47 protein-coding genes (2 of these 47 cut by a window edge) are annotated in these 57,671 nt (G+C 44.1%); 13 read left to right on the plus strand and 34 right to left on the minus strand.

Going from position 1 to position 57,671, the window contains the following annotated elements; all coding sequences use genetic code 11:
- A protein-coding gene (locus NYE72_RS20165) for a methyl-accepting chemotaxis protein (RefSeq protein WP_052097158.1) crosses the window boundary here: on the minus strand, positions 1 to 655 show its beginning. Its footprint begins 1,454 nt before the window's first position; 655 of the gene's 2,109 nt are visible here — the first part of the coding sequence; it begins with the start codon at positions 653 to 655; its stop codon lies beyond the left edge, outside the window.
- A 176-nt stretch (positions 656 to 831) separates the two neighbouring features.
- Here NYE72_RS20165 and NYE72_RS20170 point away from each other — a divergent pair, with 176 nt between their 5' ends.
- Positions 832 to 1,236, plus strand: a complete 405-nt coding sequence (locus NYE72_RS20170; protein WP_036685788.1) for a CBS domain-containing protein — start codon at positions 832 to 834, stop codon at positions 1,234 to 1,236.
- 54 nt (positions 1,237 to 1,290) lie between these two features.
- Here NYE72_RS20170 and map read toward each other — a convergent pair whose 3' ends face one another.
- Positions 1,291 to 2,037, minus strand: a complete 747-nt coding sequence (gene map, locus NYE72_RS20175; RefSeq protein ID WP_036685786.1) for a type I methionyl aminopeptidase — start codon at positions 2,035 to 2,037, stop codon at positions 1,291 to 1,293.
- 399 nt (positions 2,038 to 2,436) lie between these two features.
- Between map and NYE72_RS20180 the strand changes: the two genes are divergently transcribed.
- The 3 genes from NYE72_RS20180 (at position 2,437) to NYE72_RS20190 (ending at position 6,117) form a co-directional block, all read left to right on the plus strand.
- Positions 2,437 to 4,092 carry a cellulase family glycosylhydrolase gene (locus tag NYE72_RS20180; protein ID WP_339210340.1) on the plus strand — a complete coding sequence of 552 codons (1,656 nt, stop codon included), beginning with the start codon at positions 2,437 to 2,439 and terminating at the stop codon, positions 4,090 to 4,092.
- A gap of 832 nt (positions 4,093 to 4,924) precedes the next feature.
- A complete protein-coding gene (locus NYE72_RS20185) occupies positions 4,925 to 5,242 on the plus strand; it encodes a transposase (RefSeq protein WP_036683594.1) in 318 nt (105 codons plus the stop codon).
- A gap of 11 nt (positions 5,243 to 5,253) precedes the next feature.
- On the plus strand, positions 5,254 to 6,117 hold the full coding sequence (locus NYE72_RS20190) for an IS3 family transposase (protein ID WP_256720322.1): 864 nt from the start codon (positions 5,254 to 5,256) through the stop codon (positions 6,115 to 6,117).
- Between the two features lie 387 nt (positions 6,118 to 6,504).
- Here NYE72_RS20190 and cysI read toward each other — a convergent pair whose 3' ends face one another.
- The 5 genes from cysI to NYE72_RS20215 form a co-directional block, all read right to left on the minus strand.
- The gene (gene cysI / locus NYE72_RS20195; RefSeq protein ID WP_339210342.1) at positions 6,505 to 8,229 is read right to left on the minus strand and encodes an assimilatory sulfite reductase (NADPH) hemoprotein subunit; all 1,725 of its coding nucleotides are present in this window, start codon (positions 8,227 to 8,229) and stop codon (positions 6,505 to 6,507) included.
- 46 nt (positions 8,230 to 8,275) lie between these two features.
- Complete coding sequence (locus NYE72_RS20200; RefSeq protein ID WP_076142313.1) at positions 8,276 to 10,132, minus strand: assimilatory sulfite reductase (NADPH) flavoprotein subunit; 1,857 nt, start codon at positions 10,130 to 10,132, stop codon at positions 8,276 to 8,278.
- Between the two features lie 234 nt (positions 10,133 to 10,366).
- Complete coding sequence (locus NYE72_RS20205; RefSeq protein ID WP_339210345.1) at positions 10,367 to 13,627, minus strand: ATP-binding protein; 3,261 nt, start codon at positions 13,625 to 13,627, stop codon at positions 10,367 to 10,369.
- Positions 13,605 to 13,985 carry a response regulator gene (locus NYE72_RS20210; RefSeq protein ID WP_036685780.1) on the minus strand — a complete coding sequence of 127 codons (381 nt, stop codon included), beginning with the start codon at positions 13,983 to 13,985 and terminating at the stop codon, positions 13,605 to 13,607. Before NYE72_RS20210 ends, NYE72_RS20205 begins: the two co-directional genes overlap by 23 nt.
- A 61-nt stretch (positions 13,986 to 14,046) precedes the next feature.
- On the minus strand, positions 14,047 to 15,678 hold the full coding sequence (locus tag NYE72_RS20215) for a diguanylate cyclase (RefSeq protein ID WP_038572367.1): 1,632 nt from the start codon (positions 15,676 to 15,678) through the stop codon (positions 14,047 to 14,049).
- Positions 15,679 to 15,895: 217 nt separating this feature from the next.
- Here NYE72_RS20215 and NYE72_RS20220 point away from each other — a divergent pair, with 217 nt between their 5' ends.
- Positions 15,896 to 16,165 carry an ACT domain-containing protein gene (locus tag NYE72_RS20220; RefSeq protein WP_036685776.1) on the plus strand — a complete coding sequence of 90 codons (270 nt, stop codon included), beginning with the start codon at positions 15,896 to 15,898 and terminating at the stop codon, positions 16,163 to 16,165.
- A 17-nt stretch (positions 16,166 to 16,182) separates the two neighbouring features.
- Entirely contained in the window at positions 16,183 to 17,538 is a 1,356-nt protein-coding gene (locus NYE72_RS20225) for a PFL family protein (protein ID WP_244886527.1), read from the plus strand.
- Between the two features lie 89 nt (positions 17,539 to 17,627).
- Here NYE72_RS20225 and NYE72_RS20230 read toward each other — a convergent pair whose 3' ends face one another.
- Positions 17,628 to 18,038 carry a hypothetical protein gene (locus NYE72_RS20230; protein ID WP_232061415.1) on the minus strand — a complete coding sequence of 137 codons (411 nt, stop codon included), beginning with the start codon at positions 18,036 to 18,038 and terminating at the stop codon, positions 17,628 to 17,630.
- A 207-nt stretch (positions 18,039 to 18,245) separates the two neighbouring features.
- Here NYE72_RS20230 and NYE72_RS20235 point away from each other — a divergent pair, with 207 nt between their 5' ends.
- Complete coding sequence (locus NYE72_RS20235; protein WP_052097164.1) at positions 18,246 to 19,283, plus strand: glycosyltransferase; 1,038 nt, start codon at positions 18,246 to 18,248, stop codon at positions 19,281 to 19,283.
- Between the two features lie 13 nt (positions 19,284 to 19,296).
- On the plus strand, positions 19,297 to 20,364 hold the full coding sequence (locus NYE72_RS20240; protein ID WP_036685768.1) for a glycoside hydrolase family 99-like domain-containing protein: 1,068 nt from the start codon (positions 19,297 to 19,299) through the stop codon (positions 20,362 to 20,364).
- A 33-nt stretch (positions 20,365 to 20,397) separates the two neighbouring features.
- Here NYE72_RS20240 and NYE72_RS20245 read toward each other — a convergent pair whose 3' ends face one another.
- Positions 20,398 to 21,858 carry an MFS transporter gene (locus tag NYE72_RS20245; RefSeq protein WP_076106486.1) on the minus strand — a complete coding sequence of 487 codons (1,461 nt, stop codon included), beginning with the start codon at positions 21,856 to 21,858 and terminating at the stop codon, positions 20,398 to 20,400.
- Between the two features lie 164 nt (positions 21,859 to 22,022).
- On the opposite strand from NYE72_RS20245, the gene NYE72_RS20250 reads away from it, so the two are divergent.
- A complete protein-coding gene (locus NYE72_RS20250; RefSeq protein WP_036685765.1) occupies positions 22,023 to 22,442 on the plus strand; it encodes a MarR family winged helix-turn-helix transcriptional regulator in 420 nt (139 codons plus the stop codon).
- Positions 22,443 to 22,501: 59 nt separating this feature from the next.
- Here the strand turns inward: NYE72_RS20250 and NYE72_RS20255 are convergent, their stop codons facing one another.
- The 20 genes from NYE72_RS20255 to NYE72_RS20350 form a co-directional block, all read right to left on the minus strand.
- Positions 22,502 to 24,169: an extracellular solute-binding protein gene (locus tag NYE72_RS20255; RefSeq protein WP_339210347.1), complete on the minus strand. Its 1,668-nt coding sequence runs from the start codon at positions 24,167 to 24,169 to the stop codon at positions 22,502 to 22,504.
- The gene (locus NYE72_RS20260; protein WP_076106488.1) at positions 24,166 to 25,572 is read right to left on the minus strand and encodes a response regulator; all 1,407 of its coding nucleotides are present in this window, start codon (positions 25,570 to 25,572) and stop codon (positions 24,166 to 24,168) included. Before NYE72_RS20260 ends, NYE72_RS20255 begins: the two co-directional genes overlap by 4 nt.
- Complete coding sequence (locus tag NYE72_RS20265; RefSeq protein ID WP_036685760.1) at positions 25,565 to 27,310, minus strand: sensor histidine kinase; 1,746 nt, start codon at positions 27,308 to 27,310, stop codon at positions 25,565 to 25,567. Before NYE72_RS20265 ends, NYE72_RS20260 begins: the two co-directional genes overlap by 8 nt.
- Before the next feature lie 134 nt (positions 27,311 to 27,444).
- Positions 27,445 to 29,280, minus strand: coding sequence for an ABC transporter substrate-binding protein (locus NYE72_RS20270; RefSeq protein ID WP_036685758.1), 1,836 nt, complete (start codon positions 29,278 to 29,280; stop codon positions 27,445 to 27,447).
- A 91-nt stretch (positions 29,281 to 29,371) separates the two neighbouring features.
- On the minus strand, positions 29,372 to 30,268 hold the full coding sequence (locus NYE72_RS20275) for a carbohydrate ABC transporter permease (protein ID WP_339210350.1): 897 nt from the start codon (positions 30,266 to 30,268) through the stop codon (positions 29,372 to 29,374).
- A 17-nt stretch (positions 30,269 to 30,285) separates the two neighbouring features.
- On the minus strand, positions 30,286 to 31,245 hold the full coding sequence (locus NYE72_RS20280) for an ABC transporter permease subunit (RefSeq protein ID WP_094903685.1): 960 nt from the start codon (positions 31,243 to 31,245) through the stop codon (positions 30,286 to 30,288).
- Positions 31,246 to 33,596: 2,351 nt separating this feature from the next.
- Positions 33,597 to 35,144, minus strand: a complete 1,548-nt coding sequence (locus NYE72_RS20285; RefSeq protein WP_339210352.1) for an MDR family MFS transporter — start codon at positions 35,142 to 35,144, stop codon at positions 33,597 to 33,599.
- A 40-nt stretch (positions 35,145 to 35,184) separates the two neighbouring features.
- Positions 35,185 to 35,856 carry a hypothetical protein gene (locus tag NYE72_RS20290; protein ID WP_036685751.1) on the minus strand — a complete coding sequence of 224 codons (672 nt, stop codon included), beginning with the start codon at positions 35,854 to 35,856 and terminating at the stop codon, positions 35,185 to 35,187.
- Positions 35,849 to 36,535 (minus strand): hypothetical protein, encoded by a 687-nt coding sequence (locus NYE72_RS20295; protein ID WP_076100121.1) that lies wholly within the window; start codon positions 36,533 to 36,535, stop codon positions 35,849 to 35,851. Before NYE72_RS20295 ends, NYE72_RS20290 begins: the two co-directional genes overlap by 8 nt.
- Positions 36,536 to 36,547: 12 nt before the next feature.
- Positions 36,548 to 37,192, minus strand: a complete 645-nt coding sequence (locus tag NYE72_RS20300) for a YhbD family protein (protein WP_076100120.1) — start codon at positions 37,190 to 37,192, stop codon at positions 36,548 to 36,550.
- A 271-nt stretch (positions 37,193 to 37,463) separates the two neighbouring features.
- Positions 37,464 to 39,311 (minus strand): fibronectin type III domain-containing protein, encoded by a 1,848-nt coding sequence (locus NYE72_RS20305; protein ID WP_339210354.1) that lies wholly within the window; start codon positions 39,309 to 39,311, stop codon positions 37,464 to 37,466.
- Positions 39,312 to 39,635: 324 nt separating this feature from the next.
- Positions 39,636 to 40,244: a 50S ribosomal protein L25 gene (locus NYE72_RS20310; RefSeq protein WP_051491406.1), complete on the minus strand. Its 609-nt coding sequence runs from the start codon at positions 40,242 to 40,244 to the stop codon at positions 39,636 to 39,638.
- 210 nt (positions 40,245 to 40,454) lie between these two features.
- Entirely contained in the window at positions 40,455 to 41,420 is a 966-nt protein-coding gene (locus NYE72_RS20315; protein WP_036685744.1) for an oligopeptide/dipeptide ABC transporter ATP-binding protein, read from the minus strand.
- Positions 41,413 to 42,396, minus strand: a complete 984-nt coding sequence (locus NYE72_RS20320; protein WP_036685742.1) for an ABC transporter ATP-binding protein — start codon at positions 42,394 to 42,396, stop codon at positions 41,413 to 41,415. The genes NYE72_RS20315 and NYE72_RS20320 overlap by 8 nt, the downstream gene beginning before the upstream one ends.
- Positions 42,397 to 42,407: 11 nt before the next feature.
- The gene (opp4C, locus tag NYE72_RS20325; RefSeq protein ID WP_036685740.1) at positions 42,408 to 43,331 is read right to left on the minus strand and encodes an oligopeptide ABC transporter permease; all 924 of its coding nucleotides are present in this window, start codon (positions 43,329 to 43,331) and stop codon (positions 42,408 to 42,410) included.
- Positions 43,332 to 43,347: 16 nt separating this feature from the next.
- Positions 43,348 to 44,301, minus strand: a complete 954-nt coding sequence (locus tag NYE72_RS20330; RefSeq protein ID WP_036685739.1) for an ABC transporter permease — start codon at positions 44,299 to 44,301, stop codon at positions 43,348 to 43,350.
- Positions 44,302 to 44,365: 64 nt separating this feature from the next.
- Entirely contained in the window at positions 44,366 to 46,114 is a 1,749-nt protein-coding gene (locus tag NYE72_RS20335) for an ABC transporter substrate-binding protein (protein ID WP_076148359.1), read from the minus strand.
- A gap of 234 nt (positions 46,115 to 46,348) precedes the next feature.
- Positions 46,349 to 47,251, minus strand: coding sequence for a winged helix-turn-helix domain-containing protein (locus NYE72_RS20340; RefSeq protein ID WP_339210356.1), 903 nt, complete (start codon positions 47,249 to 47,251; stop codon positions 46,349 to 46,351).
- 1,477 nt (positions 47,252 to 48,728) lie between these two features.
- Positions 48,729 to 49,655: an IS3 family transposase gene (locus NYE72_RS20345; protein WP_143766613.1), complete on the minus strand. Its 927-nt coding sequence runs from the start codon at positions 49,653 to 49,655 to the stop codon at positions 48,729 to 48,731.
- The gene (locus NYE72_RS20350) at positions 49,604 to 49,921 is read right to left on the minus strand and encodes a transposase (RefSeq protein WP_036683594.1); all 318 of its coding nucleotides are present in this window, start codon (positions 49,919 to 49,921) and stop codon (positions 49,604 to 49,606) included. The genes NYE72_RS20345 and NYE72_RS20350 overlap by 52 nt, the downstream gene beginning before the upstream one ends.
- 759 nt (positions 49,922 to 50,680) lie before the next feature.
- Between NYE72_RS20350 and NYE72_RS20355 the strand changes: the two genes are divergently transcribed.
- Both NYE72_RS20355 and NYE72_RS20360 read left to right on the plus strand, forming a co-directional pair.
- On the plus strand, positions 50,681 to 50,974 hold the full coding sequence (locus NYE72_RS20355; RefSeq protein ID WP_038572385.1) for a GNAT family N-acetyltransferase: 294 nt from the start codon (positions 50,681 to 50,683) through the stop codon (positions 50,972 to 50,974).
- Positions 50,975 to 51,056: 82 nt separating this feature from the next.
- On the plus strand, positions 51,057 to 51,902 hold the full coding sequence (locus NYE72_RS20360) for a GNAT family N-acetyltransferase (protein ID WP_038572386.1): 846 nt from the start codon (positions 51,057 to 51,059) through the stop codon (positions 51,900 to 51,902).
- 97 nt (positions 51,903 to 51,999) lie between these two features.
- On the opposite strand, the gene NYE72_RS20365 is transcribed toward NYE72_RS20360, so the two are convergent.
- From NYE72_RS20365 to NYE72_RS20380, 4 genes are all read right to left on the minus strand, one after another.
- Positions 52,000 to 52,755, minus strand: coding sequence for a hypothetical protein (locus NYE72_RS20365; protein ID WP_179087737.1), 756 nt, complete (start codon positions 52,753 to 52,755; stop codon positions 52,000 to 52,002).
- 13 nt (positions 52,756 to 52,768) lie between these two features.
- Positions 52,769 to 53,221: a flavodoxin gene (locus NYE72_RS20370; RefSeq protein ID WP_076104467.1), complete on the minus strand. Its 453-nt coding sequence runs from the start codon at positions 53,219 to 53,221 to the stop codon at positions 52,769 to 52,771.
- 171 nt (positions 53,222 to 53,392) lie between these two features.
- The gene (locus tag NYE72_RS20375; RefSeq protein WP_076104466.1) at positions 53,393 to 53,758 is read right to left on the minus strand and encodes a VOC family protein; all 366 of its coding nucleotides are present in this window, start codon (positions 53,756 to 53,758) and stop codon (positions 53,393 to 53,395) included.
- An 85-nt stretch (positions 53,759 to 53,843) separates the two neighbouring features.
- Positions 53,844 to 54,674 (minus strand): helix-turn-helix domain-containing protein, encoded by an 831-nt coding sequence (locus tag NYE72_RS20380; RefSeq protein WP_076223077.1) that lies wholly within the window; start codon positions 54,672 to 54,674, stop codon positions 53,844 to 53,846.
- Between the two features lie 231 nt (positions 54,675 to 54,905).
- On the opposite strand from NYE72_RS20380, the gene NYE72_RS20385 reads away from it, so the two are divergent.
- Entirely contained in the window at positions 54,906 to 55,769 is an 864-nt protein-coding gene (locus NYE72_RS20385; RefSeq protein ID WP_036685718.1) for a class I SAM-dependent methyltransferase, read from the plus strand.
- Positions 55,770 to 55,772: 3 nt separating this feature from the next.
- A complete protein-coding gene (locus tag NYE72_RS20390; protein ID WP_076223075.1) occupies positions 55,773 to 56,519 on the plus strand; it encodes an RluA family pseudouridine synthase in 747 nt (248 codons plus the stop codon).
- A 727-nt stretch (positions 56,520 to 57,246) separates the two neighbouring features.
- On the opposite strand, the gene NYE72_RS20395 is transcribed toward NYE72_RS20390, so the two are convergent.
- Positions 57,247 to 57,671 carry the 3' portion of a MarR family transcriptional regulator gene (locus tag NYE72_RS20395; RefSeq protein ID WP_036685713.1) on the minus strand. The gene runs 7 nt beyond the window's last position, so 425 of the gene's 432 nt are visible here — the last part of the coding sequence; its start codon lies off the right edge, out of view; it ends in the stop codon at positions 57,247 to 57,249.

Genomic DNA, 57,671 nt, shown 5'->3' on the forward strand with positions numbered 1-57,671 from the left:
GCAATTGGGTTAACGAAACATCGAACCCTACAGTCCCAAGAAATGCACCCGTTTTATCCAAAATCGGCAGCATGACCGAAATCATCTCTATTGCTCCACCAGTCGTCTCATAGGAATAGGGTTCAATATAGACCGGTTTTTTCTCTTTTTTAGGTAAAAGGTAATAATCACCCGCACCTTCTACATCGTAATTTTTTAAGGGTTCAACCTTAATTGCACCTTGATTTCTAAAGACATAAGGAATAAAACGCCCCGTACCGTCATCATATGGCATCTTATTTATATTAGCCTGATCGTTCTGATCAAAAGCATTGGGTTCCCATAATATGCTCATCCCAAAAATTTCTGGTCTGTGCTCCAGCATAGTTTTCATTGTAGAAACAACATCTTCACGGTCCAAGGTTTGACGTTCTCTTGATTCAATCAGTACCTCAGCGAGCGCTTCACCCGTCGACTGAATGTCTATCATTCTATTCTGAATGGTCTCCGCATAACTTTTCCCTGCGATCTCTGCCTGAAGTTCACCGTTGGATATGCTCACACTACGCAGATTAGCCAGGTTTGCGACTAAACTAAAGAAAAAGATCACAATAATTACTAAACTTACCACCATAACAAACTTAAACGTTAAAGAAAGCCTTCGATACAATGCCATCTGAACAACTCCACTCTAGGATAATATATCTTTAATCGACAAAATACGACCTCTATTCAATAGGACTTATTACCTATAATTCAAGGGATGAAAATTTAAAATTCTATCCATTCCAAAAGTATGTTTAAATAAAAGTAGCCTAATCAAAAAAACATAATACAAAGGAGTTCATGCCGATGGAAATATCCTCTTTTTTGTTGCCAAAAGATCAAGTTGCCTATATCACTAACTCACTATCCATGCTGGAAGCCTTAGAACAATTAGAACAGCACCATTACACGGCTATCCCTATTATTGATAATGAAGGAAAATATGTAGGAACACTTTCGGAGGGTGATCTATTGTGGAAGCTAAAAAACACAGCAGACTTAACCTTTGACAATATAGGGGAAGTTCAAGTAAGCGACATCCAAAAGCATGTTCATAACGAAAGTGTTCTCATTAATGCAGAAATGGAAGATATGCTGACGCTCGCTGCGGATCAGAATTTCGTTCCTGTGATTGATAATGAGGGTGTATTTGTTGGAATTATTAGGAGAAAAGATATCATTGAATATTACACTCGCAACATTACGGATTAATAAAAAATGACCAATCTCCATTACGGAGACTGGTCATTTTATTTTTCATCAAAATTACAGTTCAGTCAGGATAATCGTTCCTTGTGGGGTAATCGCTAAAGTATGCTCATATTGTGCTGACAATCCGCCGTCAATGGTACGCGCAGTCCAACCATCCGCATCAATTTTTGTTCTGTAACTGCCTGTGTTCAGCATGGGCTCAATGGTAAATACCATCCCCTCTTTAAGACGAGGCCCTCTCCCTGCTGGACCATAGTGAGGCACTTCCGGAGCTTCATGCATTTCTGAACCGATCCCGTGGCCAATAAAATCACGTACTACAGAAAATCCGTTAGACTCTGCATAAACTTGGATGGCATGCGCAACATCCCCGATACGGTTGCCTGCAACCGCCTGCTCGATTCCACGGAATAACGATTCCTTAGTAGTGTCTAGAAGTTTGGTCGCCTGTTCACTAATATTGCCAATGCCGTAAGACCAGGCCGAATCTGCCAACCAGCCGTTTAAGTTAACAACCATGTCAATGGTTACGATATCCCCGTCTTTTAGCGGCTCTTTTTTCGGGAATCCGTGGCATATTACATCATTTACAGATGCACAGGTTGCGTACGGGTACCCATTATATCCTTTTTGCTCAGGAGTAGCTCCTTGAGACAATATAAATTTTTCTGCAAATTCATCAATTTCCCAGGTCGTAATACCAGGCTGCAAAATTTGCGCAATTTGACGATGACATTCAGCGAGAATTTTTCCCGCCGCACGCATTTTTTCGATCTCTTCCATCGTTTTCATGATAATCATAATATCGCCTCTTCTGTACAGAACTCATCGCTCTCGGGCAACGGTTCTTCTTTTGTATTTAGTTTACCCTTTATATTATGAAAGAAAATCGCGAGAAATCCAAATCATTAGTCAAAAAAAATTATATTTTCCTTCCTGAATCTAAAAATAACATCATTTTTTTATGATAATGTTAGATGAAAGACGAGTGCCTGATCAGCACTTCGTCTTATTTTCTAATAAAACATAAAATTATTGTTATCGTTAAATTATTTATTATTCCTAAAAATTCCTTTATATGTTATATTCAAAATAACTGAGGAGGTGATACATGCCTGTAATTGAGTGCATTTACTGCAACCACCTGAAGGATACGCATAATCTAAGAAGCAACCCTATTTGATTAAGGAGGAAATGTTGATGAAATTCAGTAAGCATTTTTCGTTCCGGAAAATCAGTTTGTTAGTATTAATTAGTATCCTTACTCTTTCTATTTCTTTACCTCAACAGCAGGCAGCGGCAGCAAACACTTCTGTTAAGGGCTTTTATGTAAGCGGTACCACTTTGTATGATGCCACCGGCAGTCCTTTTGTAATGCGTGGGGTTAATCATGCACACACTTGGTACAAAAACGATCTGGCTACTGCAATACCGGCCATTGCAGCCACTGGCTCCAATACCGTCAGAATTGTACTTTCTAATGGCAGCAAGTGGTCTCTCGATACCTTGGCGGATGTCCAAAATATTCTTAAGCTTTGTGATCAGTATAAATTGATTGCCATGCTGGAAGTGCATGATGCTACTGGCTCAGACAACACATCTGATCTTAACGCTGCAGTCAACTATTGGATCAGCATCAAGGATGCTTTGATTGGTAAAGAAGATCGTGTCATTGTGAATATTGCTAATGAATGGTACGGTTCTTGGAACACTGCAACATGGGCCAGTGGTTACCAAGCGGCAATTCCTGCGTTAAGAAATGCGGGCATTAAGAACACTTTAGTTGTAGATGCAGCGGGATGGGGTCAATACCCACAATCCATTTTCACTAGTGGTCAGGCTGTATTTAATTCAGATACCTTAAAAAATACTATTTTCTCGATTCATATGTACGAATATGCCGGAGGTAATGCTGCTACCGTTAAGAGCAATATCGATAGTGCCTTGGCCATTGGAGCCCCCGTGATTATCGGCGAATTCGGTGACAAGCACACGGGTGGAGATGTCGATGAAGCCACCATTATGAGCTACACTAAGGAAAAAAAGGTAGGATGGCTCGCCTGGTCCTGGTATGGTAATGGCGGAGGCGTCGAATATCTGGATCTAGCCAGCGGTCCAGCAGGAACACTCAGCAACTGGGGAAATACAGTCGTTAATGGAGCAAACGGAACCTTAGCAACCTCCGTGCTTAATAAAATTTATACAACGCCTGGTTACCAACCTGTGCCGGATGGTGGCACAACTCCTACACCTACACCTACACCTACACCTACACCTACACCTACACCTACGCCAACACCAACGCCAACACCAACGCCAACACCAACGCCAACACCAACACCAACGCCAACACCAACGCCAACAGCAACAGTAACACCTACAGCCACTCCTACCGGCTCGCCATCCAGTAATCTGGCACTTTACTACCGTGCAGCAGATACCAATGCTACAGATAACTCAATCAAACCTTACTTCAACATTTATAACAACGGAACAACGGCAGTCAATCTAAATGGACTGAAAATTCGTTATTACTTTACTAAAGATGGAAGCGCCTCCCTCAATGGTGTGATCGATTGGGCGCAGATCGGTGCTTCTAATATATCGGTTGCCCTTGGGTCCACTAGTGGAACGAACGCCGACTCTTATGTTGAGCTTACTTTCAACGCTAGCGCGGGCTCCATACCTGCCGGTGGACAGTCAGGAGAAATCCAATTACGAGTGCATAAAAGCGACTGGTCTAACTTCAATGAAGCAAATGACTATTCGTTCGACCCAACCAAAGTTTCCTTCAGCACTTGGAACAAAGTAACCTTGTATCAAAACGATGTACTGCTCTCCGGCATCGCTCCTTAAAAACATAAACCAGCGAGCCTCCCAAGATTGGAGACTTGCTGGTTTTTAAAATTAGATCTGTTGTAGCGCAGATGTTAGGATAATGCTTACTTATTGTAGCTCAAAAGATGACTGTTGTTAGATTTGTCAGTCAACAGTGATTTACTGCTGTTAGTCTGCTGCTGGATTAGTCTGCTGCTGGACTGTTACTACTTTGATGTTAGTTTACTATTGCTCGTCTATTGTTCCGCTAGTCGATTGCTGCTCTTTTGCTTGGCTATTCTGCGTACTACTCTACTGTTGCTCCTACTGATCTGATTTCACTCTTTCACACTATCTAATTCGACTCTTTCATTACTCTGACGTTAATCTACTATCGCTCATCTGCCGCTCATCTGCTGCTCATCTGCCGTTCTTTACTTTTTGAACACTCGGTTGTGGTTTTCGGACTCAGATGACGCTATTTGTGCGATTTAAGCCGTTTTGAGCAGTTTTCGGACTGGAGAGACTCTATTCCTCTGAAAAAGGCCTGTTCCTGCCTCTTTTCATCCCCATAACAGCGCTGGTGTCCGAACAGTCGGCAAATTGGCAAGATTTCAGGAAATAAGGGCTCCTGAGTCCGTCACCATGTTAGTCTACTGTCGCTCGTCAGCGCTCATCTACTGCTCTGCTCATCTGCTGCTCATCTGCCGTTCTTTACTTTTTGAACACTCGGTTGTGGTTTTCGGACTCAGATGACGCTATTTGTGCGATTTAAGCCGTTTTGAGCAACTTTCGGACTGGATGAAGCTAGAATAAAAAGTGGACAGTAGTTAACAGACTGGCGATAATGAGTCCACGGAGGTGTGTTCACATGGGAGAACATCGACAACGGTATAACGAAGAATTTAAAAAACAGACAGTGCAGTTCATTCAAGAGCAAACAAAGACAGTGGGCGACTTGGCGGAAGAGCTCAACATCCCAAAAAGTACCCTGCATCAATGGATGAGCCAGTATCGAGAACTAAAGAATGAACCGGCAGCTAGCGTGGATCGAGTACGGGAACTCGAGGCACAGTTGAAAGAAATGAGCCGTCAACTTCAAGAAAAAGATAACAAGATTGCTGATGTGGAAGAGGAATTAGCGATCGTAAAAAAAGCAGTGCACATCTTCAGCAAACCAAGGAACTGAGATTCCAGTTTATTGAAAAACATCGCTCCGAGTTTCTCTTGGAGAAGATGTGCATGACCCTACATGTGTCACGGAGCGGGTACTACAAGTGGCGGACAGAAAAAAACAGTACGCATATGCTTCGTAAGGCTGCGATAATGAAGCGAATTCAGTATCATTTTGCAGACCATCAAAAGCGGTATGGGAGTCCGAAGATCACCCGCCTGTTGCATCAAGAAGGTTATACCGTTACCGAACGCACGGTGAGTGTGTACATGCGACATATGAAGCTTCGCTCCATTGTCTCCAAAACGTATCGCGTACAGACCACCGACTCCAATCATGACCATCCGATTGCCCCAAATACGCTGAACCAGCAATTTAAAATACTCAAACCCAATTCAGTATGGGTTACCGACATTACGTACATTCCTTGCCGGGGAGGGCGCTTGTACCTGGCTAGTGTGATGGACCTTTGCACGCGTGAAATCGTGGGGTGGCGCTTGGAGGACCATATGGAAACTAGCTTAATTTCGGGCGCCTTACAAGATGCTTACGAAGCTAAACAACCGGAAAAGGGTCTATTACATCACTCCGATAGAGGTTCTCAATATACTTCTCATGAATACACGAAGCAGTTGAAAGCGTATGGCATGGAGTCCAGCATGAGCCGCAGAGGTAACTGTTATGATAACGCCTGTATCGAGTCGTGGCACAGCATTTTGAAAAAGGAGCTCATTTATTGTAATCCACGATTCAAAACTAAGGAGCAAGCCTACCAGACACTTTTTCAATATATTGAGTTTTATTATAACCGCAAGCGAATGCATGGCGCGCTGGGGTATCTTTCTCCAGTTCGTTTTGCTGAGCAATTGACTAGAATGTCTGTTGCGTGACTGTCCACTTTCTTGACAGAGGTCCAGGAGAGACGCTATTCTTCTGAAAAAGGCCTGTTCCTGCCTCTTTTCATCCCCATAACGGCGCTGGGGTCCGAATACTCTGCAATTAGGCAAGATTTCAGGAAATAAGGGCTCCTGAGTCCGTCACCTTGTTAGTCTACTGCCGCTCGTCGCGCTCATCTACTGCTCTACTATCGCTCATCTACTACTCATCTTCCGCTCATCTACTACTCGTCTGCGCTCGTCTGCGCTCACCTACCATTCTTTACCTTTGGAGCATTTTGTGTACGACACGACACCCCGCGCATCTAACTACGCCCAAACCACAAAAAATACCCCGGCAGCCATCAACTGGCCCCGGGACATTTTTAAATCTACTTTCATTTAGTCATGGAAATTAAGTCCAGAGGTAACGGCTTTAACATAATCTGCACGGATCACAAAATCTCCAAAATGCTCGCCTTGTTGACGTTCTTTGGCATATCGGTGAAGAATAGGTTCAAGCGTCTCTAGGATCTCCTTCTCATCTATGTTTTCTTTATATATTTTATTCAGGCGATCACCCGTAAAGCCTGCTCCTAAATACATATTATATCTGCCTGGAGCCTTGCCGATAAACGAGATTTCACCCAGCGCCGGTCTAGCACATCCATTAGGGCAGCCGGTCATTCGAATTACAATTTCCTCGTCGCGCAAACCAGCTTTATCTATAACAAGCTCCAGCTTATCTATCAACGAAGGCAGATAACGTTCCGCTTCAGCCATCGCAAGTCCGCAGGTTGGCAGTGCTACACAGGACATGGAGCTGCGCCGCAATGCAGAAAGATGTGCTCCATCTGTAAGTCCATGCTGTTTAGCCAGCTCAGCTACTTTGCGTTTTTTGGCAGTAGTGACGTTGGCAATCGTTAGATTCTGATTCGGCGTTAGCCGGAAATCTCCAGTATGGATTTTAGCAATCTCCCGCAAGCCAGTCATCAAGGTGTATCCTTCTTGGTCATGAATCCGTCCGCTTTGGATATAAAGTGTCAGATTCCATTTTCCATTGGTACCCTTCACCCAGCCGTAACGGTCTCCGTTGTGATCAAAATGATAATCATGTGCCGCTTCAAGCTGCCATCCGAGTCTTTCATGCAGTTCGTCAACGAACCATTCCAGACCGTGGCGGTCAATCGTATATTTGAACCGTGCATTTTTGCGGACAGAGCGATTGCCATAATCCCGCTGGATCGTTACGGTCTTTTCTGCCACATCAATCAACTGTTCGGGACGGCAAAAACCAATAATACGTCCCAACTGAGGATAAGTACTGGTATCGCCATGAGTCATCCCCATACCGCCGCCTACAGAAACGTTAAAGCCGACTAGCTTCTCATTTTCCAGAATAGCGATAAAACCCAGATCTTGCGAGAATACATCCACATCATTAGAAGGTGGCACCGCTAAGCCAATCTTGAATTTACGCGGTAAATATACCGGACCATAGATTGGTTCTACTTCCGCACGTTCGCCTAAGCTATCTACTACCTTTTCACCGTCTAGCCAAATCTCATGGTAGGCGGGAGTACGTGGGGATAAGTGATCACTCACTTTGCGCGCCCATTCATAGACCTCTGCATGCACCTCTGACTGGTAAGGATTCGGATTACTCATTACGTTACGGTTAACATCGCCGCAAGCTGCCAGCGTCGTCATCAGCGTATCATTAATGCTGCGAATGGTTTTCTTAAGATTCCATTTGAGTACCCCATGCATTTGAAACGCCTGTCTGGTAGTCAGACGTAAGGTCCCATTACCGTATTTTTGTGCCAAATCATCCATCACTAGCCACTGCTCTGGTGTCGCTACCCCGCCTGGGGCAACTACACGAAGCATGAACTGAAATGCAGGCTCCAGCTTTTGCCGTTCACGCTCATTGCGTAAATCCCGATCGTCCTGCATATAACTTCCGTGAAATTTCAGCAGCCGATTATCATCTTCCGGCAAACCTCCGGTAATCGGATTGCTTAATGTCTCAACAAGCGCGCCCCGCAGATAGTTACTCTCTTGCTTAATGTGTTCAACATCACTTGGAGGCCCGCCGATCGGCTTAACCTTTTCATTGTTTGCCATTGTTGTTATCTCCCCCCGAAGTCATTCGATAACTTTCCTCTATCCATTAGTAAACATCACGTTGGTAGCGCTGCGCCTGCTGCATATTATCCAAATAAGCTGCTGCTTCTTCAGGACTCAGCCCACCCTCATGCTGGATGACAGTAATCAGAGCAGAATGAACATCATGTGCCATATGCTTCTCGTCACCGCAAATGTAAATATGAGCTCCCGCTTGCAGCCATTCGTAGACCTCGCGGCTCTTTTCCAGAATGCGATGCTGAACATATACTTTCTCTTCGGTATCACGGGAGAAAGCAACATCCAGCTTAGTTAACAAGCCGTCTTTTAGCATTCTCTGCCAGTCCGTCTGATAGAGGAAGTCCGTCACGAAATGCCGATCTCCGTAGAACAGCCATGATTTACCTTCCGCCCCAAGCTCGCCACGTTCCTCCAAGAAAGAGCGGAAGGGTGCAACGCCTGTCCCCGGTCCAATCATAATGATCGGCGCATCAGGATTTGTTGGAAGCTTAAAGTTAGGATTATGTTGAATGTAGATGGGCAACGTATCTCCCGGCTGGACTCTTTCAGCACAATGTACCGAGCAGACCCCATAACGCTCACGGCCATGTGCCTCATAACGTACAGCTCTAACCGTTAAATGAACCTCATCTGGATTAGCTTTATAGCTGCTAGCAATTGAATAGAGTCGTGCTGGAAGCTTGCGCAAAATAGTCACAAAGTTACTGGCTGAACCTTCCCATGGAGAGAAGTCCTGAACCAAATCGAGCAGATCGCGGCCTTGAATATATTCCTTAAGCTGTTGCGCACGTTCTGGCGCCAATAAATCCTTTAGTTTGTTAGAAGAAGATAACTTCGCCGCTTGCTCAAGCAACGGTTTGGTTAATACAGTGATTTCATAGTGGTGAAGAAGTGCCTCACGTAAGGAACCTTCTTCCCCTTTTTTATTAAATGGAACAATATCATTAGGATTCCAGCCCATAGTATGAATAATAGCGTCTACCAATTCAGGATGATTCTCCGGGTAGACACCCAGCGCATCCCCTGGCTCAAATTGTATGTTAGAGCCTTCTAGTGATAGCTCCAAATGGCGGGTCTCCCGGTCGGAACCGCGTCCGTTCAGATTTAGATTTTCTAATACTTCCGCTTTAAAAGGATTGTTGCGGGTATACAAAGGCTCCTGAGAATCTGTGTCTTCCGCAGCTTGAACCGCTTTTGCCGCAATGGCCGGAGCATTTAAATGTGCATTTAAGGCACCAATCACGCCTTCAAACCACTCGGTAACCGAATCATCATAATCAAGATCACAATCAATACGCGGACTTAACCGCTTGCCGCCAAGTTCCTCAAGCCGCTGATCGAAGTCCTTGCCGGTCTGACAAAAGAATTCGTAAGAGGTATCCCCCAGTGCCAACACTGAGAACTTCAGATTCTCTAATTGAGGGGCTCTTTTGCTATAGAGAAATTCATGGAACATCCGTGCATTATCTGGCGGCTCGCCTTCACCGTGAGTACTGACCAGCAATAGGAGGTTCTCAACCTTCTTAAGTGCATTGGGCTTAAAGCTGTTCATCGCAGTGAGCGTGACCTGAAATCCTTGCTCCTCCAGCTTGCGGGACAAGCTCCCAGCCAGCCGTTGGCAATTCCCTGTCTGGGACCCAAACAACACGGTCACTTCACGTGAAGCTACAGGTTGACTAACGGCACTACCTTCCGCATTTCCTATCGTATTTGATTGCACTGCTTGAACCCCGGCACCTGCCGATGGTGCAGTAGTAAGGCCCATGGCCGACAAATAACCGCTAAGCCATATTTGCTGTGTCTCCGTTAAGGATGGTAGAAGACGATTGAGTAGCTCGACTTGGCTCTCGTTAAAAGGACTGTTCGTTACCTGTAGTTGCAACAATATCCACCTCTCCTAAACATGAAATCTTCTGATGATCCGTACCTCATGAAATCAGGCTATCACAATAATTGTAAACGATCAATGATGTCGATTTAACCTAATAATTGTAATTTATTGAAAAAGTATCTATATAGTACGTAAAAACCGATCAAAACAGTATGATTTAACCTGTTTTGATCGGTTTCATTATAAAAAGTGATACTATTTATAAAATATTGTGATAAATAAAAGCTATAATTTTTGCTTACTTTCGGGAAATAACACCTCGCCGATCCCCGTCTTAATCTTCACTATCTCCTCAAGCGTATTCGATAGCTCGCCGGGCGGATAAGGTTTAGTTAAATATTTTTGAATTACATCGTTTAATTGATTCTTATCCGATTGATCCAGAGCAGAAGAAATAACGATAGGGATATTTTCAGTTCTTGGATCTTCTTTAAGCATTCGGATCAAATCCCAGCCATCCAGCTCTTCACCCAACATCAAATCTACCACTATCGCCACAAATGGTGTTTTCAAGGCCTGATCAAAAGCTTGCTGTGGATGGTAATGATGGGTAACACGGAAGCCCTTCCCTTTAAGCTCTTCTGATAAAAGCAACGAAAGACTGTAATCATCTTCAACGATCATTACATTAGGCTTGAGCTCTTTATCGGTGCTCCATTTATTAAGCTCATCCTGTTGCCGGCTCGCTTCCGCATGGAGGATAGGGAGGCTAAACCAGACGGTAGTGCCTTCTCCTTCTACGGAATCTATACCGATATTTCCCTTTTGCTTCTCAATGATCTCCTTACAGATAGCAAGTCCAAGTCCTGTTCCTCCAATTCTTTTAGAGGCGCTATTATCCACTCTTCTGAATTTTTGGAATAGCTGTCCTATTTGATCCTTAGGAATGCCAAGACCATTATCCTGGATACGTACAATAATCCTATCCGACTCGTTATGCAGCAGTACTTTAACTTCATTGTTATCAGGCGAGAACTTAATCGCATTACTTAACAGATTCGTCAGAACTTGGACAATCTTATCCTTGTCCACATCAACATCCGCATTCAAAGCCTCATCCACTAGGAGCACATGATGGGTACTGCTCAGTTTATATTGATCAATTACGCCTAATACAATTTCACTGAGATTCAAATGCTCCGTGATATATTGCTGCTTACCTGACTCCATTCTCTGCAAATCAAGAAAATCATTTATGAGCTCCGTCAGTCGTTTAGCTTCTTTATGAATCGTCTCCAGATATTTAAGCTGCTTCTCAGGCTTCATGGTCTTAGACAATAGCAGTTCTGTGAAACCAAGCACACTCGATAGCGGTGTTCTTAGCTCATGACTTACCGTACTGACAAGATCAGATTTCATAAGGTCCAGCTCATATTCTCTAGTGATATCTCTGTAGACAAACAATGTACCAATACGCAGCTCGCGACGGAATACAGGGATCGCATACACATCAATATGCTTCATCGATTCAGTTCCAATGGAGTATTGCATGCTGCTGGATTCCAGAGCATCCTCAGCAATCGCTTTTTCAAAAAACATCCGAAGTTCATGGTTCTCATTCGAGTGCTCGATGAAATAATCCATCCATTTCTGTCGGGTAATCAAAGTTCCTTCTGTCCACTCATAATTAAAAATGTTGCTCAACGCTTTATTCATCTGCAGGAGCATACCTTCTGTATTCACAAATTGTATGCCCTCGTTCACATTATTTACGATGTCCCGATTCAGCTTTCGTCCATGTTCAATCTCTTCATACATGAATAAACGTTCAATCGCCAGCGCTACGCGGTTCATCATCCCCTGAACCTCATTAATCTCTTCTTTGCTGAAGGAATGACCAATCCGGCTGCCACAGAACACTGCAAGAATCTCATCCTCTGCGTTCACAACAGTAGTGTAGAAGTCGTAAACATAGACCTCACTCGCAGAAATCCCTTGCTCTGGTTGTGTGGCCAAACGCTTGATTAGGTACGTTTTTTCCGCTTGCAAGCGATATAACATCTCATTGTTCTCATGATCAAGATAACGCTCCACATTCTCCTGCGGAATGCCTTTCACAGCCGCGATATTATCTTTCACAAGCAGGAAGAAACTCGAATCAAAGGCATACAAGCGATGCATAAACTCAATAAACTTATCGGCAAATTCATGCTTATCCAAGGTATAAGTAATATCATGATTCAGCTGATTATTAAGCTCAAGCATCATCTTGGTCTGTTCTGTATTTTTTAACGTTTCGGCTAGCTCCTGCTGCACGCTTTTCATTGAGGTGATATCGTTCGCAATAAGGATGTATTGATAAATCACACCCTCTTCATTCAGGTACGGCACAATCGTCAGATGCAGCCAGATGGGCAATCCGTCTTTGGCTAGAATCTGCAGCTCATTGTTCCACACTCCGCCTGTATTTAATTTGTTAAAGATTTTCTGATAACCCTCGTCAGAGATATTATAAAGTTCAAATAACTTATAGGTGTAACCGATAATCTCAGACTTTTTATAGCGGGTATATCCACTTAAATTATCATTCGCGTAGGTAAAGACACCTTTAGCAGTAAGGATCCCGACCGCAGACGATTGATCCAAAGCTTTCATCATACTTTCAATTTCACTAAGCGAGCGTTGCAGCCTATATTGCTGATCCTGAAGTTCATCCTGCTGCGCATGCAGCTCTTCATTCTGCATCATTAATTCTTCTTCTTTATCTTGAATACTTCTAGCCATATTAAGAAAAGCATCATAAAGTCGGCCAATTTCATCTTGATTCTTAAGCTTGCCCAGAAGAATTTCTTCTCCTGCAGCCAGGGAATGGGTTGCCCCTTCCAGCTTCAGAATAGGATCTATAAGGTTCTTCAGAATCCGCCAGATCATAAAGGTGAAGATTAGCAGAATAATCGTGCTGAAAAAGAATGCGATAAAGGTAAATTCATTGGCACGTTTGATGTAATCCATAGCCATAGTATTTAATGCGGCATCGGATCGTTGCTTGTACTCTTTTGTATACATTAAAAAATCATTCACTGATTTCGTGTTCCCATCTGCGGATAGAGCTCTCAAAGACACATAATCATCTGCCTCGACAAACCGAATCGCTTCAGGTAAAACTTTAGTTTTGTACTGAACATAAAATGCTTTCAAACCATCTCTAAACAAGGCTTCTTCCGGAGATAAATTGAGATTAGAATAGGTATCCAGAATCTTATCAAAGTTAACAAGTCCTAAGTTTAGGAGATCTAATTCATTGTCACTCTTAAGTGCGCTGAATCCCCTCGCTCGGAAAAAAACCTCATTTAATGCAGTCGCCAATTCGTTAATCGTGTCCGCCTTATTCTGCAGAACTTCACGGTCTCTACTTAATTTGTTCTGCTCATTATTTATGAAAAATAAAAATACAGATCCCATAATAATGATTAACGAAAAAACCAAGGCAATGATACGAAAATATCTATTTTTAATACTGTGATTAGAGCTGCTTCCCTTTGTCACTTAGGATCCCCTCCACAATCTGCAAGAGTTCCATCGGACTAAAAGGTTTTGGCATAAAATAACGTGCGCCTGCATCTACCGCTCGAAGACGATCTACATCTTGGGCTTTGGCTGTTAACATTAAAATAGCTGTAGCCTTCTTTTTCTCATCATCCAGTTGGCCTAGGACTTCAATCCCTGTCATTTCAGGCATCATATAATCCAATATCACCAAATCATAATGATCCTGTGACAATTTTGAAAGCGCCTCTAATCCGTTCTCGGCAGTATGGATCTCCACGTCTTCCAAATCTTCTAAGGTGTCTACGATTAACATCCGTAATACTTCTTCATCATCCACTACCATTACCTTTTGCATAGCTGCCTAATTCCCTCCGCTTTAGATCTCTCCTGCTGCTCACAACATTTTCAGAACCCAATTAGAACAAAAATCTATGAGCCAACCGCTCTATCCTCGACAATAACTCAGGCATATGGACCGGTTTCACTACATAATCATCGGCACCCATCTGCAGGGCATGTACAATATCCGCCTGATTATTTCTTCCCGTCAGCATGATCACTAATATATTTACTTCCGGATACGTTTTGCGGATTCTTTCCAGAACTTCTACTCCATCCAGATCAGGCATCACACCATCCAGCAAAATAATATACTTCTCATCCACGGCATACCAATCCGATTGCAGGAAATCAAGCCCATTCGCATAGCTGCTAACCTTCACCTCAGCAATATTATCCGGCTCCCAAATGGCGAACTGACTGGTCACAATTCTACGAATTAGCGTATCATCATCTACAACAATCACATTCAGAACCGAATGCTTTTTAGTAGTGGATAAATGGTCCGAATAAAGCGTTGTCTGATTCCTTCCAGCATGCTTACTGGCATAAAGAGCCTGATCTGCTTCCTCAATCAATTTATCGGCTATATTCTCGGCATCTGTTACCTCAGAAATCCCGCTAGAGATGGTCACATGAAAGATTTCATTTTTCGCAAAAAAGTCAGTAGCCGCAAACCGCTCTTGAATACGCTGTATAACCAACATTGCAGATTCCGCATCCGTGTTAGGTAAGAACACTGCAAACTCTTCTCCCCCATAACGGCAAAAGGTATCCTCCAGACGGATGGAATTCTTCACAAGCTCGGAAAAGCCCTGCAGAACTTCGTCTCCGATTAGGTGACCATATGTATCATTAACGTTTTTAAAATAATCCAAATCAATCAGCGCTAACGAAAATACGCGGTTGGTCCGCTTAAAATCACCAATCAACTGCTTCATGACTTGATTAAAGTGTTTGCGATTGAATGCGCCGGTCAAATCATCCACGATGATGGACTCCTGCCATTCTCTCTTAAGTTGAAAGCGATTTTTGATCAATACCAGAAATAAATCAATATCTACAGGCTTCGGTAAAAAATCCATCACCCCCAGCGAATACGCATGCATTTGCGTCGCTTTGGAGTACTCCCCACTTATAATGATAATGGGAATTCGTTCTTTTTTAGCCTTGCCGATAATTTGGTTCAACACCTCAATCCCACTTTTATCCGGTAAAAGAATATCCAGCAGAATGAGATCTGGTTTCGTTTCATAAAAGATTTTGAGTCCCCGTTCAGCAGATAAGGCTATGCTTACATAGTAATTCTGCTTCTCCAATGACTCTTTCAGATAAGCAACTAACTCTACATCGTCGTCGATAAGAAGAATATCATTCTGCGTGAGCGTCTCAGCAGGTCCCTTTTTATCCAATGCTTTAACAGAGCTTGAAGCTGCCAATGAATGGACATTAAACAATGGAATCAGTGGATATAAATAATCCCCCCATTCCTCAACCGACCAACTCTTAAGACTGCTTTCCATGAAATAGGGCAGCGTATCCTCGGCAAATTGTTCGACATCTGGTAATCCGACAGTTCCAGCAGTGCCTTTTAAATTATGCAAAAAACGATAAATGTCCTTTTCCTTCACTTCCGCCTGTTCCGTCCATTCCTGGAGGGTCATCTTCGTTCTTTGCTCAACCATGTCTTTATATTTTTGTGTAGTCATATTTACTCCTTCAGACTATCATATCAAACTCTCAGTTCATCACATTTTTTATAGGCTGTCAAATGAATTTTCTATAATTTCAGCTGTCAAAATAAATATTTAATCAAACTGACAAAAAACCTTTGGTTGAAGCTTGTTTCATCATTTGCAATAATAGTTGGAATGGTTCATTCCGTATACACGGTGAAATCAATAAATACAAAGGGAGGCTGTATTCATGAAGGGAATTATTACTGTATTGGGAAAAGATAAAGTAGGGATTATTGCTAAAGTATGTACATATCTAGCCGAACACAATTTGAACATTCTGGATATTTCGCAGACGATCGTTCAGGATTATTTTAACATGATGATGATTGTAGACATTTCTAGCTCAACTAAAGCTTTTGAGAATATCGTAGAGGAATTACATTTGCTTGGCGAATCGATTGGCGTGGAAATCAAGCTTCAGCATGAGGATATTTTTAATATTATGCACCGAATCTAGGAGGATGGCTGACCATGATATCACTAGTGGAAGTACAAGAAACGAATAAGATGATTCGTGAAATGAATCTGGATGTGCGTACCATAACAATGGGGATCAGCCTCATGGATTGTGCCCACACGGATATGCGCACCTTTAATCAAAATGTATATGACAAAATCACCAGATCCGCTGAAAAGCTCGTAAAGACGGGTGAAGATCTGGAAAGACAATTTGGGGTTCCTATCGTTAACAAACGGATTTCTGTCACACCCATCGCTATTGCCGCTGGTGCGGTGAAGACAGATACCTATGTACCTGTTGCTGAAATCCTGGACAAGGCTGCAAAAGAGGTAGGCGTTAACTTTATTGGCGGCTTCTCTGCACTTGTACAAAAAGGTTGCACCAAAGGCGATCGTATTCTGATCGACAGTATTCCTGAAGCATTGGCAGTCACTGAAAGAGTCTGCTCCTCGGTCAATGTCGGTTCCTCCAGAAGTGGAATCAACATGGATGCTGTGAAATTAATGGGCGACATTATTATCCAAACTGCAGAACGCACCAAGGATCGGGATTCCATCGGCTGCGCCAAGCTGGTAGTCTTCTGTAATGCAGTCGAGGACAACCCTTTTATGGCCGGAGCATTTCACGGAGTTGGGGAGCGGGAATGTGTCATCAACGTTGGCGTCAGCGGTCCTGGTGTAATCAAACGTGCGCTTGAAGAGGTTCGAGGGCAGGATTTTGAAACCTTATGTGAAACCATTAAACGGACAGCCTTCAAAGTCACACGTGTCGGTCAGCTAGTTGCTCAAGAGGCTTCCAAACGGATGAATGTTCCTTTTGGGATTATCGATCTATCCTTAGCCCCTACTCCAGAAATCGGAGATTCCATTGCCGAAATCTTTCAAGTCATGGGTCTGGAGGAAGCTGGCGCACCGGGAACAACCGCTGCTCTGGCGATCCTAAATGACAATGTTAAAAAAGGTGGCGTGATGGCCTCCTCCTATGTAGGTGGCCTTAGTGGAGCCTTTATTCCAGTCAGTGAAGATCACGGCATGATTCAAGCCGTTCAGCGGGGTGCCCTTACACTAGAGAAACTGGAAGCTATGACCTGTGTTTGTTCCGTGGGACTGGATATGATAGCTATCCCAGGAAGCACCACCAAGGAGACCATTTCCGGTATCATCGCGGATGAAGCTGCAATTGGCATGGTGAATAACAAAACCACTGCGGTTCGCGTGATTCCAGTAATCGGCAAGGACGTAGGTGAAATGGTCGAATTTGGCGGCCTGCTCGGATATGCACCAGTCATGGCAGTGAACGGCTTCAACTGCGCGAACTTCATTAATCGTGGCGGACGAATCCCAGCTCCAATTCATAGCTTTAAGAATTAATAGAAACCTCAAACAGCAAGTCCCTATTTGTACTTAGGAGACTTGCTGTTTTTTATTAATCTGATGCTGAGAATGTTAGTTTACCTTGATTAAGCCCGTTGGATGCCAATATTAGGTGTTCCGCCAGTCAAATCGATAAATAATACATAATCATTTCCATCTGTGCCCTTCAGCACGAGACCAGTCTGACCTACAGCACCTACAGAAAAGTATCGAACTTGTTGCAGGCTGGTAGGAGCGCCTGGTGGCAATGTTGCTTGGTTCGTAGCGATCAACCGGGTTGCAGCTCTAATGGTGCCTGCCCCGCTAATTTCACCGGTTACCCCCAGATGACCAAGTATGGATTCACTGCCGTTCACATTTAGGCTTCCCATTATGGTCTGACTACCATTCAAATGAAGATTCGAATCGATAGTCTCATTTCCATTAACGTGCAGATCATTTTGAATGGTCTGACTTCCTGTAACTAGAACGTTATCGAAGGTTGGCAAGGCGATCATCCCTTTCAGGTTTTATAGCATATCTTATGTTAAACAAGCCAGCCCTGTCATAGATAGATATACAGCTTTCACTAAATCCGCTTTTTATCTTCAGGGCTCTGATTAATGGTCTTATACCTAAAGTCAAAATAACCCCCTACACATATAATGATTAGCAAGACTCGGTGCTAGAGCGGACGACTGGCTCCACAGAATACAGGAGGAATTATGAAGAAGACAGCTAATAGGCTCACTCCTGAAAGGCCTTCAAGTCACGAAGTCACCATCAGCCAAGTTAATCCATCGCAACACCATAACCTCATCCTTGAGATGAACTCTTATAGAGCAGAGCCGCTGCAACGGGAACTCAAGCAATTAAGAATATTGCTGCTGGTTCCTACAGAGGCCAGCGATAAAATGCCTAATGTACGACTTTTTAAAGATCAACTAAGGCATTTGGTCAAAGAAGTACTTGCTATTAAATTCCAGCATAATCTGGAGGAATATTTAGCCCATTTTCAACCTGATCTAATATTAGCTCTAGGATCGGAGACCCTATTTCCGGAGGAGAACCTCCCTGCTCTGAAAACTTCCAACGTTCCCAAAGCGGTATGGATGGCAGATGCAGCTTGTCTTACTCCAACAGAACGTAATCTGGCATTGTTATTCGATTATATTTTCACACAGAACATAGCTAATCTGATCTATTATCAGGGTTTATGGGGCAAACATTCCAGTTATCTCCCATATGCTGCGGATACGGATCTCTATTATCCAAGACGTGTGGAGGACTGTTATCAGAGTGACGTACTCATTCTCGGCGATTTTCAAATCGATAGTGTGCTTTACACGTTGGCGTATTCAGACCTGCTTCAAGGCCTTAAGGTAATGATCGCCGGGCGTGGTTGGGACCCCCCCAGAAATTTCCTGGATATCACCCATAGTAAAGATATGTCCAGTTATTATAATGGAGCAAAAATCGTCATCAATTGCACTGGTTCTATGCAGCAGATTATGGAGGTCACCGCTTGCGGTGTATTTCAGTTAGTGGAGGATCATCCCCATCTTCATAATTACCGAATTGCAGAAGAAGATCTCATTCGTTTCCAGAACTTCAAAGAGCTCTCCGAAAGCTTTAAGCACTATTTTTCACATAGTGAAGAAAGGAGAATTTCTGCCTCTCGTGCTCTAAAGGAACTTAAATATAACCATTCTTATATCCAGCAAGGAAAGTTACTGCTGAGAAAAATATTCAAGGAACCATAGGGGGTGGCATGACTTGAGATGCATTGCTTTTGTATTGCCTCAGTTTCATCAGATCACAGAGAACGATTCCTGGTGGGGTGAGGGTTTTACAGAATGGACAAATGTCAGGAAGGCTGCAGCCCTTTATCCTGAACATGATCAGCCCAAGAAGCCATTAAATAATAACTACTATGATTTAACGGATCCTAAAGTGAAACAATGGCAGGCAGAGACTGCAAGGGCTCATGGCATTTACGGTTTTTGTTATTATCACTATTGGTTTAATGGCAGGCGACTACTGGAACAACCGGTTCAGCAGATTCTTGCGAGCAAAGAGCCTGACTTCCCCTTTTGCCTTTCTTGGGCTAACGAACCATGGACACGTAGCTGGGATGGCACCGAAGAGGATGTACTGATGCCACAGGAATACGGAGAAGAACGGGATTGGCGAATGCACTTTTTTGCGTTGCTGGAAGCCTTCAAAGATGATCGTTATATCCGGGTAGAAGATAAGCCTGTCTTTATCATTTATAGATCTGCTAGTATCCCGCGCTGTGAAGAAATGCTTCAATATTGGCGCGAATTGGCTCTGCAGAACGGACTTAAAGGACTTCATCTGGTCCGGACACTAGGCGGTTTCCCCCTACAGAAAGAGCAAGGATTCGATGCCAGTCTGGAATTTGAGCCGCATTACACATTCGCACATGGCGGGGTTAAGCATTTATGGAGCTCAAAGCAGGTGGAGGATCAGAGGCATATCGTAATTGATTATGATGAGTTATGGGAATCCATGTTGGAGCGGACACCCCATAGGGACGGAGAAATCATATATCCGGGAGCCTTTGTCAACTGGGATAACACACCACGGAAAGGCCCTGCCGGACAAAGCACCTTAGGTGCTAATCCTCAAAAATTCGGCCAATACCTTTCACGACAAATTGAGCGCGCCAAAAAAATGTTCAAAAGTGAATATATTTATATCAACGCCTGGAATGAATGGGCTGAAGGCGCCTATCTGGAACCGGATGAGCGTTATCAATATCAATACTTGCAAGCCGTTAAGGAAGCCCTACAATTTCATCACAAAGAAGATCCTTCTTAGCCGTAGCGCCAGAAGGATCTTTTTCATTTTATGTTATCTTTCCGATGACTGCACTCTGGCGCTTCTTGCACTCACCAATCTCCAGCCAGTTAATAAAGCAGCCACTAGACATATGGATGCCGAGGTTACAAACACTACATGCATACCCTCGATAAATAACTCTGGCCGGCCGGGAACTAACCCTGTCACTCTATAGCCGGCTTCACTGCTCATCACTTGAAAAAGAATTGTAGTAGCAATTGTAATGCCGACAACCATACCGACATTACGAACTAACGAATTGACACTACCCGCAGAACCAAGCTGTGTTCTTGGTACCTTAGACATAACAAGCGAGTTGTTCGGCGATTGAAACAGGCCACTTCCTATACCCAGCATAGCGATCCACACACCTACCAGCACAACAGAACTTCCTACATGAAGCTGTGCTAATCCGAACTGTGCAATAACCATGACCACCAGCCCCGCAAAAGTCAAAAATTCAGAGCCTATTTTATCCGATAGCGCACCACTCATTGGAGCCACGACTACCATACATATCGGCAACAGCATTAACAAGAAGCCTGCATAGAATGGCGATAAATTAAGCATGTTCTGTGCATAAAACGGCGCGATAATATTGAAGCAGAAATTCGCTGTAAATACGAGAAAACCACATAATATACTTAAAGAAAACAACGGATTCTTAAATAATGACAGCTGCAACAACGGTTCTTTTCTACGAAGCTCCGTCCATATGAAAGCAATGAAGCTGACGACAGCAACAATTATTGATGTAAAAATTAAGCTGTTACCATACCCTAGCTGTTGTCCTAGTAATAATCCTGCGAACAAAGTAATAATAAAAACAGCGAACAGTAAACTGCCCGGCACATCAATCGAAGATTTCACTCTCGTTAAATCCTTAGGCAATACCTTCCAGCCAAAAAATATAGCGATCAGACCAATAGGCACGTTAACCCAAAAGATATACTCCCAGCCTAAGGTGGAAACCATAATCCCGCCTAAACTTGGACCAGCTATACTTCCCAGAGACACGAATGTACCAATGAAACCAAGGGCTTTACCACGCTCCGTGGCAGGAAAGATATCCGTAACAATTCCCTGACTGTTCGCCATGGTCATCGAAGCACCCAAGGCTTGAATAACACGTGAAGCGATCAAGGCTGGTAAACTTACACTAAGCCCACACAGCATAGATCCAATAACAAATATAATGGTGCCAATCTTAAAGATTCGAATCTTTCCTACGATATCTCCAAGCTTGCCGAAGAAAAGTATCGCTGCACAGATCGCCATTAAATAACCTGTAGTTACCCATTCGATTTGCGCCATGGGCAACTTCAGTTGTTTGGATAGCTCAGGCAGAGCAATATTGACAATACTACCATCAAGGGTGGACATAAACGTAAATATATTCAGAACAATTAAAATCATCCAGCGCTTCTTCTGAATTTCTTTATCCTCCTGGTAGGTTGCACTTACAGAACTCATAACTAACACCTCATTAAATATTAATAATCACCGTTTAGTTGCGCACGCAACCAAACTCGCCATACCCAGTGTACAACAATTTAGTTGCGTGCGCAACGACTTTATTGTACACTTTATTTCAAGGCAAAAAATGAGCGAACTTATAACCCAAAGAGGTGTCTATATTGGCAAGAGAGCCTATCGGGAAGCTAATTTCCCATCTTCACCGTCAAAATCAAAAGAAACTGGTTAAGCAGTTTGTCCCTTATGGAATCGGTAGTGGTGGACAGCATAGCTTTCTTAAATTGATTCTTTCTCGGCCAGGCATTACTCAGGATCAGTTAACTGCCGAATTGAAGTTCGATAAAGCAACTACAGCACGTTCTGTGAAGCAATTAGAGAATTCGGGGTATATCGAGCGCAAAGACGATCCTAATGATCGACGCTCCCACCTTCTATATCCTACCCCGAAAGCCATCGATTTCTTCCCAGTTTTACAGTCCATCTTAGATGAATTTAATAAAAGCCTTGTGGGCCATTTAACCGATGAAGAAGTAGAGCAACTACATTTCCTGCTGCAAAAAATCAGTACAAACGAAGAATAGAACATAAGAAAAAGGATGTCCCAAAGCCACTCGGCTGTTGAGGCATCCCACTTTTACGTTTACTTTTGCTTTACAATTTCAGCAACTTCTTCCGTAATCTCTTCCCCGCCCATACTCTTCCATTTAGCTACAAACACATCAAAATCACTAAGCGGTGAATCACCCACAATAATATTTAAGAACGTCTCATTCTCCAGATTCTGCAGTTCCGGCCATTTGGTCTTCATAAGTCGGGTGTTCCCATAAAAGACCCCACGCACTCCCTCTATAGCAGTTGAGGTTAACACAGCTACTCCATATTTATACGCATTCGCTGCTTTCCAGCCTTCAAGATCTTTTTTGGGCTGCTCTGTTTCCGCTACCCATTGATCATAAATGAGCCGGGTATCAGAATTTAATGTATCCGGGTCTATCTTTCCGTGCAAAGCCTGCTGGATATCAGCATAATGTTTCTCAATCGCATCCCTATAATCTATCAAAAGATCGAACGGATAATAAGCACGCAGCTGAATGCCTGTCTGCGCAGAGAAATCACCTAGCTTTTTTACCTCCTCTTGATTAGGATCTTGTCTTCTTTCGAGTCTTGTAAACACGTTCAATTGCTTGATTACAGCCTCTGGATGTTCAAACCCTTTACGCACAACAAGATATCGATCTGTTACCGGAGCCAAATGAGCGACAAACTTACCGGAATCATCAACTGGAGCTGCATATGCTCTCCATTCTGCCTTCGTATCCAAAGCCACTGCCTCTGACAAAGGATAATAAGGCATCCACCAAGGACCAAAAAACATCCCTGATTTACCTGTAATAATAGGCTCCTGAGTTTCCTTATATAGTGCAAAGTCCGGATCCAGCAACCCGTGTTTATACCAATCAGCAAGTTTAGCAAGCGCTTGTTTGGTTTCTGGTGTAATGGAGCCATACACGATATTTCCGTTGTTATCCTTAATCCAATTCGTGGGGAAAGCATGAAATGCACTAAAAACAGCATCCAGACCATTAACTAATGGTTTAGTTCCATATACGATATTTTTGTAGCCGCTTAGACCGACGGTATCTCTTTTTCCATTCCCGTCAGGGTCTTTTTCAATAAAAGCTTTGGCAATTTTCTCGATGTCTTCAAAAGTTTGTGGAGGTCGCAGCTCCAGCTTCTCCAGCCAATCCTGACGTACCCAGAGCAGCACGGGAGAGTCTGCGTCAATAGCTACATTCGGTAATCCATATAATTTACCGTCGCGGGAAGCGTCCTCTAATGCCTCTCCCTTTGTAGAATTGTACATATCCTTGATAAGTTCAGATCCATATATTTTATATGTCTCTGTCAAATCTTCAATCATGTCATTATCAATTAATTTCTTCAATTGATCCCGATCCACAACTATGGCATCAGGCAAATCGTTGCTATCAATGGCAAGCTGCACCTTTTGCGTAAAAGCATCCTCACCCTTCGCTTCCCAGGAGTGAACCACTTTGATATTCGTAATGCTCTCTAAATAACGGGTGATTGGATTGTTATCGTTGCTGTCACCTGTATTAAGTCGCGAGTCGGGAACCTTAAATCCCACCCGGATCACAATCGGATCCTCATATTTACTATAAGCGATAGAAGTATCTTCATCCCCTGCCTGAGGGCTTGCAACTGAATCTACAGTACCGATATTGTCACGACATGATGTCATTCCAATGACCATAAACACTAGGAGGATAGATTTCCAAAATTTCATATTTGGTTTTTCCCCTCCGCACGGAATTCACTTGGTAATTTACCAATACGTTCTCTAAACAATCTGCTGAAATAACGATCATCCTCAAAACCGGACCGCGAAGCAATCTCACAGACGGGAAGTGTAGTCTCCAGCAGCAGTGATTTGGCAAGCTCCAGCCGCATTCCCCGTAAACATTCACCAAATGTCTCTCCGGCAAAACGAGCGAAACACTGGCTGAAATAACCACGGCTCATATTAATGACGGCTGCTACGTCGCTCTGATTGATTTTGTCACCTGCATGGCTCTGCATATAACGAACTGCGCGAATAAGACAGGACATAACCTCTTTAGTTAATCCAAGCTCCAGCATTCTTCGTCCCACATGATCAGAAAATCGCCGCAGCCAGTTCTTCCAATGACACCAGTTCAGATTATGGGAAATGTCCTTTTCCAGTTGAGCAGCATCTTCAGGCTTTAAAAGTAAAGAACTCCAACTTTGTATTAGAGAGTGTGCAAACGCCAGAAACTGATCAGAACGGGGTTTCTGCTGAAGTATGTTTGCTACAAATTTCTCCCACTCCTTTCCATCAATTGTCCACTTCAAATTCTGTGCTTGCTCCAACAGATTATCCGCCTCTTGTTTTGAATAGGGAGCCCCTGGTTCCTTCTTTATGTCTTCATATTTCAATGAGGTCAAATCCTCAGGTTCAGGATGATAAAATAGAATACGGCGTAATTTCGCAGTGAGCTGTTCCTCCAGTTCCTGCAACGGTTGATCTCTCAATCCACTGATCAGTGCGGTCTGCCATCGTCCGGATAGCTGGATCTTTAGTTCACGCTTGCTCTCATCTATTGAGAAACGATGCAATAAGGGCGACATCCACATCTCATGAAAAGTAATAAGCGGATTATTTTTCACGCTGGACAGCTGAAATAATTCTTCTTCATTGCATTGATGATTTAATGGCAAATATAGCAGAGCCTTATCAGCAGCCATACGTTTACTCTCCCCACGAACCAGAGCATCCCGCGTATTGTCCTCCCATTTAATACGATCGACAAGACGTCTGATAGTTTCATCCGCATTTTCCATCTCAAGCAGTGTTTTTACAATATAGTCAACGGCACCTAAACGCATAGCCTCCTGAACATAGTCAAATTCATGATGACAAGTAAGGACAACACAGCGAATACCTGTGAACCGTTGTCTAACCATTTTAATAAGCTCGAAGCCTGAAATGCCAGGCATGGTCAAATCCACAAATAATAAATCTACTTCCTGCTGTTGAAGCAGCTCCAAAGCAGATTTACCATCACCTGCCTCCCCAACTATAACAATCCCTAAGGATGACCAATCAATCAGGGATATGAAGCCTTTTCGCACGAGTCTCTCGTCATCGACAACTACAGCCTTAATCATCGAAGTCCTCCTTACCTTTCCTCGGAATCACAATGGATACAACCGTACCTTCTCCTGGCTTACTGAACATCTCTAGCTTCATTTGTTCTCCATAATAGGTTCTAAGCATCCGGTTCACATATGAAAAACCAATTCCAAGTCCCCGTTTTTTCGCTCCATCATCAGACAACAGCTGATCTAATGTATCTGCATCCATCCCAGCTCCGTTATCTTTTACACATAACTGAACTTCTCCTTCACCATGTTTCATTATCTCAACATCTACCTTGCCATTATCGCTTAATCCATGATAAATCGAGTTCTCCACCAGAGGCTGAAGCAAAAATCTCGGGACAGCCACAGACAATACATCCTCATCAGCTTCAACGTTAAATTCAAATTCATAATCATAACGAATACGCTGCAGCTCCATATAATTTCGAATCGCTTCAATTTCCTCGCCAATGGTAACAATGATGCTTTGCTTGCCCAGATTATAATGCAGCACCTTTACAAGAAGAGTGACCAGCTTGTCGATCTCCTTCTGGCCGTTTAACCGGGCCATCCACTGTACCGTATTTAAGGTATTATGCAAAAAATGAGGATTGATCTGGCTGAGCAACTTCTCAATCTCAAATTGGCTTTTCTGCTTCTCATTATGGGCAACCGCAACAATCAGCTCATTCACCTGTTTTTTCATCTGCTGAAAGTTGGTAAGCACAAAGTCAAATTCTTCCACATTCGTATAGGCTACCGGAGCGGTAACATTTTCCGCCATTCGGTTGATTTCAAGGTTGACCTTACGCAACGGACCATAAATTTTCCTCCAGATGATCCAAGCCAGAAATCCGGCAAAAAGAAGGGTGGAGAAGGCAAGTAAGATCATTTTATAAAACCAAGAATAAATTTCACTGTTGAATTCTGATTTTTTCACAACGGCAATAAGCTTCCAGCCCTGAGGACTCGCGTAACGAAACAGATGATATCCACTTAGCGTTTCATGGGTGAGATTGGAGTTGCTTCCCGCAGCTTTAATAATACTTAGCGGAAGTTTGCCGTCGATCACTTTTGTACTATTACCTTGCTGATTGACCAGCAGATGATTTACTTTCATCCCGTAGGACTCCTGATTGAAGATTTTGCGAAACAAACTATAATTCGTCTCCAAATAAATATAAAGCTTATGCTGGCCCGGCACACGGACAATCCGCTGCTCCGAGAACACGAGATTGTCACCAACAGCGTACATAGTGGGATGTGGTCCATAATAGTCAGCCCCGTTATATCGCATAAAGGACGGCAATGTACTGATATCAAAATTTCTGCGTGCGCTCATGTTGGTAAACAGAACGGGATCATCGCTGTCCGGCATAATGTAGGCTGTAAGTCCAATATAAGGGTTCGTAAAATTGACTAGATTGATCTTCTGGTTGATGGAATTCATCATTTGCGATTTGCGAAAAATTTGTTTTTCCTGAATAAATGAGGACATCTCCTGCACAATCTGCCCGTCCAGAGCAAACTGCTTGGAGGCAAAATCCATATTGTCGATGGCATTCTCCAGGCTTGAGGCTTCCTGTCTCAGACTAGCGCTGATCCCGTTGCCAATTTTACCTGAAAGGATGGAGTAAATAGAGGTGTAGGTTACGAATCCTACTAAGAGAAGCGGAAGTAGTGTTCCGATTACTAGATAGATAAATAAGGTATTGCGTAAGGATTTGACAGCTGGAGTATGACTCCGCAGGGGTACTCTTACCATCTGGATTATCCTCTTCTTTCTATCTGAAAGCGTTTTATATTAATGTGAGAATACCACATTTATCCTTAATTGAATAGAATAAGGCAGAACAGCCTCCACGCCGCCCCGCCTTATTTTATAGTTACTAGCCGTGTTTATTTAACGCTTTTACGGGCCTCGAACAATTCCTCAGCCTTTTTAATCGAGAAATCCATAACTTCGGAATAACCAAGACCATTTACCTTATCATGCATTTCTTTATTCAACTTATCATATTCCGCTTGATCTTTAGCAAAGACCATTTTCCAGGAAATCTGTTGAATAACCGTACCGATTTGTTTATTCTTTTGTTCCACTGTTTTATCCATGGTTAACGGCTCTTTGCCAGTGAAGCCTTGTGGTGCTACAGCCAATAGATTGTTTTTCTCAAAATACTCCTTAGGAGTCAGAACGCCCATCTTCGCTCTCCAGTCACTATCAAGCTTGGAAGGGTTACGTTCCAGGGTTGTTGTCCACAGATTATGATCGAATGGCTCACTATTCTCTGGATTCACCATCGCCGGAACCACAAACGAGAAGTTCATTTGATTGGAGCCATAGTAGTAGTCACCACCGCCGTATTCAGCAGGAACTTGAGTATTCTGTTGATCAGTATAAGCTTTCCAACCAAAATCAGTCACTGCAGGTTTGCCGTTTGCATCAATATCCCAGGTCAGACCTTGAGGTCCGTTAGGTACTGCTGTACCACTTCCTGCAGAAATCATTGCACCTTCCGGTGTGTACATCCAGTTAATGAATTCCATAATTCTAGCAGGTTCCTTAGCTTTTGCGCCGATTGCAATAATACCGTTACCACCGTAAACATTGAAGCCTGTGGAATACATCAATTCATCTTTGAACGGAACTAGCGCAAAACCTTTACCTTCGGCTGTTCTTTCTGGTGTATTGTAGTTAGCAGCTCCTAGCCATGGGAACCAAGAGAACAATAGACGACCATCTTTGTATTTCGCTACAACATCGTCGAATTTTTGCGTCATAGAGTCCGGATCAACCAGCCCCATTTGGTTAGCTTCAAAATACAGTTTGAGCGATTTCATGTACCAGCTATCTTCGGATAAAAAGTCATAATACTTTTCTTCATCTGCCTTAACATACACAGCAGTATCAGGAATTTCGTCATAGCCCATCATGTTTGCGAACTGTTTAGCCAATGTCATTTTATAGTTGCCATCCCAATCAGACCACATCGAGAAAGCATAGGTTTTTTTGCCTTGTTCGTTCTTAGGCTCGAGCTCTTGCATTTTTTTCAGCACAGGCAGATAATCTTCAATCTTTGTAATTTCTGGCGCTCCAATTTGTTGGTAAAGATCAAAGCGCAGGTCTGGACCCCAAGTCATATCTTTTCCTTCAGAAGGTCCGGATGGGTTAGAAGCTACGCTGTTCCCCATACCAAAGACTGATGATCCACCGCCAAAAGCTACCTTTGCTTTCTCAATAGCTTTTGGGAAAGTGCTAGAAATGTCTTTTCCGTATTTGTCCAAAAGACCGTCCTGTGTCCAGTCCAAGAGCAGCTTTCCTTTGATGGCATTTGGATAGTGGTTCTTGTCGTCACCGAAAATAATGATATCTCCAAGATCACCGGAAGCCATCATTGCAGAGATTTTGGTATCTCCACCAGTCAGGTTTGAAGCTACAATGTCCATTTCAATGTTGAACTTATCCTTGATGATTTTTGCAAACCATCCGGTCTGTGGACCGGCATAGTTAGCGGTTGTTGAGAATACAGTCAGCTTCAGCGGCTTGGAATGATCAAGCGCTCCGTCATCCGGTGCTGCTGTCTCCTCCGCCGGGGCATTTGTGGCAGCCGACGTAGGTTTCTCTGTGCTCGTGTTTTTGCCCGAATTAGCCGTATTATTCCCCCCGCCACATGCTGCAAGAACGAAGACCAGGATTACGGATAGCATGACAAGCGATGCTCTTCTTAATCTCATTGCTTTATACCCTCCCTTTCATCTCTTCACTTATAGTTCAACTCTGCTTATAGCAGAGGAAAACCCAGTTCTGGTCCAGAGCGGCCACCCATCAGCCTTTAACCGCACCGATCATAATTCCTTTGACGAAAAAGCGTTGGAAGAACGGATACACGATCAAAATCGGCAATACGACGATCATCGTTACAGTCATCCGCACAGAGGTTGGAGTCTGCATATTCGCTGCACTAGCGGCCATATCTGGCGAATTACGAATTAAGGCCGCGAGCGAGCTGGATTCGTTCAAATAACGCCATAATAAGAACTGGAGCGTAAAGTATTTCGTATCTGTCATTAGAAACGCCGTATCAATAAAGGCATTCCACTGATTCACCGCTGAGAAAATCGTAATCGTAGCCAAGATAGGTGTTGTAAGAGGAACAATGATACTCCAGAACACCCGGAAGTACCCTGCTCCATCCATTGACGCCGACTCCTCAAGTGAGGGCGGAATAGCCTCGACGAAGGTTTTGACCAAAATGATATTAAAAGGAGTAATAATGGTTGGCAAAATATAAGCCAGGTAGTTATTAGTCAGATGCAAGTTATGCATGGTGATATACCATGGGATCAGCCCTGCGCTGAAATACATCGTGACTACAACACTGCGGTACCAAATACTCCGGCCCCACATTTCCTTTTTGGTGAACAAGTACCCAAGAAATGCCGAAGATCCAACGGTGAGCAAAGTACCAACAACTGTTCTATAAATAGAGACTGTCGCCGCATGACCTAAACCACTGATTCTTAGAACTTTACTATAGTTATCAAAATGGATCTGCCTTGGATAAAATTTGATATCCCCCGCTGCGCTAAGATCATTCGAACTGATCGTATTAATGAACAAATAGTAGAATGGATAAATGCATGACAGGGTGAACAATCCAAAGAGTGTGTAGATAATAATTTGAAAGATTAATTCTCCAGAAGTTAGTTTTTTCTTTCTCAAATGGGATCACCCCTGCCTTAAATGATAGATTCGTCACGCACCATCTTGGATAATGTGTTTGCCGCGAACAGTAGAATTACACTGACGACCGACTTCAGCATACTGACAGCAGTGGCAAACGGAAAGTTGTTAGCGAACGCAATATTGTATACATAAAGATCCAGCACTTCTATGGAATCTTTATTCATCGCATTTTGAAAGGCAAAGTACTGCTCCATCCCGTTATTGACTAGGTTACCTATGGAGAGCAGCAGTAGGACAAAGAAGGTTGGGACAAGACCCGGAATGGTAATATGCCAGATTTTACGGAACCGGCTTGCACCATCCACCTCAACGGCCTCGTACAATTCTTGATCAATGCCTGCGATTGCAGCAAGATAGAGAATGGCACCCCAGCCTAACGATTTCCACCAATACCAAATAATCATCGTGACCCAAATATTCGAGCTGGAGGCTAAAAAGTTATAACCTTCATCAACGATTCCAAGCTGCACTAAAATGTGCGTGATGACCCCGTTATCAACGGAGAACAACGAGAAAGCCAATGCATATACCAGAATCCAGCTGATAAAGTTCGGAATCGTGGTTAGCGTCTGCACCATCTTGCGATACCAGCCTGACTTAATCTCGGTCAGAAAAATCGCAAAGATCACTGGAAATATCGAGGTAATTAGTCCAAGTGAACTCATGGCAAGAGTGTTCTTCAGCACGCGCACAACCTCTGCGGTCTGTGTTGGATTGGATACAATCGTCTTGAACCATTTCAACCCGACATATGGCGTGTCAGACAACGGTATTCCGGGAATGAAATCATAAAATGCATAAATCCATCCGCTGATCGGCAGATAATAGAAAATAAAGGTGACAACAAGAAACGGAAAAGCCATGAAGAACAATTTATGTTTGTTCTTCATCTTCCAGCGGGATCGATGAACCGGATCGACGCTGGGAAGTAATTCACCAGAAGGTACCCCCATGTCGGAATCTCCTATACCCAGATTTTGATTACGTTTTCATAGTATCAGAACCTTTATGTATGGCGAGATAGAACACAGAACGGCCTCACTGGAGAACCGTCTGATGCTTGTGAACCAAATTCGCATATATTTCGACCATTTTCTACCTAATCACTGTGGGTCTAGTGATGGAGAGCCTACATGCCTTTTGGCTTATAAAAAGTGGCAGGATGACGGGAATTCCCCTCATCCTGCCGCTGAAAGAGATGGTTTCTAAGGAGCGCTTGGGAGCTATGGGCAACTAGACCCTCCTCGTTCCTTATATCATCAACTATGGTGCGCTTTGTCCTCTTCATCTGCTACATCAACTATGGTGCGCTTTGTCCTCTTCGTCCGCTACATCAACTACGGTGCGCTTTGTCCTCTTCGTCCGCTACATCAACTATGGTGCGCTTTGTCCTCTTCGTCCGCTACATCAACTATGGTGCGCTTTGTCCTCTTCGTCTGTTACATCAACTGTGGTGCGCTTTGTCCTCTTCGTCTGCTACATCAACTATGGTGCGCTTTGTCCTCTTCGTCTGCTACATCAACTATGGTGCGCTTTGTCCTCTTCATTTGTTATGGTCTTTCACACTTCATAGTTTTGGCATCGGACCCAGATGCACTTATTTCCGGAATTCAGCGCTTTTCATCGTGCTATCGGACTCAGGTGCAGCTATTCACACAAATATAGTCCAAATATGAGCAAATTCATGCCGATAAGAGCTATACAGTCCGAAACTACGGCAAAGTAGCTTAAAAATCAGCAATAGCGACTATACGGTCCGCAACACTCCACGCATCATTTTTTGGCACACTTCTATCTAGAATTCATCACATTTTCTTGTACTATCGGACTCATTCTAGAATCCATCACATTTGCTCATGCTATCGGACCCAGATGCACTTATTTCCGGGATTCAGTGTTTTTCCTCGTGCTATCGGACTCAGGTGCAGCTATTCACACAAACATAGTCCAAATATGAGCAAATTCATGCCCATAAGAACAATACAGTCCGAAACTACCGCAAAGTAGCTTAAAAATCAGCAATAGCGACTATACGGTCCGCAATACACTTCATGCAGCGAAATCAGGCACACTTCTATCGAGAATTCATCACATTTGCTCATGCTATCGGACTCATTCTAGAATTCATCGCATTCACTCATACAGTCTGACTCATTCTTGGATCCACCGCATTCCCTCATGCTAACGGACCCAAATGCACTTATTTCCGGGATTCAGCGTTTTTCCTCGTGCTATCGGACTCAGGTGCAGCTATCCACACAAATATAGTCCAAATATGAGCAAATTCATGCCGATAAGAGCATACAGTCCGAAACTACGGCAAAGTAGCTAAAAAATCAGCAATAGCGACTATACGGTCCGCAACACTCCATCCATCATTCTTAGGCGCACTTCTATCGAGATCACATTTGCTCCTGCTATCGGACTCATTCTTGGATTCATCGCATTCCCTCATGCCGTCGGACCCAGATGCACTTATTTCCCGAATTCAGCGCTTTTCCTCGTGTTATCGGACTCAGGTGCAGCTATCCACACAAATATAGTCCAAATACGAGCATATGCATGCCGATAAGAGCTATACAGTCCGAAACTACGGCAAAGTAGCTCAAAAATCAGCAATAGTGACTATACGGTCCGCAACACTCCACGCATCATTTTTTGGCACACTTCTATCTAGAATCCATCACATTTTCTTGTACTATCGGACTCATTCTAGAATCCACCGCATTCCCTCATGCTAACGGACCCAAATGCACTTATTTCCGGGATTCAGCGTTTTTCCTCGTGCTATCGGACTCAGGTGCAGCTATTCACACAAATATAGTCCAAATATGAGCAAATTCATGCCCATAAGAACAATACAGTCCGAAACTACCGCAAAGTAGCTTAAAAATCAGCAATAGCGACTATACGGTCCGCAACACACTTCATGCAGCGAAATCAGGCACACTTCTATCGAGAATTCATCGCATTCACTCATACAGTCTGACTCATTCTTGGATCCACCGCATTCCCTCCTGCTATCGGACTCATTCTTGGATTCATCGCATTCCCTCATGCCGTCGGATCCAGATGCACTTATTTCCAGGATTCATCGCATTTACTCAACCTTCGAACTCATCTCCCTTACTTCGAGGGTTCATGCTCATTTGTACTCCCAACCACACATAAAAAAGCAGCCTCTCAAATGAGAAGCTGCTCCATCACTTTACAACCATAGTTTGTTTACACCAATCACTGCATTCCGTATAATACGCACTAATTTCCGCTCATTATTCGAATGCCCAACGTCTTCCGCCACAGCCTAATGCCCGGGCGTCTGAACTTCCCCCTCCGCGGAGGCATCCATTTTCTGACGCCCCATAAAAAAGGAAGCCAGCAAAGCTAATGCAGCTGGAATAACCGCCCAAGCGAAGGTGTTCGCAATGGAAGAGGAAAGTCCCTCTGTAATTTTGCTCAAAATTTCCGGTGGAATGAGTGCTCTAGTCTCAGGCGACAGCAGGGAATGCGGATCTTTAAAATCCATAACCCCAGCAGCCCCCGCAGGAGCAGCTCCTCCTCCATTTGCTGTGAGCAACTTAGTTAGACTGCCCGAGAAATAATGGCTTTGAATAATGCCAAATGTGGTAATTCCGATGGTCATGCCAAGCGAACGAATGAAATTCAGTGTTGCGCTGGCGGAGCCGCGTTGCTGCGCTGTCAGACCATGAATAGCTGCTGTGCTTAACACAGAAAAGGAAGCGCCGATGCCCAATCCGATTAAAATCATGTACAAGGTAACCAAGAGACGTGAAGCTTCCGGAGTAAGCGTTGCTACCAGTCCTGTGCCGATCACCAAAAGTACAAACGTAGGTATCAGCAGATTGCGGTAACTGGTTTTTGCCATCAGGAATCCTCCCGTTGTGGCGGTAATTACTGAGCCGACCATCATCGGCAGCAGGACAAGTCCTGAATTGGTAGCCGAACCCCCCAATACACCTTGAATAAAAATAGGAATGTATACGGAGGCCACAATAAATGCAGCACCGCTAAATAGCGCACACAAAATGCTGACGGCGTACAGTCTTTTTTTGAATAAAGCAAAGGAAATGATCGGCTCTTTCGCTCTCGTCTCTACAAAAAGGAACACTGCCGCCAATATAGCAAAAGCTGCAAATAAGCCGAGGATCATCGATGAGCCCCAAGCGTACTCTTTTCCACCCAGCTCCAACGCAAACATTAAGCAGATGACAGAGCCCAGCAGTGTGCCCGCACCCAGCCAATCAATAGGTTGTTTAGAATGCTCGTGTGATTCTTTATAAAAGAATACGACCATCACAAAAGCCAACAGTCCAAGCGGCAAGTTAATATAAAATATCCACTGCCAAGCAATATGATCGGTGATATACGCGCCTAGCAATGGACCAAAAATACTTGATAATCCAAACACCGCACCAAATGCACCGCCCAGCTTGCCCCGTGTCTCCAGTGGTACGGCGTCGAACATTATGGCAAAAGCAATCGGCACTAGCGCGCCGCCTCCAATTCCCTGAACCGCCCGATAAGCAGCCAACTGAGTAATTGTATCTGCCGTCCCGCAAAGCGCCGAACCTGCCATAAATACAATAATCCCAAAAATAAAAAACTTTTTACGCCCATACATATCAGACAGCTTGCCAAAGATAGGCATCCCCGCCATCTCAGCTACGAGATAAGCTGATGTTACCCAGACAAATTTGTCCATACCGCCTAGTTCCCCAACAATATTGCCCATTGCTGTAGCAACGATGGTGCTGTCCATGGAGGCCATCAGTATTCCTAACAGCAGACCTGCGATAACAATGCCCAGATTGGGCGCTTTGGCAGCACTCATTTGTTCCACTCCCCATTGTCAAAAGATCTATAACTATGTGTTACAACTTCACTTGATGCCTCACTATTGCATTCTTGTGAATCTCCAAATCACTACGGTATTCCACAGTATCAATCTCACAGTCCACACCGATGATTACCCGATCTCCTCTGACAATATTTGCTTTTGTATTATTCAGCTCTATCGTATCGCCTTCAATGAGCCCAGCCTCAAAAAGCACTTTAGGATTCTGCTTCATCAAATGCAGGAATTTTCCGGTCTTGCTTTTTTTGATCGTTAAAGCACTGCCTCCAACCTCTTTCGCTCTACTTATTCCATATAAATTGATCTCCAGTTGCTCCGCACTTAGCAGTCCTGCCACATTGAGAGCGCCCGAAATACGCAGATGTTCACCTTCACAATCACCATTGACCTCCAAATTACCATTAAGATGAATATCGTCGATTTTTACGGAGGTTGCTTTAATTTCACCCTGACCCCGCAAGGAATCCCCTTCAAGATTACCCAAAAGTGTCATCTCACCGGTTATTTTCATTTTGGTCATTAGCAGGTTTCCATCTACTCTGGCATTTCCAGTCAGGCTCAGCTTCTCACAATCTACATCACCTGCAAAATGACCTTCCCCAGTAACTTTAATGTCCCGAAAGAAGCCTCCCGCTGAGGTCGTTGTGCCTATTATTTTCAAATTACTCCGAGTTGTTTCTTCACTCACCGATCTTCTCCACCTTTCCAACCTTTGCTTCTGGATGTACTGTGATCTGATCACGATACTCTATCCGTTCGATAGTACAGCCTGGCCCTACAATCACAATATTGCCCCTGATAACATCCGCTATTGTATACTCTAAATCAATAAAATCTCCTTCAATAGTCCGAGCCCGCAGCTCCGATCTTAATTTAGGGATGATTCCACTTAACATTTTGCTCCAGACTCCACTATTCGTTTGCCGGATCACTAGACTCTCCACACCAATTTCATGCGCCTTTCCCTGCCCTTGCAGTTTGAAGTCTACATGTCCTGCACTAAGTAAACCTCCGACACTAAAGCTTCCTTCCCCCGCAAAATCCTCAAGCTCACAATCACCCTTGATATTCAGCATTCCATGAAGAGTGCAACTTTCTCCCCGAAAGCTCTCACCGACAGTAATCATTCCATCCACCTTTAGGGAGTTAAAACGCAAATGTCCCAGCACTTTCATCGTCCCATTGCATTCCGCTTCTTCCGCCGAGAGATCATTCTTCAAATTCATATGCCCATTTCCTTTAAAAATTCGCGTCACGATGGGTCCCGTTACTTTGCCTACACCATCGATTTTCACACTGTTATAAGTACCTCCTGCCCCCCCGCTGACTCCGTTTATAATCAGATCCGGCAGCTGTCGTTTGTCCATTACAGGAACCCCCTATTCAACAAGCTTAAAAGCAAGCTTACCTTTCAATTGTTCTATTACATCTGCACTGAGTATTTTACTGACCAGCTTTACCCCTTCATCGAACCATAACTCCGCTGGTGCCTGAGCCAGAATAAAGGATGACACCCCCATTTTGCGGATAAAAAACAACTCCCAGCTGTCACTCTCAAGATTGGAGGCTTTATTCATTAAGGTTCGAAACAGGAGCTCTGCTTCCTCCATATTCATCTCCCCTGCACTAAGCAGGCGGTCTACAGCCAATAAATAAGTGAGCTGATCGAAGCTATATCCATTCTTGACACCAAGCCTCTCTCCAAATTTCCCCAGTGTCACTGACGAAACAATGTTACGTTCTATAATTTCCGCAGCAGATACACTTACTCTGTCAAAAGAAGCCTTATCTGATAGCTTATCAGCCATTTCATCCAAAGAAAGTCCATCTTTCATATTCACAATATTATCGATACGGGACAAGATCATGTCTTTTGGAAAAAAAGTCTCCTGTCCAGTAAACGTAGATTTACGGATAAACCATTCCTCTGGAATCAACTGCTTCCGCTTCCAGCGGTACAATTGCCCATAGGATATACCGGTTAATTCTAATAGCTGCTTCTTCGAGATCAAATCCTCTTCCATGCTTATCACTCCTTGAAGCCATCGTAACACAACACTGTTACGTTGTAAAACCAATAAAATAAACTCACCTCATACCTACCTACGCTAGTGACCATCGAGTCCTAACGTCTCCCCCAAAGATTTTAAAGCATACCTTAAGAGCAGACCTCCGTCTTGAGAAGGATTTAACGGTTATTCACTATTTTTCCCACAAAAAAAGACTGCCCCCGCCGCTTATAAATGGCAGCATGGAACAGCCTTCTCTTAGAATGATTTTTACGAACTGCTAATCTTACTGAACAAAAGTATAATGTGCTGAATCATATTGCGGGCCGGATTTCTCATAAGTGAACCAGTACTCAATACTGCTGCCAGCGCTTAATCCACTCACCGTCTGCTTCCATGTTCCTGAGTTATTAGTCATCCGGTAATTAAGCTGGGAACCACCGCTAATCTTGTAATGTACATCTACATAAAGAGCACTGGTTACAGGTGTAATATAGATACTCGCCTCTGTAGCAGAAAGTCTCGTTACCCCTGCTGTAAAGTCAGCCGTCACATGATCACCGCCACCGCTGCCTCCAGTGGAATTAGTAGTAACTGTTGCGGTATTACTAGCGGAGGATAAATTACCTGCTGCATCCGTAGCTTTTACTGTAAACGTATAGGCTGTGCTTGGAGTAAGTCCACTAACAGTAGCTGTAGTTCCCCCCACAGTGGACACCTGCTGTGTTCCGCGATAAACAATATAACCTGTAACGCCAACATTATCGGTAGAAGCGGACCAGGTTAAGCTAACTCCTGTATCCGTCTTACTGGTTACCGTTAGATTAGCGGGAGCGGTTGGCGCGGCTGCATCCCCAGTATTACCACCACCCGTCAAATATTGACCTGTGAATGGATTAAACCGGTGCAGGGACATTATTAACCAGCCTGTGCTGGAAACACAGTTTTGCTGCGCCATCACCCAATAACTGTTGCTGGACCCTTTCAGCGAGTAGGGAATACCCCCGAGCGAAGCACCGCTTGTGCCTTGTTTTTTAATAATCTCTGTATTAATGGCGTCTGCCTTTGAGGCATTGCCTTGCAGATAATAAGCGAGTGACATGAATGCGCTTCCTTCAAACCATACGTCAGCACCCGTATTGCCAATTTGATTTCCGTTATCGTCATACGCCGGCAATACTTCGTCTGTCCAGTCAAAATCGTATCCGGTGAGCGTATTCCCAGCATCATTGTAAGTAAGCGTCTGCTTGTAACGCGGATTTGCTAGTGTTCCCGGGGTGCCGGAGGCATTTTCCACATAGGTTAAGCTTGCGCCGTAGTTATGGGCCCCGGATACGCCTAAAGCTAACACTCCCCAAGGGTTCACGTCTAAAGGTATTTTGGGGTCGATCAGATTTGTATCGTTTTTCCAGCCCCCCTTGAAACGTTTGACAGTGTCATCCCACACATAATTATCCAGGAAGGTTTTGACTCCAGAAGCCGCACTGTTATAAGTGGCTCCCTTTGAGGAATCCACCGAAGCATAATACTGCAATACCCGGTAAATATCGATATTGTGCTCGGTTGAGCTCCAAGGCTCATCGGAATTACTCCAACCACTCCATCCCCCTGCGATACTGCCATTAGCCTTTTTATACTGTAAACTCCAATCTAGTGCTTTGAGCGCCATTGGACGATACCGTGAATCATTATATTGCTTCTCATAAGCCATAGCAGCCATTGCCATCCATACAACGGGTCCCACATGTTTACGGATTTCTTCTCCGAAGCCGTTGTTATACCAATAAGAATTCAGCCAGAAGCCTGATGGATCTTGAATGTCCCGCATTTTGTTCAAAACCTGCTCTGCCCGCGTCCGTTCACCCTTTACAATAAAGGCGATAGCTGCAACCGCTTGATCATATGTGTATACAATCTGTTTGGGGTTGTTTGGTCCCCAGAAATCTTCAAAGCTATCGACCAGTCCCTCAAAAGCATACCCCGCTGTTGCATCCTGCTGGGCCTTCAGCCAGATTAAAGCACGATTTGAAGCGTCACTTGCAGCATCTGCATTCGCTTTACCACCAAAGAGTAGAGCTACCCCAAGCACCAGCAAACTTGTCATTAAGATCGAAAACAGCTTCCTCATCTTCATAACTTTCCTCCTCTTAATCATGATGAACTAGGCAATGAGAGTTCTTTGAAGCATAAAAACTAAAGCGTTTTCAAACAGCAACAACAGGGACTTTTGAATATTTCACCATGGTAATTGTCCTCATTTTCAGGCTTAGAAACCCGTTCGTCAACGATTTTATGTAAATTTTTAACTAAATGAGGCGAAACAACCAAAATTTCCATTTGAGAAACCATACGAAAGACCAGCATCTTTTTTATGAATTCATATTTATGAAGGCAAAACAAAAAGAGCAGACAGCTCCTTTATAAGGATTCTATCTGCTCTTTACTATTTATCTCTATACTATTCTGCTTTATCTTCGCCAGCAGTTTCAGCTGCAGCGGGTTCAGCAGTATCTTCTTCTGTTGGCTCTTGCGCTGCTGGAGGTGAAATACGGACAATCAAAGTGTCCTCAGGCGTCAATACTTCCCAGCCTTCATGCTTCGGCAAATCAGATACCAGCAATTGATCACCAATATCTAGTCCACTGATATCCACTTCAAAGGATGCAGCTATTTTATCTGGAAGTGTGCGAATATCCAGCTCATGCAATTCAATTTGTTGCACGCCGCCGCTCTTCACACCTACTGGTTCACCTGTAAAGTGGAACGCTACTTTTGTATCCAATTTGGCCTTCATATCAATCTGCTGAAAATCAATGTGCAGCAGTTGTTTAGAGATTGGCTGACGTTGGATTTCTTGAATAACCACGTTCTTTTTGCCCGAGTCTGGCAATTCCAAAGTAAGAACAGCCCGTGGGTTGCTGGCTAAAATACCTGAAATTGTCTTAGCATCCGCTGTAAAGGACTGGCTATCTGAACCTGCACCGTACACGACTACCGGTACAAAGCCTTTTCTGCGCTGTGAAGAAGTCGAGCCGGATCTTTCTGTCAAACGTACTGTTGTATTCACGATGATTCCTCCTAAGTAGGGATTTTATACTAGACCGATTAGATATGTACGCCTAACCTAACCACTCTCTAATTACCCCATTGACCTGGCTTTGAAACCTCTCAAGACTTTTGAGCCTAGGTAAAAATAAGGTCAAATTGTATTATTATACAATTCAACATTAATTATTCATGACTTAGGAGTAAATCATTACTATATTTGTGACAACTATTAAACTAAATGACAAGCTACAAAATGGTTACTGCCAACATCACGAAATACCGGGATTTCAGATCTGCAAACCTCTTGCGCAAAGGGACAACGGGTATGGAATTTACAGCCAGAAGGCGGGTTTACCGGACTCGGAATATCTCCCTTAAGTACAATTCTTTCCCTTTTCAGCTTTGGAATAGGAATCGGAACAGCCGACAGCAGCGCTTTGGTATACGGGTGGAGCGGATTCTTAAACAGTTCATCTCTTGAAGCCGTCTCCATCATAGAGCCCAGATACATGACACCGATTCTTGAACACAAATGCTCCACAACACTCAGGTCATGGGAGATAAACAAATACGTTAACCCTCGACTCTGCTGGAGCTTACTAAATAAATTAATAATCTGTGCTTGGATGGAAACATCCAGTGCTGAAACTGGTTCGTCTGCAATGATCAGCTCAGGATTCAAAACAAGCGCACGGGCGATCCCGATCCGCTGCCGCTGCCCCCCGGAGAATTCATGCGGAAAGCGATCAATATGATAAGAAGATAAACCGCAAGCTGCTAGCGCTTCAAGCACCAGATCTCGCACCTCGGACCTTGAGCATAAACCATGATCCAGTAAAGCTTCACCAATGGCATCTCCTATACGAACCCGTGGGTTAAGAGAGCTATAAGGATCTTGAAAGATCAACTGCATTTGGGGTCTAATATTGCGCAATTCAGCGGGAGACAGGGAGTGAATGTCTATCCCTTTGAATTTGATCTCACCTGCCGTTTTATCCGTTAGCCGTAAAATCGTCCGTCCGACTGTACTTTTGCCGCTCCCAGATTCCCCTACAAGCCCAAACGTCTCCCCAGGTTGAAGGGTAATGCTAATATCGTCAACAGCCTTTACATGCCCAACGGTTCGGTTAAGGAGCCCCTTAGTAACAGGGAAATATTTCTTTAAATGATTGACCTCAAGCAGTGCCTCAGGCATGAACAACCGCCTCCTCATACAACCAGCAAGCTACCTTTTGTCTGCTGGCCACCTCTTTAAGCCGGGGCTGCTGGCTGACACATACAGGCATGCAATGCTCACAGCGGTCATGAAAATAACAAGAGGGCACCAGCTCAAGTGGATTTGGCACTTGACCTGGTATGGAATACAGCTCATCCTGTCGCTGATTGATTACCGGCTTCGATTTGAGCAGCCCTTTTGTATAGGGATGTTTGGGGTTGTTGAACAATTCAACAACCTCCCCCTCCTCCACAATCTTTCCGGAATACATAACAATCACATAATCGGCCATCTCTGCCACTACACCAAGATCATGGGTGATTAGTAGAATGGACATGCCCGAGCTATCTTTAATTTCACGCAGCATATCCAGAATTTGCGCTTGAATCGTTACATCCAGCGCCGTAGTCGGTTCATCAGCAATCAATAGCTTTGGACTGCAGGCAATGGCAATAGCAATCATAATCCGCTGCAGCATACCTCCACTTAATTCATGCGGGTAACTATCAGCAATTTGCTCTGGTCGTGATATGCCTACCTGCTTAATCAGTTCAATCGCCCGGATACGCGCCTGTTTCTTGTTCATCTTCAAATGTACAATCAGCGGCTCCATGATTTGCTCACCGATCTTGATTACAGGATTAAGGGAGGACATGGGCTCCTGGAAGATCATCGCGATTTCATTCCCGCGGATGGTTCGCAGTGTGTTTTTGTCCATTTTCAACAAATCCTCACCCTGAAAATCAATTTTCCCTTGGGCTACCTTGCCCCCGGGTTCCTCAACAAGCCCCATGATGGACATCGCGGTCACGCTTTTGCCGCAGCCCGATTCTCCAACGATACATACCGTCTCTCCCTCGCGAACACGGAAGCTTACATCATCAACGGCTTTCACTTTTCCTTCTTCCGTGAAGAAGTATGTACTTAGACCGTCTATATTCATTAAATCACTCATCTGAGGGTCACCTACCTCTTCTGTTTAGGATCAAGCACGTCCCGGAGTCCGTCTCCAAAGATATTGATCGCGATCACTGTCGCAAAAATCGATAACCCTGGTGGAATCCACAGCCACGGCCGATCCTGAAAGTCGATCATATTATTCGCAGCATCAATCATATTGCCCCAGGTTGGAGTTGGCGGCATAACACCTAGCCCAAAAAAGCTAAGAACCGATTCACTCAATATAGCGCCACCGATGTTAAGGGTAGCCATAACGATCAGCAACGGAACGATATTCGGCAGCAAATGATTAAATAATTTACGCCGATCACGGAGGCCTAATACTACCGCCGCCTGCATAAACTCACGTTCTCGCAGACTAAGCATTTGACCCCGTACCATACGTGCCATACCCGGCCAGCTCACAATACTAAGCATCAGCATAACGATATACATCCGATAATCCGTTGGAATCTTCCACTCCGATAATAACGCACCAAAAATAAAGAGCAGTGGCAGACTCGGGACCGTCAATAAAAGATCCGCAATCCGCATAATGATTTGATCGGCAATACCGCGGTAATACCCAGCAATAGCCCCCAAAAGAGCACCGATAAACACCGAAAGAACCATTGATGCTAGTCCTACGGTCAGTGAAATGCGCCCCGCCTGCATTACCCGGGTCAGAATATCTCTGCCCAATGCATCAGTGCCCAGCCAATGCTTCATATTGGGTGCCTTGTTCATCATAGCCATATTAATTTTGTTATCCGTATAAGGTGAGAACAGCGGACCAATAAAACAAAGCGCAAACATAAAGATCACCACCACAAATCCGGATACCGCCAGCTTGTTCTTCAGCAACCTCCGCATGGATTGCCGGAATAAAGAGGATTTTCCTTTGGTGGTCTGCGGCTTCGCGATCCCAGCTACATTACTTTGAACTGCCACGTCAGCTTCCTCCTCTCTATAGCCGAACTCTAGGATCGGCAATCCGGTACAAAACATCCGAAAGCAACGTTCCTATGACGGTAAGTATGGCAATAAACATCGTAAAGCCCATCAGCAAAGGATAATCCCTTAGTCCGAAGGACTGCATATACAGTTGGCCAATCCCAGGCCAATTGAATATTTTCTCAATAATAAGTGATCCGCCAAATAGTGCTGGAAGCTCAAAACCAACCAGTGTAATTGCGGGCAGCAAGGCATTACGTAAGGCGTGTGTAAAGAGCACCTTGCGTTCTTTTAGGCCTTTGGCGCGTGCCGTACGGATATAATCCTGTTTTAAGACATCAATCATATTGCTGCGGAAATAACGGGTGAGCGAACCTAATCCCAGAAGGGTCATAACTACAACCGGAAGGGTCATATGCATTACGATCTCCTTAAAGTAAGCCAAACCCGTAGCATTACTACCCGTGGTGATTATTCCACCTGGAGGCAGCCACTTGAGATCGACGGCCAGGATTTTGATCAGGAATAAGCCTATAAAAAATGACGGCAGCGACATTGCTGCAAATATAGCGATCATCACTAGTGTATCGAACCAGGAATATTGCTTATAGGCAGAGATGACGCCAATAATGACCGCAATCACCCACGTTAGAAACGTAGATACGGCAGCCAGCAAAAAGGAATTCCAAATATAATCATTAAAAAGCTGCAGCACAGGCTTTTGTTGGGCTAAGGAATACCCGAAATCACCATGCAGCGCATTCTTCATCCAGATCCCATACCGTTCAAGCACAGGCTTGTTTAAGCCGTAGATTTCACGAAGCTCAGCTTTGCGTTCAGCGGTCAATTTAATATTTCCGGTTATGAAATCACCGGGAGTTGAAGCATACAGACAGAAGATCAATAATGATGCCGCAAATAAGATGATGACCATGTACAACAGTCTTTTCGATAAATAAGCGCTCATGACAGACTCCTTATGATTCGTCCCCTGCCCTTGAATCCAGTCAGGGCAGGGGACACTGGTTTATTTATTTCAGGCTCCAAGTTGGCAGACTGCCAGCAAGACCGATGAACGGGCTGACCGATAGATTCTCAATACGTCCGTTATAGGCGTATACCGTCTTTTTGTAACTTGTGAAAATAATAGGCAGTTCATCATTGAAAAGCTGATACAGCTCTTTATATACCGCTTTGCGTGCCTCAATATCAGTAGTGGCCAAGGCTTTGTTGTACAGCTCCAGGAATTTCGGATTGTCATAATCCGTGATTTCTCCATCGAAGAATTGCATGAACCCGTCAGACGGATCAGTCAACATGCTTGTGGAGAAGGATACGAGATCGTAGTCCCCACCTTCTACTTTCGATACCAGTGAGTTAAAGTCTGCGAAAACCTCAGGCTGGAATTCGATACCCAGCGCTTCAAAATTCTCTTTAGCTACAGCGATGAAAATGTCTGTGTTTTTACTCTTCGAACCGAGGTAATGGATGGACAGCGGTTTGCCATCTTTTTCACGGATCCCCCCCGCGCCTACCGTCCAGCCAGCTTCATCGAGCAATTGTTTTGCTTTTTCCGGATCATATTTGTAAGGATTAATACCTTCCTCAGTGTAAGACCAGGAAATCGGCGATGCCGGGATGTTGGCAATAGAACCTGCACCTTGTGCTGCATCCACATAAATACTCTGACGATCCAAACCGTACACAATAGCTTGACGTACAAGCTTATCCTTGAGCTGCTCATGCTTGAGGTTAACTTGCAAGTAACCATAGGTACTTGGAGTGTAAGGAATAATATTCACAAAACCGAGTGCTTTCAGCTTCTCGATATTCTCGTCTGTCGCACTAAAGGAAGCGTAGTCCACTTCACCAGTTTCTACGAACTGCCATACGTCGCCTTCCGTAGTTTTGTAGATGAAATGCTCCGTCTTTGGTTTACCTTTGAAATAATTCTCATTCGCTACAAAACGCACTTCTTGACCTGGAATAAATTTCTCCAGCTTGTAAGGTCCATCGCCAAGTGGCTTCTCATGCAGCTTTTTAATGTATTCAAGATTTCCAATTTTATAGTCCTTGCCATAGTAAGCTTTCGACAGTACATTCGAGCCGAGCTGTACCAGCGCCGTTGCGTTTGGTTGCTCAAGGGTTGCTGAGATCGTCTGTGGATCAATTACTTTAATGCCCTCAACTGTAGGGGATGTACCTTCCTTATAGGCTTTGCCGCCTTTAACATTTAGCGATGGAAGCTGGGAGCTACCGTCATACGATTTGTCGTATTGGATCGTCCATGTAAATGCCACATCATCCGCTGTTAACGGTGAACCGTCGCTGAATTTCAAATCTTTTCTCAAGTGGAACGTGTATGTAAGCTGATCATCTGAAACATCCCAGCTCTCCGCAAGCTCCGGCGTTGGAACGCCTTTGTCATCAACAGTTACGAGAGAAGCGTATAGCAGTGAAGAGACATTGCCATCATAACCACTTTGTTGAAAATAAGGAGTGAACGCTCCGCTTGGGTCCGTAAGCCCGACGATAATGGTATCTGTACGTTTCTGGGCCACCGCTGGAAGTTTGGATAAATCCGTGGCAGTAAAAGGTTCGCTTAGAGCACCCGCAGGAACAATCTCTGGTGCAGTGGTTGCTTCCACATTGGTTGAATTAGTCCCTGCAGCCGCATTGTTTGCGGATGAGGATTCGTTATTACTGTTGTTAGCGCAAGCAGAAAGTAACAGTGACCCCGTAAGCAGTAATGAAGTGATTACAATCGCATTTTTTCTCATGTACCTATCTCCCTTTTCTCTCTGAATAGAATAATAACTATAATTCCTACCCGTTAAGTATGAATAACATCTGATGTTCATTATAGAAAGGTTTTCGAGTTCTGTAAAGAGAGAACTTCAAAAAAATTCTCCATAAACAGAATTAGGCGATAATTAAAACAAATAAAAAAGCCAAAACCCCTCTCTGCATAAGAGAAGCCCTGGCTTTCAGACGGTTATTTTTTTTCAAAATCATTATTTCAAATACTCGAATAGCTGCTCATTCATCCGATGAATACCTTCAAGACGCAGACTGTATCCGGTGACATTCTCTCCTTCAATATAGGCATGAAGCAAACCTGCACAACGAAGATTAAAAATATGATCATGCACAATCCCCTTCGAGATCCCCGCATGCTTAACAATTTCGGTAAACGTCTTACGGCCATCACTAAGGGCTTGGAGGATTTTTAGCCGGCTTTTTTCACTCAGACTACGGATCGCTCTGTACATAAAAGGGGAGATTTCCTCATTCTCCATCGATATCCACGCCGCATAATGGCAGATCGTTAATTCCCCATAGCAATAGATAATATTAGCAGGCTGAAAATGATACTGTGGAATCAGTACGAGCTTCTTAAGCCCATCCGTAGGCATGAAGTAAAATCCGTTGGTCGTCTTGTTCACGAAATCGGCAGTGTCCAGCTCATTAAGCCCCGTGTTCTTCGAGTCCGCATGCTGCTGCAGTTTGCTCAAAATCGCAGGATTGCATTGGCTAAAGTACTGGCGGTTCCACTCGGAGAGTAAAAATACTACGCGGTTACGGTAATCCTCCATATGGCTTGGAAATACCTTTACATATTTTGATAAGGTCTCATATAACTCACCAACCGATAACCGTTCAATCCAGTTCAACACACTGTCTACATCATCCTTAAATGGACAACAGTAAATGAGCAGATTCAACATTTTCCACTCATTGTTTAGTTCGGTTTCTTTCAGACGGGATAACAGCTCTTCACTGAGCGTGCTTTCAATTTCATTAGCCCACGCTACCCCTAAATCAATCTTCTTATAGGATTTTTTGCAGAGATAAGTATGTAAGCTGTTCAACAATTCATAAATCGATCCAAATTCAACCTCAACCTTGTATTCCACAATGATTCCTCCTGCTAGCGGTTCTTTTCAGTAGTGAGATATTCTCTTAATCTTATTGTATTATCCTGAGAATACGCAAGCTACTCTATAAACGGGAGTGTATAAAAATTCATTAGCTGCTGTTTCAGCACCGAATTTTCTGCATTGCACGCTGGTTTAGCTGTCATTTCCGCGAGCGTGGGCGCTATCGGACACAGCTGAGCTTGTGCTAATAGCGTCTGCTCGATCCGCTGGCTTCAGCGGGAGATCAGGACTCAGCTCTATCGGACTCAGTTGACCTTGTGCTAATAGCGTCTGCTGGGTCCGCAGGCTTCAGCGGGAGATCAGGACTCAGCTCTATCGGACTCAGTTGACCTTGTGCTAATAGCGTCTGCTGGGTCCGCAGGCTTCAGCGGGAGATCAGGACTCAGCTCTATCGGACTCAGTTGACCTAATTCGCAGTATTATCTCCTTTTCAGCATGCTATCGGACTCCATAGGCACTATGGGCATTAAAAATACCTATTTCGTGCCTATTCCAAAGGAATAGCTGCTCTGGTGTCCGAAAATTTACTCAAACGGCTAAATATGTGCAAATAGCGTCTGCTGGGTCCGAAAGCATCAGTGAGGAATTAGGATTCTGGTCCGTAAGCTTCTGCGGAGAATTAGGATCCTACGCTATCGGACACAGTTGACGTTATTCGCAGTATTATCCCATTTTTTGTGTGCGATCGGACTCCATAGGCTCTATGGGCATTAAAAATGCCTATTTCGCTCCTATTCCAAAGGAATAGCTGCACTGGGGTCCGAAAATTTGCTCAAAAGGCTAAAAATGTGCAAATAGCGTCTGCTGAGTCCGAAAGCATCAGTGGGGAATTAGGACTCTGGTCCGTAAGCTTCTGCTGAGGATTAGTATCCTACGCTATCGGACACAGTTGACGTTATTCGCAGTATTATCCCATTTTTTGTGTGCAATCGGACTCCATAGGCTCTATGGGCATTAAAAATGCCTATTTCGCTCCTATTCCAAAGGAATAGCTGCACTGGGGTCCGAAAATTTGCTCAAAAGGCTAAAAATGTGCTAATAGCGTCTGCTGAGTCCGAAAGCATCAGTGGGGAATTAGGACTCTGGTCCGTAAGCTTCTGCTGAGGATTAGTATCCTACGCTATCGGACACAGTTGACGTTATTCGCAGTATTATCCCATTTTTTGTGAGCAATCGGACTCCATAGGCGCTATTGACACTATAAATGCCTATTTCGAGCCTATTCATAAGGAATAGCTGCACTGGTGTCCGAAACTTTGCTCAAACGGCTAAATATGTGCAGATAGCGTCAGCTGGGTCCGAAAGCATCAGTGGGAAATTAGAACTCTGGTCCGAAAGGTTCTACGGAGGATTAGTATCCTACGCTATCGGACACAGTTGACGTTATTCGCAGTATTATCCCATTTTTTGTGAGCAATCGGACTCCATGGACCTCTGTCAAGAAAGTGGACAGTCACGCAACAGACATTCTAGTCAATTGCTCAGCAAAACGAACTGGAGAAAGATACCCCAGCGCGCCATGCATTCGCTTGCGGTTATAATAAAACTCAATATATTGAAAAAGTGTCTGGTAGGCTTGCTCCTTAGTTTTGAATCGTGGATTACAATAAATGAGCTCCTTTTTCAAAATGCTGTGCCACGACTCGATACAGGCGTTATCATAACAGTTACCTCTGCGGCTCATGCTGGACTCCATGCCATACGCTTTCAACTGCTTCGTGTATTCATGAGAAGTATATTGAGAACCTCTATCGGAGTGATGTAATAGACCCTTTTCCGGTTGTTTAGCTTCGTAAGCATCTTGTAAGGCGCCCGAAATTAAGCTAGTTTCCATATGGTCCTCCAAGCGCCACCCCACGATTTCACGCGTGCAAAGGTCCATCACACTAGCCAGGTACAAGCGCCCTCCCCGGCAAGGAATGTACGTAATGTCGGTAACCCATACTGAATTGGGTTTGAGTATTTTAAATTGCTGGTTCAGCGTATTTGGGGCAATCGGATGGTCATGATTGGAGTCGGTGGTCTGTACGCGATACGTTTTGGAGACAATGGAGCGAAGCTTCATATGTCGCATGTACACACTCACCGTGCGTTCGGTAACGGTATAACCTTCTTGATGCAACAGGCGGGTGATCTTCGGACTCCCATACCGCTTTTGATGGTCTGCAAAATGATACTGAATTCGCTTCATTATCGCAGCCTTACGAAGCATATGCGTACTGTTTTTTTCTGTCCGCCACTTGTAGTACCCGCTCCGTGACACATGTAGGGTCATGCACATCTTCTCCAAGAGAAACTCGGAGCGATGTTTTTCAATAAACTGGAATCTCAGTTCCTTGGTTTGCTGAAGATGTGCACTGCTTTTTTTACGATCGCTAATTCCTCTTCCACATCAGCAATCTTGTTATCTTTTTCTTGAAGTTGACGGCTCATTTCTTTCAACTGTGCCTCGAGTTCCCGTACTCGATCCACGCTAGCTGCCGGTTCATTCTTTAGTTCTCGATACTGGCTCATCCATTGATGCAGGGTACTTTTTGGGATGTTGAGCTCTTCCGCCAAGTCGCCCACTGTCTTTGTTTGCTCTTGAATGAACTGCACTGTCTGTTTTTTAAATTCTTCGTTATACCGTTGTCGATGTTCTCCCATGTGAACACACCTCCGTGGACTCATTATCGCCAGTCTGTTAACTACTGTCCACTTTTTATTCTAGCTTCACCATAGGCGCTATTGACACTATAAATGCCTATTTCGTGCCTATTCATAAGGAATAGCTGCACTGGTGTCCGATAATTTACTCAAACGGCTAAATATGTGCAAATAGCGTCTGCTGGGTCCGAAAGCATCAGTGGGAAATTAGAACTCTGGTCCGAAAGGTTCTACGGAGGATTAGTATCCTACGCTATCGGACACAGTTGACCTTATTCGCAGTATTATCCCCTTTTCAGCATGCTATCGGACTCCATAGGCGCTATTGGCATAAAAAACGCCAATTTAGTGCCTATTCCACAGGAATAGCTGCGCTGGTGTCCGAAAATTTACTTAAAAGGCTAAAAATATGCAAATAGCGTCAGCTGGGTCCGAAAGGTTCTGCGGATAGGAAAACCAAGGGTTACGGGGTTACGGGGTTACGGGGTTACGGGGTTCTGGCATTTCGGGGTTCCGGGGGTTCCGGGGGTTCCCAGTTTTCAGCTTACCAAAACAAATACTCGAGGTTAGTTAACTCTCACTTGCTATATTCTGCTTGGCCAAGTTGCCCACATGAACAAAAAATACAGCGCAGCGATCCACGGGTAACAAGGAAAGCAACATTCAGCCCGAAGAACAATCAATCTGGTTCGCTCCTCGCTTTTTGCAATTAATGGTAGTAAAATATAGGCAATAACTAATTAGGAGTGAAGCCATAAGATGCAAATTCAAAATGAAAACGGACGTTTTTTTGTTGCTAATGACGGTAAGGACCTTGCCGAAATCACATACAGTTTGGATAAAGAAACCGGGGAATTGGTCATTGACCACACTCGTGTCTCCGAAGAACTGCGCGGGCAAGGTACTGGACAAGAGCTTGTACGTGCTGTTGTGGACAAGGCTCGGAATGAGAATTTAAAAATTGTACCCGTGTGCTCCTATGCTGCGCATCAATTTGAGAAGTACCCGGAGTACAAAGACGTGCTGAGCGGGAATACTGGCGGGAGAGCTTAAAACCTGCTCCCGTTTCCGCGAAGCTTTTTTAGTAACTATGCGAACTTATAATAGTTCAAATACACTTTAGGGGGAAACGGGTTTGACGTCTGCCGACACTTTTAAGAATATTGAGGAATTGCAACAACGCTGTGAGCAATATGAAGGAATCTCATTAAAACTGAATTGGGATATGCTCCGCCAGCCATCAAGCGCAGGTGATACGGAATGGCTTGTGACTTATGAGGACGAATTACTGGTCGGTTTCTTGGGACTCTATGGTTTTGGAAGCGATATGGAGGTCTGTGGCATGGTTCGGCCAGGCTACCGTCGACGCGGAATCTTCACCTCTCTGTGGAACCGAGCACAAAACATAATCAAACGCAATAAAGTCTCTACTCTTCTTCTAAATGCACCCGCCGCTTCTTCATCTGGAACTGCTTTCCTGCAAACCTTGCCTCTACAGTTCAATCACGCTGAATATCAAATGAAATGGGATGGCAATTCCATGGTTTCTTCTGATGTTAGCTCAGCAACAGGGACTGTGGTCTTACGGCCAGCTCGTGAAGAAGAGGCACACATTCTGGTCGAACTGGATTGTGGAGGTTTTGATATGAAGACAGAAGATGCTGCCGAGCAGTATGAGTTGCACAAACAGGAAGATATGCAAGAGAATATTATGATCGAGATGGACGGCAGGCCTGTTGGGAAAATGCGAGTGTGGACTGAAGATAATGAATCCTGGATCTATGGATTTACAGTCGACAAAAAGCTACGTGGGCTTGGCATTGGCCGCAGCGCCCTTCTTCAGACCATCGAACGAGAGCGCCAAAATTATAATGGTGTAAATCTGGAGGTCGCACTGGATAATCCCAATGCACTTAAGCTGTATGAGAGCTGCGGCTTTGTCATTCAGAATAAACAGGATTATTACCGATTTATCGGCTAATCCCCCGACCTAACTCTTGAGATTTTAATAAAGCAGTAACAATAAGACCTCCTTACTTGCTGGTGTTCTAACCTGCAGATAAGGAGGTCTATATTTATTATAGTAAATAATTCGCTTCGCCTCTCTCATTTCTACGATCGCTGCAGCTTAAGGAACCGTCAGCTAACACTTCACGCTCAAGAAATACGGATAACAAACGCACATAATCCAGTGACTCCATAAGCGAGATTGCCTCTCCAGCAAAGCAGTATTTACGTCCATCCAGCAGCGAGAAAACTTCCACGGTCTCCGCTGGCTCACCATAAGCATGATGGCAAAAAACATTGGCCATATGCATAAATCCAGTGATGATATCCTCATTGCCATTAACCATAAACTTCTGAATGTTCACGCTCCGGCCACTTTTTGAAGAGTTCCAAGCCAGTTGTGTAATCATCGATAACTCCAAATTCAACGCTGGAACTGGGACATGCCACTGTTCATATAACATCACTGGAATCTCCTGTAGATGATTGCTTGAAACGATACGCATAAGCTCATCAGCTACACTCGTTTTGATATCCCAATATTGCAAAAGGGAGGGAAAAGCATCTCCCCTAGGAGGCCACCGTCGCTCTAACAGAAATTGTATAGGTGTCTCTCTCCGCACTTCCGGCAGCAGACTATAGAAGTCATTAAGCGTATGCCCCACAGCATATTGAACCTGCTGGCGCCAACGTGGGAGACCCGTCGCTTGAGCTCCGCTAGCTAAATTCTCAGTCCCACCCAGCATAATATGCTCCATGCGATAATCGTGCAGCCGTTTATACGGAGGGGTATGTACAGCCCTTGCTTTGTTAAACCAACTTCCCACTGGCCCCCCCATCTTAGGTTACCGCCATACAGGCTTCGATGAATTGACGTCCGAATTGACGGCAGGCTTCTTTTTCTACAGCATTAGGGCCATACTCAATCTTTAGGCTATCTTGCAAAATGACTGCTCCACGCTCCTTTAACTTCTCCTCGATAACATCCACTGCCCCACAATAAATGGCGTAGCCTGTATCCCCACTACCAAAAACTGCTGACTTCATGGCAGTCAAATCAAGTTCATCCATCTCCTCATAGAAATCAAGAGATTCATCCGGCAACTCTCCGTCTCCCCAAGTATATGCCCCTAGCAGAACGCCTTCATATGATTTTATCTCAATCGCATTACATTCAGTGACCGACTTCAAAACAGCCTCACCGCCTGCTTGGCGTATTCCTTCTACAATCAATTCAGCCATTTCTTCAGTGTTGCCAGTTAAACTAGCATATGCCACAAGCACTTTAGCCATAAACTCCTGTTCCTCCCCTACTAACACCTTAAATTTAAATCATATACGCTTCACCTCATTCTATTTGATAATGATTATCATTGTCAATAAATAAAGTTAAAAAAACGCAAACTCCCCGTTATTACACACGGTTGAAGTTTGCGCTCCGTCTCATTTTTCTTAAAAAGAAGCTTAATAAGCACCTTCCAGCAAGGTTATGTGATTCCCATCAGGATCACGAAAATTCATTTCTTTACCGCCATATTCCATCGTAACAGGTGGCTGACAATCCAGTCCCTTAGCTTTCAACTGCTCGTATGTCTCATCAAGATTATCACAGCCGAATACTAAATTAACAAAACCTGTCGTAAGATTTTCCCACTTTGCAGCATCCCAAATAATAATTCCCGGCTGTTTCTTGTCAAAACCAAGCTTTGCCCCGTCGAAATTACCGTAACCTTCGAAAGGCATAGGAATTCCTAGTACCTCCGTATAAAATTTAGCTGACGCCGCAGTATCTTTAGTGTAAATGTTAGTCCCTTCAAAAGACGAAATCATAACTTGTCCCCTCTCATTTTCATAATATGTCTCATTTCTTACATGGGTTTAGTCTAACAAGGTTAACACGCTTTGTATTGCAAAATTACGACATTCTTCGGCCTGCATAGACCAAGGCTTCAAGTGGGGTTCTTCCAGCATATTTTTTGAAATTATTGATAAAATGGGACTGGTGACTGTAACCATACGCGAAAATAAGATCCTGCATATTCTTTGTCTGCCCAGGTAAATGACACATCTCCCGCCATACATTCTGAAACCGCACGAGATCTGCTGTTTTTTTAGGCGATACACCTATATATTCTTGAAAAAGCCGTTCAAGTTGTCGTCTGCTTAAATTAGAACTGGTCTCCAAATCCTCAGCGGTCACAATCCCTTTTTGTTTAACCATAGTATAGACTGCGTTCATCATCCGATCGTTAGTCCGCCCTCCACGCTCAAGACGACGAAGCAGATAGGCTTCAGCGGCTGCAATCCTTTCGTCCATCGAGTTTACTTTCTCCAATAGATGACCAAGCTCTTTTTTAAAAGTGCCAAAATAATGTTCTACATCGACATGTGCATTCAAGACATTCCGCAGATGATCATCTGCAAAAAAATGAACTGCCCAGAAATGAAATCGGATCCCAAAGGTTGTACTCCCCCCTGGTTTTCTGTCTGAAGAGACTTCAAATGGAGTGTCATTGATGCCGGAGAAAAAAGTATTTGTATTGCCTGATACCCTATCCAAATCCCAAATAATATCCATGCAGGTGTCCGGAATTATTGTCTCCGTCTCAGGTTGTTGTATAGACTCCACATCTACAGAACCCCAAAAACAGCGAATAAACGGCTGCAAGGCATGGCTGGGCAGAAACTCACTAGTGTGGTTGGGTTTTGCAGTTATAGGGAAATACAGCGGTGAGAGATTGAACATAGCTTTAGTTCTCCGATCGTAAATAGGGTAAGGACTCTACTATCTGATCATACACAATCAAGTCTTGCAGCACCAGTTGAATAGCCGCATAAGCATGGGAATATTATACACTTCATTAGCATTGGACAAAATAATTGGTGAAGCTGGCTGAGGCGTAATTTGTTTGTAGCAATCAGGTGAAATGTTGTACAATAAAGGCTAAATGAATTTTTTTGAAGGATGGATTAAATCATGTATATAGCGAGCGATTGGAAAGACTATGAAGTAATTGATACAGGCGGTGGAGAAAAGCTCGAACGCTGGGGCGATATTATCTTGCGTCGTCCTGATCCACAGATTATTTGGCCTCTAAATAATGAGACCGCTAAATGGCGTGATGTGCACGGACATTATCACCGTTCCTCCGCTGGTGGCGGACAATGGGAAATGAAAAAAACGATTCCGGACGATTGGAAGATTAGCTATGGTAAATTAAAATTCCACTTACGTCCTACAAACTTCAAGCATACAGGACTATTCCCTGAACAAGCAGCCAACTGGAGCTGGATGATGGACAAGATTGCTGCGGCTAACCGTCCAATCTCAGTGCTGAATCTTTTTGCTTACACAGGTGGAGCTACTGTGGCAGCGGCGAGTGCCGGTGCGTCTGTCGTTCACGTAGATGCAGCCAAAGGTATGGTGCAGTGGGCGAAAGAAAACGTTCAGCTGTCTGGTCTTGGAGAACGTCCAGTCCGCTTTATCACGGATGATGTATTCAAGTTCGTACAACGTGAACAACGCCGCGGAAGTAAATATGATGCGATTATTATGGACCCTCCTTCTTACGGAAGAGGACCTGGTGGAGAAATGTGGAAGCTTGAATCAAGCTTGTACCCTTTCCTTGAGAGCTGTATGGAGATTATGAGCGACAACCCTTTGTTCATGCTCATTAATTCCTACACCACTGGTATTTCTCCAACTGTACTGCGCAACATGTTGTCCATGACCATGGGCAAACGTTATGGCGGAAAGCTTACCTCCGGCGAAATCGGTCTTCCGATCACCTCCTCCGGCATGAACCTGCCATGTGGTATCCTGGGTCGCTGGGAGGCGTAAGCCATGACACAGCATAGTTCCGGCAACAACGAGGCTGTAAGCGGCGGATCGCAACGCTTTGAAGTGTTGTACGAAGACAACCATCTTCTGGGGATTGTAAAACCTGTGAATATTCCTGTTCAGGAGGATGCAACAGGCGATCCTGACCTGCTGAACCTGCTGAAAGAAGATGTGAAGGAACGTTTCAACAAACCCGGCAACGTCTATATAGGTCTGGTCCACCGTTTGGACCGACCGGTTGGGGGAGCAATGATTTTTGCCAAGACTTCCAAAGCGGCTTCAAGACTATCCGAGAGTGTCCGTACTCACGGCTTTCATAAGGTGTATTTAACAGTCGTGCATGGTAAACTGCCAGCCACTCGTGGCCGTCTTACAGATACGCTGCTTAAAGACGCAAAGAGTAACACCGTCACCGTGGTTCGAAAAGGAACTCCCGGCGGCAAGGAAGCAATTCTGGATTACACAGTGCTTGACAGTGCAGAAGGATACAGCCTGCTTAAGATTGATTTACTTACAGGGCGTTCCCACCAAATTCGGGTGCAGCTAAGTTCGATCGGCTGCCCATTATACGGTGATCAGAAGTACGGGGCTTCAGTGAACAAACCGGGGCAACAAATTGCGTTATGGTCAGCACTTGTAGGATTCCCTCACCCTGTTACTAAAGAAGAAGTGGAACTCATCTCTCTGCCCCCACAAACCCATCCTTGGGATCTGTGGCCGCGGGAAACACTACAAAAAGGGCTGTTCTAAAGCAGCCGTTTCTAGGCATTGAAACGATAAAAACGAGGCAGTGATTCTCCGGTTAGTGGAGAATCACTGCCTCGTTTTTGGTTCTGCGTCTGCTACTTGAACAGACTATGGGAAGAGGATCCACGCACGCTGGAGTGTTCTTCCTAGCTCCGCAGGATATGCTTAGTCCAATTATTCCAGCCGGGCATTGAACATCCCTTTGAGATTAAACATCCTTTCGAGATTAAACATTCCTTCCACCTTCCAGCCTGAACTTAGCTAACGGTCAACCGCTCTGTTTAGCAGTGGATCAGCGGTGGATCAGTAGTGGAACAGCAGTGGTTCAGCAGTGGTTCAGCAGTGGTTCAGCAGTGGATCCTAGATGGAATCTGAAATGAAAAGTAAGATAACTGCATTCTATACACTTATTCCGAATAAAAAAGCAGTAGATCGGATTTTAAGTGTACTTTTTACAATTAAAAATCAGGGAAACTGCAAAAAGAGAAGTAAATCAAGAAAATAGTTGTATAAAATACAGTTATATTTCATCAATCGAGTAATTAGCAAACAATAGCTGTACAAAATACAACTAAATGCATCTAGATTCATCTAGGTGCCTCTAATTGCTCTAAAACACTCTAAATGCTTCTACATACTCTAAATACTTCTAACACTCTAAATGCTTCTACATCCTCTAAATGCTTCTACATACTCTAAATGCACTAGTGATACAGCAAAGCTATTTGCTTCAAGGTGTAGAACCCTCCGGTGTAGTTGTAACAACCATTTTGCCCATTAAGTAGAGCAGTAACTGTTGGTTATGAGAGGAGATCGGATCAAGCGCTTCCGCAAAAAAATCACTGCGGATCTTTAGACCACGTGCAGTTTCTTCCTTTCCAGTCTCCGTTATGCTCACCCATACAATCCGCCGGTCCGAAGCATCTCTTTCCCGCACAATAAGCTCATGCTTCTCCATCCGATCAAGTAACATCGTAACCGCTGCAGGACTGGTCGCCAAATGTGGAGCCAGATCAGAAGGCTTCATCGCGTCGCGTTCCTGAAGCAGTTCAAGTACAGTAAGTTGGGCATCCGTCAGCGTTGGAGCAAGATTACTGTCCATATGTAATTTATAATCTTTTAAAATCTTATGCCAAATTTTACTGAATTCAGAAG

Source organism: Paenibacillus sp. FSL L8-0333 (assembly GCF_037965665.1).
Taxonomy (GTDB): Bacteria; Bacillota; Bacilli; order Paenibacillales; family Paenibacillaceae; genus Paenibacillus_AQ; species Paenibacillus_AQ odorifer.

Bases quoted from the DNA above. Each gene is read 5' to 3' on its own strand.
- NYE72_RS20170 (WP_036685788.1), top strand. From the start codon at position 832: ATGGAAATATCCTCTTTTTTGTTGCCAAAAGATCAAGTTGCCTATATC.
- map (WP_036685786.1), bottom strand. From the start codon at position 2,037: ATGATTATCATGAAAACGATGGAAGAGATCGAAAAAATGCGTGCGGCG.
- NYE72_RS20180 (WP_339210340.1), top strand. From the start codon at position 2,437: ATGAAATTCAGTAAGCATTTTTCGTTCCGGAAAATCAGTTTGTTAGTA.
- NYE72_RS20185 (WP_036683594.1), top strand. From the start codon at position 4,925: ATGGGAGAACATCGACAACGGTATAACGAAGAATTTAAAAAACAGACA.
- cysI (WP_339210342.1), bottom strand. From the start codon at position 8,229: ATGGCAAACAATGAAAAGGTTAAGCCGATCGGCGGGCCTCCAAGTGAT.
- NYE72_RS20210 (WP_036685780.1), bottom strand. From the start codon at position 13,985: ATGCAAAAGGTAATGGTAGTGGATGATGAAGAAGTATTACGGATGTTA.
- NYE72_RS20215 (WP_038572367.1), bottom strand. From the start codon at position 15,678: ATGACTACACAAAAATATAAAGACATGGTTGAGCAAAGAACGAAGATG.
- NYE72_RS20220 (WP_036685776.1), top strand. From the start codon at position 15,896: ATGAAGGGAATTATTACTGTATTGGGAAAAGATAAAGTAGGGATTATT.
- NYE72_RS20230 (WP_232061415.1), bottom strand. From the start codon at position 18,038: ATGATCGCCTTGCCAACCTTCGATAACGTTCTAGTTACAGGAAGTCAG.
- NYE72_RS20235 (WP_052097164.1), top strand. From the start codon at position 18,246: ATGAAGAAGACAGCTAATAGGCTCACTCCTGAAAGGCCTTCAAGTCAC.
- NYE72_RS20245 (WP_076106486.1), bottom strand. From the start codon at position 21,858: ATGAGTTCTGTAAGTGCAACCTACCAGGAGGATAAAGAAATTCAGAAG.
- NYE72_RS20255 (WP_339210347.1), bottom strand. From the start codon at position 24,169: ATGAAATTTTGGAAATCTATCCTCCTAGTGTTTATGGTCATTGGAATG.
- NYE72_RS20260 (WP_076106488.1), bottom strand. From the start codon at position 25,572: ATGATTAAGGCTGTAGTTGTCGATGACGAGAGACTCGTGCGAAAAGGC.
- NYE72_RS20265 (WP_036685760.1), bottom strand. From the start codon at position 27,310: ATGGTAAGAGTACCCCTGCGGAGTCATACTCCAGCTGTCAAATCCTTA.
- NYE72_RS20270 (WP_036685758.1), bottom strand. From the start codon at position 29,280: ATGAGATTAAGAAGAGCATCGCTTGTCATGCTATCCGTAATCCTGGTC.
- NYE72_RS20280 (WP_094903685.1), bottom strand. From the start codon at position 31,245: ATGGGGGTACCTTCTGGTGAATTACTTCCCAGCGTCGATCCGGTTCAT.
- NYE72_RS20285 (WP_339210352.1), bottom strand. From the start codon at position 35,144: ATGAGTGCTGCCAAAGCGCCCAATCTGGGCATTGTTATCGCAGGTCTG.
- NYE72_RS20295 (WP_076100121.1), bottom strand. From the start codon at position 36,535: ATGGACAAACGACAGCTGCCGGATCTGATTATAAACGGAGTCAGCGGG.
- NYE72_RS20300 (WP_076100120.1), bottom strand. From the start codon at position 37,192: ATGGAAGAGGATTTGATCTCGAAGAAGCAGCTATTAGAATTAACCGGT.
- NYE72_RS20305 (WP_339210354.1), bottom strand. From the start codon at position 39,311: ATGAAGATGAGGAAGCTGTTTTCGATCTTAATGACAAGTTTGCTGGTG.
- NYE72_RS20315 (WP_036685744.1), bottom strand. From the start codon at position 41,420: ATGCCTGAGGCACTGCTTGAGGTCAATCATTTAAAGAAATATTTCCCT.
- NYE72_RS20320 (WP_036685742.1), bottom strand. From the start codon at position 42,396: ATGAGTGATTTAATGAATATAGACGGTCTAAGTACATACTTCTTCACG.
- NYE72_RS20330 (WP_036685739.1), bottom strand. From the start codon at position 44,301: ATGAGCGCTTATTTATCGAAAAGACTGTTGTACATGGTCATCATCTTA.
- NYE72_RS20335 (WP_076148359.1), bottom strand. From the start codon at position 46,114: ATGAGAAAAAATGCGATTGTAATCACTTCATTACTGCTTACGGGGTCA.
- NYE72_RS20350 (WP_036683594.1), bottom strand. From the start codon at position 49,921: ATGGGAGAACATCGACAACGGTATAACGAAGAATTTAAAAAACAGACA.
- NYE72_RS20355 (WP_038572385.1), top strand. From the start codon at position 50,681: ATGCAAATTCAAAATGAAAACGGACGTTTTTTTGTTGCTAATGACGGT.
- NYE72_RS20370 (WP_076104467.1), bottom strand. From the start codon at position 53,221: ATGGCTAAAGTGCTTGTGGCATATGCTAGTTTAACTGGCAACACTGAA.
- NYE72_RS20375 (WP_076104466.1), bottom strand. From the start codon at position 53,758: ATGATTTCGTCTTTTGAAGGGACTAACATTTACACTAAAGATACTGCG.
- NYE72_RS20380 (WP_076223077.1), bottom strand. From the start codon at position 54,674: ATGTTCAATCTCTCACCGCTGTATTTCCCTATAACTGCAAAACCCAAC.
- NYE72_RS20385 (WP_036685718.1), top strand. From the start codon at position 54,906: ATGTATATAGCGAGCGATTGGAAAGACTATGAAGTAATTGATACAGGC.
- NYE72_RS20390 (WP_076223075.1), top strand. From the start codon at position 55,773: ATGACACAGCATAGTTCCGGCAACAACGAGGCTGTAAGCGGCGGATCG.